Annotated in this window: 66 protein-coding genes and 3 tRNA genes (1 of these 69 running past the window's edge); 36 read left to right on the forward strand and 33 right to left on the reverse strand. The window is 33.4% G+C overall.

The window, feature by feature from the left end:
* Nucleotides 1-573, forward strand: a 573-nt coding sequence (locus tag U6A24_RS10560) for a THUMP-like domain-containing protein (protein ID WP_407654028.1), incomplete at its 5' end; no start/stop codon positions are given.
* Nucleotide 574: 1 nt separating this feature from the next.
* Here the strand turns inward: U6A24_RS10560 and U6A24_RS10565 are convergent.
* Complete coding sequence (locus U6A24_RS10565) at nucleotides 575-1,054, reverse strand: hypothetical protein (protein WP_324179939.1); 480 nt, start codon at nucleotides 1,052-1,054, stop codon at nucleotides 575-577.
* 62 nt (nucleotides 1,055-1,116) lie between these two features.
* Entirely contained in the window at nucleotides 1,117-2,712 is a 1,596-nt protein-coding gene (locus U6A24_RS10570) for a hypothetical protein (RefSeq protein ID WP_324179940.1), read from the reverse strand.
* A gap of 257 nt (nucleotides 2,713-2,969) precedes the next feature.
* On the opposite strand from U6A24_RS10570, the gene U6A24_RS10575 reads away from it, so the two are divergent.
* From U6A24_RS10575 to U6A24_RS10585, 3 genes are all read left to right on the forward strand, one after another.
* A tRNA-Ser gene (locus U6A24_RS10575) sits at nucleotides 2,970-3,053 on the forward strand.
* A gap of 13 nt (nucleotides 3,054-3,066) precedes the next feature.
* A tRNA-Pro gene (locus U6A24_RS10580) sits at nucleotides 3,067-3,141 on the forward strand.
* Between the two features lie 97 nt (nucleotides 3,142-3,238).
* Nucleotides 3,239-3,312, forward strand: a tRNA-Arg gene (locus U6A24_RS10585).
* Between the two features lie 742 nt (nucleotides 3,313-4,054).
* Here the strand turns inward: U6A24_RS10585 and U6A24_RS10590 are convergent.
* Nucleotides 4,055-4,459, reverse strand: a complete 405-nt coding sequence (locus U6A24_RS10590) for a BfmA/BtgA family mobilization protein (protein WP_324179941.1) — start codon at nucleotides 4,457-4,459, stop codon at nucleotides 4,055-4,057.
* 461 nt (nucleotides 4,460-4,920) lie between these two features.
* Here U6A24_RS10590 and U6A24_RS10595 point away from each other — a divergent pair, with 461 nt between their 5' ends.
* The gene (locus U6A24_RS10595) at nucleotides 4,921-5,916 is read left to right on the forward strand and encodes an IS110 family RNA-guided transposase (RefSeq protein WP_324179942.1); all 996 of its coding nucleotides are present in this window, start codon (nucleotides 4,921-4,923) and stop codon (nucleotides 5,914-5,916) included.
* A gap of 222 nt (nucleotides 5,917-6,138) precedes the next feature.
* Here U6A24_RS10595 and U6A24_RS10600 read toward each other — a convergent pair whose 3' ends face one another.
* From U6A24_RS10600 to pafA, 4 genes are all read right to left on the reverse strand, one after another.
* On the reverse strand, nucleotides 6,139-6,588 hold the full coding sequence (locus U6A24_RS10600; RefSeq protein ID WP_324179943.1) for a JAB domain-containing protein: 450 nt from the start codon (nucleotides 6,586-6,588) through the stop codon (nucleotides 6,139-6,141).
* 69 nt (nucleotides 6,589-6,657) lie between these two features.
* Nucleotides 6,658-6,993 (reverse strand): single-stranded DNA-binding protein, encoded by a 336-nt coding sequence (locus U6A24_RS10605; RefSeq protein ID WP_324179944.1) that lies wholly within the window; start codon nucleotides 6,991-6,993, stop codon nucleotides 6,658-6,660.
* A gap of 652 nt (nucleotides 6,994-7,645) precedes the next feature.
* On the reverse strand, nucleotides 7,646-8,536 hold the full coding sequence (locus U6A24_RS10610; protein ID WP_324179945.1) for a YihY/virulence factor BrkB family protein: 891 nt from the start codon (nucleotides 8,534-8,536) through the stop codon (nucleotides 7,646-7,648).
* A 10-nt stretch (nucleotides 8,537-8,546) separates the two neighbouring features.
* Nucleotides 8,547-10,196, reverse strand: coding sequence for an alkaline phosphatase PafA (gene pafA, locus U6A24_RS10615; RefSeq protein ID WP_324179946.1), 1,650 nt, complete (start codon nucleotides 10,194-10,196; stop codon nucleotides 8,547-8,549).
* A 110-nt stretch (nucleotides 10,197-10,306) separates the two neighbouring features.
* Here pafA and U6A24_RS10620 point away from each other — a divergent pair, with 110 nt between their 5' ends.
* The 6 genes from U6A24_RS10620 (at nucleotide 10,307) to U6A24_RS10645 (ending at nucleotide 19,958) form a co-directional block, all read left to right on the forward strand.
* Nucleotides 10,307-11,773 (forward strand): CotH kinase family protein, encoded by a 1,467-nt coding sequence (locus tag U6A24_RS10620; protein ID WP_324179947.1) that lies wholly within the window; start codon nucleotides 10,307-10,309, stop codon nucleotides 11,771-11,773.
* Between the two features lie 187 nt (nucleotides 11,774-11,960).
* Nucleotides 11,961-12,533, forward strand: a complete 573-nt coding sequence (locus U6A24_RS10625) for a hypothetical protein (protein WP_324179948.1) — start codon at nucleotides 11,961-11,963, stop codon at nucleotides 12,531-12,533.
* A gap of 48 nt (nucleotides 12,534-12,581) precedes the next feature.
* Complete coding sequence (locus U6A24_RS10630; RefSeq protein ID WP_324179949.1) at nucleotides 12,582-13,805, forward strand: Pycsar system effector family protein; 1,224 nt, start codon at nucleotides 12,582-12,584, stop codon at nucleotides 13,803-13,805.
* Between the two features lie 6 nt (nucleotides 13,806-13,811).
* Nucleotides 13,812-15,341, forward strand: coding sequence for a GH3 family domain-containing protein (locus U6A24_RS10635; protein ID WP_324179950.1), 1,530 nt, complete (start codon nucleotides 13,812-13,814; stop codon nucleotides 15,339-15,341).
* A 10-nt stretch (nucleotides 15,342-15,351) separates the two neighbouring features.
* Complete coding sequence (locus tag U6A24_RS10640) at nucleotides 15,352-19,059, forward strand: metallophosphoesterase (RefSeq protein ID WP_324179951.1); 3,708 nt, start codon at nucleotides 15,352-15,354, stop codon at nucleotides 19,057-19,059.
* A 5-nt stretch (nucleotides 19,060-19,064) separates the two neighbouring features.
* Nucleotides 19,065-19,958 carry a DUF6268 family outer membrane beta-barrel protein gene (locus U6A24_RS10645; RefSeq protein ID WP_324179952.1) on the forward strand — a complete coding sequence of 298 codons (894 nt, stop codon included), beginning with the start codon at nucleotides 19,065-19,067 and terminating at the stop codon, nucleotides 19,956-19,958.
* Nucleotides 19,959-19,964: 6 nt separating this feature from the next.
* On the opposite strand, the gene U6A24_RS10650 is transcribed toward U6A24_RS10645, so the two are convergent.
* The 3 genes from U6A24_RS10650 to cls all read right to left on the reverse strand — a co-directional run bounded on the left by U6A24_RS10650 (nucleotide 19,965) and on the right by cls (nucleotide 22,874).
* Nucleotides 19,965-20,546, reverse strand: coding sequence for a porin family protein (locus U6A24_RS10650; protein WP_324179953.1), 582 nt, complete (start codon nucleotides 20,544-20,546; stop codon nucleotides 19,965-19,967).
* A 146-nt stretch (nucleotides 20,547-20,692) separates the two neighbouring features.
* Complete coding sequence (locus U6A24_RS10655; RefSeq protein WP_425547606.1) at nucleotides 20,693-21,298, reverse strand: porin family protein; 606 nt, start codon at nucleotides 21,296-21,298, stop codon at nucleotides 20,693-20,695.
* A gap of 154 nt (nucleotides 21,299-21,452) precedes the next feature.
* Nucleotides 21,453-22,874, reverse strand: a complete 1,422-nt coding sequence (gene cls, locus U6A24_RS10660; RefSeq protein ID WP_324179954.1) for a cardiolipin synthase — start codon at nucleotides 22,872-22,874, stop codon at nucleotides 21,453-21,455.
* Nucleotides 22,875-22,974: 100 nt separating this feature from the next.
* On the opposite strand from cls, the gene U6A24_RS10665 reads away from it, so the two are divergent.
* Nucleotides 22,975-23,397, forward strand: coding sequence for an arsenate reductase family protein (locus U6A24_RS10665; protein ID WP_324179955.1), 423 nt, complete (start codon nucleotides 22,975-22,977; stop codon nucleotides 23,395-23,397).
* A 140-nt stretch (nucleotides 23,398-23,537) separates the two neighbouring features.
* Here the strand turns inward: U6A24_RS10665 and U6A24_RS10670 are convergent, their stop codons facing one another.
* The 4 genes from U6A24_RS10670 to U6A24_RS10685 form a co-directional block, all read right to left on the reverse strand.
* Nucleotides 23,538-23,666, reverse strand: a complete 129-nt coding sequence (locus tag U6A24_RS10670; protein ID WP_324179956.1) for a hypothetical protein — start codon at nucleotides 23,664-23,666, stop codon at nucleotides 23,538-23,540.
* Nucleotides 23,663-24,772 (reverse strand): AI-2E family transporter, encoded by a 1,110-nt coding sequence (locus U6A24_RS10675; RefSeq protein WP_324179957.1) that lies wholly within the window; start codon nucleotides 24,770-24,772, stop codon nucleotides 23,663-23,665. Before U6A24_RS10675 ends, U6A24_RS10670 begins: the two co-directional genes overlap by 4 nt.
* 305 nt (nucleotides 24,773-25,077) lie before the next feature.
* The gene (locus U6A24_RS10680) at nucleotides 25,078-25,260 is read right to left on the reverse strand and encodes a hypothetical protein (RefSeq protein ID WP_324179958.1); all 183 of its coding nucleotides are present in this window, start codon (nucleotides 25,258-25,260) and stop codon (nucleotides 25,078-25,080) included.
* A gap of 24 nt (nucleotides 25,261-25,284) precedes the next feature.
* On the reverse strand, nucleotides 25,285-25,449 hold the full coding sequence (locus tag U6A24_RS10685; protein ID WP_324179959.1) for a DUF1328 domain-containing protein: 165 nt from the start codon (nucleotides 25,447-25,449) through the stop codon (nucleotides 25,285-25,287).
* A 204-nt stretch (nucleotides 25,450-25,653) separates the two neighbouring features.
* Between U6A24_RS10685 and U6A24_RS10690 the strand changes: the two genes are divergently transcribed.
* The 3 genes from U6A24_RS10690 to U6A24_RS10700 all read left to right on the forward strand — a co-directional run bounded on the left by U6A24_RS10690 (nucleotide 25,654) and on the right by U6A24_RS10700 (nucleotide 28,369).
* Nucleotides 25,654-26,697, forward strand: coding sequence for a helix-turn-helix domain-containing protein (locus U6A24_RS10690; RefSeq protein WP_324179960.1), 1,044 nt, complete (start codon nucleotides 25,654-25,656; stop codon nucleotides 26,695-26,697).
* Between the two features lie 174 nt (nucleotides 26,698-26,871).
* Nucleotides 26,872-27,900, forward strand: coding sequence for an AraC family transcriptional regulator (locus tag U6A24_RS10695; protein ID WP_324179961.1), 1,029 nt, complete (start codon nucleotides 26,872-26,874; stop codon nucleotides 27,898-27,900).
* A 148-nt stretch (nucleotides 27,901-28,048) separates the two neighbouring features.
* The gene (locus tag U6A24_RS10700; RefSeq protein ID WP_324179962.1) at nucleotides 28,049-28,369 is read left to right on the forward strand and encodes a hypothetical protein; all 321 of its coding nucleotides are present in this window, start codon (nucleotides 28,049-28,051) and stop codon (nucleotides 28,367-28,369) included.
* Here the strand turns inward: U6A24_RS10700 and U6A24_RS10705 are convergent.
* The gene (locus U6A24_RS10705; protein ID WP_324179963.1) at nucleotides 28,366-29,067 is read right to left on the reverse strand and encodes an SOS response-associated peptidase; all 702 of its coding nucleotides are present in this window, start codon (nucleotides 29,065-29,067) and stop codon (nucleotides 28,366-28,368) included. The two genes, U6A24_RS10700 and U6A24_RS10705, sit on opposite strands and share 4 nt — an antisense overlap.
* A 237-nt stretch (nucleotides 29,068-29,304) precedes the next feature.
* Here U6A24_RS10705 and U6A24_RS10710 point away from each other — a divergent pair, with 237 nt between their 5' ends.
* The 3 genes from U6A24_RS10710 (at nucleotide 29,305) to U6A24_RS10720 (ending at nucleotide 32,273) form a co-directional block, all read left to right on the forward strand.
* Entirely contained in the window at nucleotides 29,305-30,339 is a 1,035-nt protein-coding gene (locus tag U6A24_RS10710) for a helix-turn-helix transcriptional regulator (protein ID WP_324179964.1), read from the forward strand.
* Between the two features lie 174 nt (nucleotides 30,340-30,513).
* On the forward strand, nucleotides 30,514-31,098 hold the full coding sequence (locus tag U6A24_RS10715) for a DUF3332 domain-containing protein (RefSeq protein ID WP_324179965.1): 585 nt from the start codon (nucleotides 30,514-30,516) through the stop codon (nucleotides 31,096-31,098).
* Between the two features lie 80 nt (nucleotides 31,099-31,178).
* On the forward strand, nucleotides 31,179-32,273 hold the full coding sequence (locus tag U6A24_RS10720; protein ID WP_324179966.1) for a DUF748 domain-containing protein: 1,095 nt from the start codon (nucleotides 31,179-31,181) through the stop codon (nucleotides 32,271-32,273).
* Nucleotides 32,274-32,393: 120 nt separating this feature from the next.
* Here the strand turns inward: U6A24_RS10720 and U6A24_RS10725 are convergent, their stop codons facing one another.
* Nucleotides 32,394-32,843, reverse strand: coding sequence for a ferritin-like domain-containing protein (locus U6A24_RS10725; RefSeq protein WP_324179967.1), 450 nt, complete (start codon nucleotides 32,841-32,843; stop codon nucleotides 32,394-32,396).
* 395 nt (nucleotides 32,844-33,238) lie between these two features.
* Here U6A24_RS10725 and U6A24_RS10730 point away from each other — a divergent pair, with 395 nt between their 5' ends.
* Genes U6A24_RS10730 through U6A24_RS10745 form a run of 4 tightly spaced genes read left to right on the forward strand, consistent with a single transcriptional unit; the run spans nucleotide 33,239 to nucleotide 34,401 of the window.
* Complete coding sequence (locus U6A24_RS10730) at nucleotides 33,239-33,451, forward strand: hypervirulence associated TUDOR domain-containing protein (protein WP_324179968.1); 213 nt, start codon at nucleotides 33,239-33,241, stop codon at nucleotides 33,449-33,451.
* A 22-nt stretch (nucleotides 33,452-33,473) separates the two neighbouring features.
* Nucleotides 33,474-33,683, forward strand: coding sequence for a hypothetical protein (locus U6A24_RS10735; RefSeq protein ID WP_324179969.1), 210 nt, complete (start codon nucleotides 33,474-33,476; stop codon nucleotides 33,681-33,683).
* Between the two features lie 60 nt (nucleotides 33,684-33,743).
* A complete protein-coding gene (locus U6A24_RS10740) occupies nucleotides 33,744-33,896 on the forward strand; it encodes a YqaE/Pmp3 family membrane protein (protein ID WP_324179970.1) in 153 nt (50 codons plus the stop codon).
* Nucleotides 33,897-33,903: 7 nt separating this feature from the next.
* Entirely contained in the window at nucleotides 33,904-34,401 is a 498-nt protein-coding gene (locus U6A24_RS10745; RefSeq protein WP_324179971.1) for a hypothetical protein, read from the forward strand.
* Between the two features lie 216 nt (nucleotides 34,402-34,617).
* Here U6A24_RS10745 and U6A24_RS10750 read toward each other — a convergent pair whose 3' ends face one another.
* From U6A24_RS10750 to U6A24_RS10765, 4 genes are all read right to left on the reverse strand, one after another.
* A complete protein-coding gene (locus U6A24_RS10750; RefSeq protein ID WP_324179972.1) occupies nucleotides 34,618-35,526 on the reverse strand; it encodes a mechanosensitive ion channel family protein in 909 nt (302 codons plus the stop codon).
* A gap of 20 nt (nucleotides 35,527-35,546) precedes the next feature.
* Entirely contained in the window at nucleotides 35,547-36,644 is a 1,098-nt protein-coding gene (locus tag U6A24_RS10755; RefSeq protein ID WP_324179973.1) for a DNA topoisomerase IB, read from the reverse strand.
* A gap of 14 nt (nucleotides 36,645-36,658) precedes the next feature.
* Nucleotides 36,659-37,093, reverse strand: a complete 435-nt coding sequence (locus U6A24_RS10760) for a hemerythrin domain-containing protein (RefSeq protein WP_324179974.1) — start codon at nucleotides 37,091-37,093, stop codon at nucleotides 36,659-36,661.
* 95 nt (nucleotides 37,094-37,188) lie between these two features.
* Nucleotides 37,189-37,764 carry a hypothetical protein gene (locus U6A24_RS10765; RefSeq protein WP_324179975.1) on the reverse strand — a complete coding sequence of 192 codons (576 nt, stop codon included), beginning with the start codon at nucleotides 37,762-37,764 and terminating at the stop codon, nucleotides 37,189-37,191.
* 307 nt (nucleotides 37,765-38,071) lie between these two features.
* On the opposite strand from U6A24_RS10765, the gene U6A24_RS10770 reads away from it, so the two are divergent.
* The 6 genes from U6A24_RS10770 to U6A24_RS10795 all read left to right on the forward strand — a co-directional run bounded on the left by U6A24_RS10770 (nucleotide 38,072) and on the right by U6A24_RS10795 (nucleotide 43,136).
* On the forward strand, nucleotides 38,072-38,791 hold the full coding sequence (locus U6A24_RS10770) for a flavodoxin family protein (protein WP_324179976.1): 720 nt from the start codon (nucleotides 38,072-38,074) through the stop codon (nucleotides 38,789-38,791).
* A gap of 9 nt (nucleotides 38,792-38,800) precedes the next feature.
* Nucleotides 38,801-40,081, forward strand: coding sequence for a DUF2254 domain-containing protein (locus U6A24_RS10775; RefSeq protein ID WP_324179977.1), 1,281 nt, complete (start codon nucleotides 38,801-38,803; stop codon nucleotides 40,079-40,081).
* 11 nt (nucleotides 40,082-40,092) lie between these two features.
* Nucleotides 40,093-40,695 carry a DUF2652 domain-containing protein gene (locus tag U6A24_RS10780; protein WP_324179978.1) on the forward strand — a complete coding sequence of 201 codons (603 nt, stop codon included), beginning with the start codon at nucleotides 40,093-40,095 and terminating at the stop codon, nucleotides 40,693-40,695.
* A gap of 155 nt (nucleotides 40,696-40,850) precedes the next feature.
* Entirely contained in the window at nucleotides 40,851-41,360 is a 510-nt protein-coding gene (locus tag U6A24_RS10785) for a Dps family protein (protein ID WP_324179979.1), read from the forward strand.
* Between the two features lie 39 nt (nucleotides 41,361-41,399).
* Complete coding sequence (locus U6A24_RS10790) at nucleotides 41,400-41,867, forward strand: hypothetical protein (RefSeq protein ID WP_324179980.1); 468 nt, start codon at nucleotides 41,400-41,402, stop codon at nucleotides 41,865-41,867.
* A gap of 204 nt (nucleotides 41,868-42,071) precedes the next feature.
* Nucleotides 42,072-43,136, forward strand: coding sequence for an AraC family transcriptional regulator (locus tag U6A24_RS10795; protein WP_324179981.1), 1,065 nt, complete (start codon nucleotides 42,072-42,074; stop codon nucleotides 43,134-43,136).
* Between the two features lie 4 nt (nucleotides 43,137-43,140).
* Here U6A24_RS10795 and U6A24_RS10800 read toward each other — a convergent pair whose 3' ends face one another.
* From U6A24_RS10800 to U6A24_RS10815, 4 genes are all read right to left on the reverse strand, one after another.
* Nucleotides 43,141-43,344 (reverse strand): DUF6327 family protein, encoded by a 204-nt coding sequence (locus U6A24_RS10800; RefSeq protein ID WP_324179982.1) that lies wholly within the window; start codon nucleotides 43,342-43,344, stop codon nucleotides 43,141-43,143.
* A 129-nt stretch (nucleotides 43,345-43,473) separates the two neighbouring features.
* A complete protein-coding gene (locus tag U6A24_RS10805; RefSeq protein ID WP_324179983.1) occupies nucleotides 43,474-44,166 on the reverse strand; it encodes a carbonic anhydrase family protein in 693 nt (230 codons plus the stop codon).
* 149 nt (nucleotides 44,167-44,315) lie between these two features.
* Nucleotides 44,316-44,663: a hypothetical protein gene (locus U6A24_RS10810; protein ID WP_324179984.1), complete on the reverse strand. Its 348-nt coding sequence runs from the start codon at nucleotides 44,661-44,663 to the stop codon at nucleotides 44,316-44,318.
* On the reverse strand, nucleotides 44,663-44,992 hold the full coding sequence (locus U6A24_RS10815) for a YtxH domain-containing protein (RefSeq protein ID WP_324179985.1): 330 nt from the start codon (nucleotides 44,990-44,992) through the stop codon (nucleotides 44,663-44,665). Before U6A24_RS10815 ends, U6A24_RS10810 begins: the two co-directional genes overlap by 1 nt.
* 186 nt (nucleotides 44,993-45,178) lie before the next feature.
* On the opposite strand from U6A24_RS10815, the gene U6A24_RS10820 reads away from it, so the two are divergent.
* The 8 genes from U6A24_RS10820 to U6A24_RS10855 are packed head-to-tail and all read left to right on the forward strand — an operon-like array spanning nucleotide 45,179 to nucleotide 51,525.
* Nucleotides 45,179-46,540, forward strand: a complete 1,362-nt coding sequence (locus U6A24_RS10820) for an NAD-dependent succinate-semialdehyde dehydrogenase (protein ID WP_324179986.1) — start codon at nucleotides 45,179-45,181, stop codon at nucleotides 46,538-46,540.
* 24 nt (nucleotides 46,541-46,564) lie between these two features.
* Nucleotides 46,565-46,717 (forward strand): hypothetical protein, encoded by a 153-nt coding sequence (locus U6A24_RS10825; protein ID WP_324179987.1) that lies wholly within the window; start codon nucleotides 46,565-46,567, stop codon nucleotides 46,715-46,717.
* 48 nt (nucleotides 46,718-46,765) lie between these two features.
* Complete coding sequence (locus tag U6A24_RS10830; protein ID WP_324179988.1) at nucleotides 46,766-47,230, forward strand: hypothetical protein; 465 nt, start codon at nucleotides 46,766-46,768, stop codon at nucleotides 47,228-47,230.
* A gap of 15 nt (nucleotides 47,231-47,245) precedes the next feature.
* Nucleotides 47,246-48,985, forward strand: coding sequence for a thiamine pyrophosphate-dependent enzyme (locus U6A24_RS10835; protein WP_324179989.1), 1,740 nt, complete (start codon nucleotides 47,246-47,248; stop codon nucleotides 48,983-48,985).
* Nucleotides 48,986-49,007: 22 nt separating this feature from the next.
* A complete protein-coding gene (locus tag U6A24_RS10840) occupies nucleotides 49,008-49,958 on the forward strand; it encodes an alpha/beta fold hydrolase (protein ID WP_324179990.1) in 951 nt (316 codons plus the stop codon).
* Between the two features lie 31 nt (nucleotides 49,959-49,989).
* A complete protein-coding gene (locus U6A24_RS10845; RefSeq protein WP_324179991.1) occupies nucleotides 49,990-50,898 on the forward strand; it encodes a mechanosensitive ion channel family protein in 909 nt (302 codons plus the stop codon).
* The gene (locus U6A24_RS10850) at nucleotides 50,888-51,130 is read left to right on the forward strand and encodes a DUF7218 family protein (protein WP_324179992.1); all 243 of its coding nucleotides are present in this window, start codon (nucleotides 50,888-50,890) and stop codon (nucleotides 51,128-51,130) included. The genes U6A24_RS10845 and U6A24_RS10850 overlap by 11 nt, the downstream gene beginning before the upstream one ends.
* Before the next feature lie 11 nt (nucleotides 51,131-51,141).
* On the forward strand, nucleotides 51,142-51,525 hold the full coding sequence (locus tag U6A24_RS10855) for a DoxX family protein (RefSeq protein ID WP_324179993.1): 384 nt from the start codon (nucleotides 51,142-51,144) through the stop codon (nucleotides 51,523-51,525).
* Here U6A24_RS10855 and U6A24_RS10860 read toward each other — a convergent pair.
* The 9 genes from U6A24_RS10860 to U6A24_RS10900 all read right to left on the reverse strand — a co-directional run.
* A complete protein-coding gene (locus tag U6A24_RS10860) occupies nucleotides 51,520-51,873 on the reverse strand; it encodes a DoxX family protein (RefSeq protein ID WP_324179994.1) in 354 nt (117 codons plus the stop codon). The genes U6A24_RS10855 and U6A24_RS10860 overlap by 6 nt on opposite strands.
* Before the next feature lie 59 nt (nucleotides 51,874-51,932).
* Nucleotides 51,933-52,100 carry a hypothetical protein gene (locus tag U6A24_RS10865; RefSeq protein ID WP_324179995.1) on the reverse strand — a complete coding sequence of 56 codons (168 nt, stop codon included), beginning with the start codon at nucleotides 52,098-52,100 and terminating at the stop codon, nucleotides 51,933-51,935.
* 112 nt (nucleotides 52,101-52,212) lie between these two features.
* The gene (hpf, locus tag U6A24_RS10870) at nucleotides 52,213-52,515 is read right to left on the reverse strand and encodes a ribosome hibernation-promoting factor, HPF/YfiA family (RefSeq protein WP_324179996.1); all 303 of its coding nucleotides are present in this window, start codon (nucleotides 52,513-52,515) and stop codon (nucleotides 52,213-52,215) included.
* A gap of 30 nt (nucleotides 52,516-52,545) precedes the next feature.
* Complete coding sequence (locus U6A24_RS10875) at nucleotides 52,546-53,364, reverse strand: formate/nitrite transporter family protein (RefSeq protein WP_324179997.1); 819 nt, start codon at nucleotides 53,362-53,364, stop codon at nucleotides 52,546-52,548.
* A 22-nt stretch (nucleotides 53,365-53,386) separates the two neighbouring features.
* Complete coding sequence (locus U6A24_RS10880; protein ID WP_324179998.1) at nucleotides 53,387-53,887, reverse strand: pyridoxamine 5'-phosphate oxidase family protein; 501 nt, start codon at nucleotides 53,885-53,887, stop codon at nucleotides 53,387-53,389.
* An 11-nt stretch (nucleotides 53,888-53,898) separates the two neighbouring features.
* Nucleotides 53,899-54,342 (reverse strand): nucleoside deaminase, encoded by a 444-nt coding sequence (locus U6A24_RS10885; protein ID WP_324179999.1) that lies wholly within the window; start codon nucleotides 54,340-54,342, stop codon nucleotides 53,899-53,901.
* Nucleotides 54,343-54,344: 2 nt separating this feature from the next.
* Nucleotides 54,345-54,731, reverse strand: a complete 387-nt coding sequence (locus U6A24_RS10890) for a hypothetical protein (protein WP_324180000.1) — start codon at nucleotides 54,729-54,731, stop codon at nucleotides 54,345-54,347.
* A 79-nt stretch (nucleotides 54,732-54,810) separates the two neighbouring features.
* On the reverse strand, nucleotides 54,811-55,479 hold the full coding sequence (locus U6A24_RS10895; RefSeq protein ID WP_324180001.1) for a nitroreductase family protein: 669 nt from the start codon (nucleotides 55,477-55,479) through the stop codon (nucleotides 54,811-54,813).
* A gap of 21 nt (nucleotides 55,480-55,500) precedes the next feature.
* Nucleotides 55,501-55,670: the end of a lipocalin family protein gene (locus U6A24_RS10900; protein WP_324180002.1), read on the reverse strand. It continues 244 nt past the right edge of the window; 170 of the gene's 414 nt are visible here — the last part of the coding sequence; its start codon lies beyond the right edge, outside the window — the gene reads right to left on this strand; the stop codon is at nucleotides 55,501-55,503.

Below are 55,670 nucleotides of genomic sequence, written 5' to 3' on the forward strand. Positions count from 1 at the left end.
CCTCTACTTGACATTAAAGTGGGATTGAATTCTTTGCAACATGTAAAAGAGATTCATGTGGTTGCGGTAAGAAATGAGGTCAAAGAACTTCTTTGGGTATTAGACAAAAGTTTTGAAGCAGATTGTATTATTAAGACTGTTAATCTAGCTAGAAATCAAAAACAGGAGTTCTCGTTTATTTTAAAAGATGAAGCAGAGCAATCTTTGACTTTGGGCACGCCAAAGAAATTCTTATACGAACCTAATGCTGCAGTTTTAAAAAGTGGTGGATTTTTAAGTATTGGTCATGCTTTTTCTTTAGAAAAACTGCATTTGCATTCTCATTTATATACTTCTGAAGAAAGGATAGATTTTCCTGGAAGAAAGTTCGAGGTGACCGCAATTTTTCCGTATCAGAAAAAAACGATTGCCAATACAGGTATTACAAAAGCTAATATTACAATACGTAATTTCCCGGGAAGTGTAGCTGCTTTAAGAAAAAAACACAAAATCAAAGATGGAGGTGAGATTTATCTGTTTTTTACCACGGATCTTAATGAAAAAAAAATAATGATCCAGTGTAAGAAAATCTAGTTTATGGTTTCGAGAATACATCAGAATACTCGATATATCCTTCTATATACTCTTTCAAGGCCGTAGTATCGACGTTTTCAAGGTTATTAAGAATAAAATCCCTGTCTTCTTCAATATTTTTATGATACCCCAATATTTTTGGAACATTGGTTTGGATACTAGACCTAATCATTCTAAGCTCAATATTATCTGGCTCAGCCTGTATAGCTGCATCGATAGTTTTTCTAGCTTTATTGAAATAAGACATCTTACTAATGGGGTTCCATGAGTAGGATGCTTTTAACGCCAAAGCAGCACCATAATATCCTAGGTAGATAGCGCCTTTATTTTCGGTAGCCTTTTCAGTAAGTTCAAAAAACTTATCGGCATGCTCTCTAGATTGATTACAGACTTTGTATGCATCACGAATATTTTCGACTGTAATATTTTCAGAAGTGGTATTGATAAAGAAAACAGCAAATAAAATTGATAAAATTTTCATTTAGTAAGAAGATTTGTTTTAAAGAACGATAAACCAAAAAATAAGTTGCATTATTTGTCTATTTATTTAGCCAAAGAAATCTTAAGCAATAAGTTATTCTTTTTACCGTCATACGCCTCAAGAATAATATCCTTATTAGGCAACCTTGCTGCTTTGGTAAGTTCTAGAACATCTAGACGAGCATTTCTTATATCACTTCCCGTTAGTATGGCCTCTTTTGAAACCTCTCCTGTAGCATCATCGATGACATAAGAGGTTAGGTAAATAAATTCTTTCTTACCATCAAAATAACGTGTTGGTGTTTCTTCAAAAGATCGTTTAAGATTGGTAAAATCATCAATGTAAAATATATAATGTTTTCCTGCATCCATAAAATTTAAATAGGACATACTTCTTTTTCCAATGGTACCCATTTGCCATTTGGGAAGTTTGTGCATCCATATCATTTTTCCTTCAGCAGATAATTTGAATGCAAAAATATCACGGTAATAATATTTATAGGTAGTTCTAGAACCCGAGGAACTAGAGGTTGTAAAAGCGTCTACGAAACGTTGTTCTCCAAACATAGTGGTACTACCATCGGCATTAAAAACAACGTCATTAACCCTAAGTTTTTCAAGATCTTTAAGGTCATCTTCTTTTTGGGTTCCTTCATTGATTCGAGCTTCTCTTTGAGAAATTAAATTTTCGATCGTTTCAGATGGAATATCACTTTTTGCTAAAGCACTTACAGCACCCTTACTCCCCAAGGTTGCAGAAAAGATACCAGAGATTTCACCTTTGTTCATATTATCTGCATAAAACCCTGAAACTTTGGCGATGTTGTTTTTATCAAATTCGATCACAGCATCAGTAATCGATTGACCAGAAATATCTAATCTATTTGCTTCAATTGGACCGCTGTTTTCATTTATTTTGTATACCTCGGTACGATATGAGGTTTCTAATTTATTCTTTTCGTTGCTAACTTCATCAAAAAAAGTAGCTGTCATATAAAAATTGCCTTCATTATCAATTGCAAAGTCTTCACCTTGCATTAGATTAGAGGGATGCGGCATTGTTACCTTTCTTCTCCACAACATATTTAACCCATCACTAAAAACCGTAATTCCTATTTTGTCTGCTTTATTGTCTGCAGTTTTAATTCTAAATAATGTCAAAAGTTTTTTACCATCTGGAGACTTTTTGAAAGCAAATTTGTTTATCCTCCCTCCAGCGTCAAAACCATAGGTACTTTTAAAACCAAAATCACGATCAATGTTTTCTTTATCGTTAATAAGGAGAATTGGTTTTTTGGCTACAATTCCTGTAGGCGAAATTCTTTGCCCATAGGCTTTATCTTTTACAGAATAAAATACTACAGCATGCCCGCCCAGATCCATTACCGTCTCAAAAGTACCTTTATCTTCTATCACTTGTCGCATTTTTATATCCTCAACCATCTTATCGAGTGAATATCTTTGAATGGTCATCGAATTGCGGCCCTTTTTTATAGAGACCAATCGGTTTCCAGACGCGACATGATACGTATTCAGGCTTTTAATACGCTTGTACTTCTCTCCTGTTTTAAATTTAAAATCTTTAAGAAGTACTGGTTTTTGCGCAAAAGCAAAACAGCCAATAAATAAAATAAGGAAAAAAATAGATTTGGTTTTCATTTCTGTATAGTTTTTATAAGTGCAATAGTACAGTATCATAGGTCAATCGAATACAAATATATAAAAAGGTTTTTTTGAGGTAATAAAACAAAGTTTGGGCCAATTATTTTAAAAAGAAAAAACTGATTTTCAATATTTTAAAAATAAGCTTAAATCAAATAAAAAATAATGCAAAAAAAATGTTGCATTGTAGATACATAAAAGCTACATTTGCATCCGCATTTGAAATACTAATGCGAAGTTCTTGAAAAAATTATGGAGAGGTGCCAGAGTGGTAATGGAGCAGATTGCTAATCTGTCAGCGCGCAAGTGCTGCCCGGGTTCGAATCCCGGTCTCTCCGCATTTTTTTGTTACGGGGTGTAGCGTAGCCCGGTCATCGCGCCTGCTTTGGGAGCAGGAGGTCGCAGGTTCGAATCCTGCCACCCCGACATAATGAAATGAACGAGGAAAGGCAATGGTTTGTCAACACACCAGTTGGCCTGTCACTGTAAAATACCCCCTGGGTATTTTACTATCGTTCGGTCCGGTCGCGTAGCTCAGCTGGATAGAGCATCTGCCTTCTAAGCAGACGGTCACAGGTTCGAATCCTGTCGCGATCACAAAACCAACCTCTTGATTTTCAAGGGGTTGTTTTGTTTTGGGGTACTTCTTCACTCTTTTGAGATTTATAAAAACGCACACTTTACGCACACTTTTCCAAAATTTAACATATTACCATAGATTTTAACAGTATTTATTGCAGTTTAAGCTCAAGGAAAATCAAAAAATGAGCATGCAAATTGCTCTATATAGCTTTGTAGCATTTCAAGCATACTATTTCCATTCAAATGTTGCAGAAATTACATCGGCATTCCCTTATAAAAAAGTCATAAGCTAGAGACGAATTTTATCCATGTAGATGGGATATTGGAAAAAGCAATAAATTTTAACCTTTATTTTCATTGCCTCATGACCTTTAATCATCTTTATTATGATTGGTGGAATTAAGTACCTTCAAAAAACACATGCAATATGGTAATCAGAAAAATCTCAAGAATAATTTAAAATGTATTGTTTTGGATGCATTTGATTTATCTCAAATTAAGTACAAGTAGTAGTACAACTTGTAGACAAGTAGTGAACAAGCATTGGTATCTTATATAAACATATACAAACATTATAAACAGAAATAAACTTAGTTACCACAAAAATCTCTTTTACTATTTAATTGTATTGATATTATCTGTAAAACGTATTCTTTCTTCTTAAGACACTTTAACTAATTGCTATGCTACTTTTACAGTCAAGAAATAGTTGTTCTCATAAGAGATAACAATCTCTCAACAGACAAGCTAAGAATCACTAAATCCCTTTATTCATAAGGTTTGATTGAATTTGACTTGCTTTATTATCCTCATCATTTTCAATCTGCTTCTTTTCCAAAAAGAGTGGTTTCTTATCCGTTTCAAATCCTTCAAACAAGGATTGCATCATCGCTACAGTGGGTTTAGTTTGGTTCTTTTCTATGTCACGGACGATAGCAATGACTGCATTAATTCGTTTTTTAAATAAACTTTCCAAGGTTTTGATGTTGGGGCCTAGACGTTCTTCTGGCGACAAGCCGCTGGCCTCAAAAAACTCCAACATTGCCAGCAAGGTCATTGACTGTGACTTAGAAATTGCCTTACAATACTTTTTAAATTTTTGTGCTACTGAAGATTTGATACTGATGCTTTCAAACCGTTCTTTTTCATATCCTTTATCCATTTTTTCGTGAATTTTTAACCGTATTTGTTAGGTTACACTATTTTTTTCGTGAAAAATCAATTGTATTTTTTAAAGAGGAATAGAAAAGAATAGACGGTATGCCCTATTCTATGACAGTTTCAAGCGAATCTCTCAAAAATGAAACACCGCGAAGCGTGTTACCCTCTTGCTTCTCCCCTTAGTTTTATATTAATAGTTTTCATAGTGGTATTTATGATATCTAGTTTTCTATTTAATGGCTAACTTCTTATCGGGAGAATACCTCCATAATTGTTAACTATGACCAAACTGATAAGGGCGAATTATACGCTTTTCAAAGCTTCGGGCTTAGACTTTATTTGATAAAGGCCCTTGTCAGTTATCTCCGGACCGGCATCAGATGGAAATTCAGGCTTTTAGGCCTATTATCAGGGGTTCGATGGTAATCTGGATACTGGTCGTCATCTCTAAAATCCTATATCATGAAAAGAAAAAACTTCTCTTGCTTTATCGGTATCGACATATCGAAAAGCTTCTTCGACGTGGCCATCATCAAGGATGACAGGACTTCCTCTTATGTGTTCGAAAACTCCAAAAAAGGGACCAATGCTTTTATCAGATTGCTCAGAAACCAAAAGATCGGCCTGGACGACACGCTTATGTGTCTCGAGCATACAGGTGTCTATGGCAGGCTCATCATCGCAAAACTGATCGAGAAACAGGCCAACCTCTGTGTCGAGATGCCCATACAGATATTCAGGAGCATCGGCGTACAACGGGGAAAGAACGATAGGGTCGATGCCAAACGTATCGCCGTATACGCCTCCAAGAACCATCGGGAAATGGAACTCTACACCCCCATGCCCGAAATACTCGAAAAGGTCAAGATCATGCTCAAGATCAGAAGGAAGCTGGTCAGCGCCCGTGCCGATGTCAATAAGTATCCCAACGAACTCGAACTCTTCTGCCCGGCCCTTGGAAAGCTCGCCAAGACCAACCTCAAGCGCATCAACAGGACCCTCGACAGCGAGATCAAGCGCGTCGAGGCCGAGATACAAAAACTCGTGCTCTCCGATGACAGGCTCAACAAGACCGTGGGACTCGCCACCTCCGTGACCGGTATCGGGAAGATCACGGCACTCCACCTGACAGTCTTCACCAACTTCTTCACGCGCTACGAGAACCCCAGACAGCTTGCCTGCTACTGCGGTGTCGTACCCTTTGAATATACTTCCGGCTCCTTCATAAACCGCAAGTCCAGGATACATCCCATGGCAAACCGGACCCTCAAGAAACACCTCCATATGAGCGCGCTGGCAGCCATAAACCACGATCCCGACATCAGGGAATACTTCCTGAGAAAGGTCGAGGAAGGAAAAAACAAGATGCTCATCGTCAACAATGTCAGGAACAAGCTCGTTCATAGAGTTTGCGCCGTCATCAAAAGACAGGAACCCTATGTGAAAAAAGTCGCTTGATCTTTTTATCATTTTTTCCTTGGTTTTAACATGGAAATCTTTTTGTGAGCCACAGCTCACAAAAAAATCGAACAACATAGCATGATTGCCAGTTACTTAAGTCTTTTTTAACAAATGATTGTTAACGGTTATCAAGTGAAAGTCAAAAAAAAGAATAACCGCAAAAAGAAAGCCATAAATCAACATAAATTTACGGCTTTATATTTTAAATCAGATGAAAATTTAAAGAAATCCTTTATCTGCAAAACTAAAATAATCTCCATCGGGTCCCAGGATGATATGATCCAAGACATTTACATCAAGAACCTTTGCTCCTTGTATAATTTTATCAGTCAACAACTTATCCGAATTACTCGGTTTTAGATTACCACTAGGATGATTATGTGCCAGTATAATACCTACAGTTAGACTTTTGAGCACCACTGCAAATAATATTCTCAAATCAACAATAGTTCCTGTTATTCCACCGGACGAGATTTCACATATTCCTTTTACACGATTACTGTTATTTAATAAGACGACTTTAAACGTTTCTTTTAGTCCAATGGTTTTTTTGTCCCAATGATCATATAAAAACTTTGCAATATCCTGTGAACAGTTTACTTTATACCTTAATTTCCTCGGTATTTTTTCACAGTAACTTATTTTTATTTCGTTAACTTTATTTCTCATTGTTATACTCTATTACGTTAATAATGAAAAAGAGGGTGCCACTTCTCACGGGAGCACCCTCTTCCTTTTTTAATTACTGTTTAACAAAAGAATTTCGCTTGCTACAACCTCGGTAGTGTATTTTTGGTCACCTTCTTTATCAGTGTAGCTTCTAGTTTTCAATTTACCCACAATGGCAATCTTTTTGCCTTTGGAAACGTACTTCTCAATGATTTCTGCTGTCTTACCCCAACCCACCACAGTGTGCCAGTTAGTTTCAGTTTGCTTTTCACCGTCTTTGTCCTTGTAATTTTCATTGGTTGCCAATAATAATCGGGCTACTTTTTTGCCGCTTTCTAAGTTGGTTACGGTGGGATCATCTCCAATGTTCCCAATTAACTGTACATGATTTTGAATAGAACTCATAACTTAAAATTTAAAAGATTAAAAATCGATTTACTTATTGTATCTAGAGCGTTTTCCTTTTTTGATTTTTTGGATAACCTGCGATATGTTTTTTGATACGATTTCATTGTTCGGATTTTAGATTTACTTCCCGTAGAGCCGTCACTGTTACCTTTTTTTGATGCTTGACGATTTAGCAATATTCGAGGGTAGTAAGGCGTATAAATAGAGAAGCATAGCGCAATGGTTTATGCCGCCTTACTACCCTCGAATGTTGTAGTTTTGCTGTCAAAAAGAGGTAACAGTAGCGGCTGTGAAGTAGGTTTAAAATGAGTAATGAGAAGTTTCCAAACAAAACCGAAGGCTATCCAAAATAAATAATGGAATTCTACTTAAGTGAACATAATCTCTTTTTTGTAGTAATGGATAAGTTCCATACCAGAGTCCCTGAGAATGGGGTAACGCAGCGTGAGCAAAAATGAGTGAATTGGGTTTAAGATACTTTTTAGTAAAATTCTTCCCCAAAATATAATAAAGGGAATGTGCCGAGTGAATTGAGAAATATAATTTTAGAGATTTGTTATTTCTAAATGGAAAGTCAACAGGAAATACTTGTAATCAAGTGGAACTCTAACAAATCGCTTGGCAAATTTACTAAAGTACATTTATAAACTTATAGGATTTCAGCATAAGATGCAGGTTCTACACCTCCTCCGTATTTTTGGGATATTACTCTTGTAAATTCTGCTCCAAAAAATAAGATAAGACTAGAATAAGAAACCCAAAGTAAGATTAAAATTATAGATCCCGCTGCACCAAATGCAGATCCTGGATCGAACATCCCAAAATAAATTCCAAGTGCTGTTTTGCCAATCATAAATAATACGGTGGTCATTAATGCCCCTAGCCAAATATCTTTCCATCTCATTTTAACATCCGGAAGTACTTTATAAATCATGGCAAATAATATGGTTGTCAATAATAAGGATATAACAAGATTGATCAATTGAATTAAATAAACAAATATTTCAGGAAAACGATTTCCTATCCAATCTGTCATAGCAGTTATTAAAGCAGTAAGTATAAGAGATATTAATAATAAAAGTCCTATCATAAGTATAAGTCCAAGAGAAAATACTCGATCCTTAAGCATCTTAAGTATTTCGTTTTTTGGTTTAGGCTTGACCTTCCAGATAACATTTAGTGATTTTTGAAGTGAAATAAACATTCCTGTTGCACCGTAAAGAAGGGTAATAACACCTATTGTTATTATCAAGGCCGATTGATCTTGATCAATGGCATTGGTAAGCATTACTTCAACGGTTTTACCAACATCCTTTCCTAGAACAATTGATATTTCATTAATAATTTTACCTTTAATTTCAGATTTTTCGTAAACCATTCCTGCTGTTTGAATAATAATTATTAATAATGCAGGAAAGGAAAATAACGCATAATAACTTACCGCAGCGCTCATTTGGAAGGGCTCATTGGCATTCCAATTTTTAAAAGTGATTTTTAATAACTTAAAAAATGATCGCATAGAAACTTTTGTCAACTTCATCTTTAATACATTATTTTAACACTTCGGTTATTACCTTACCACTTGCACTGTTAGGTAATGCAACATCAATTAAAAAACTAAGGGTAACTGAAATATCAGTTACTTCAGTTCTTCTGTAAGTTTGGCCAGTTTTAATATTCATTCCATAAAATAATAAAGGAATATGTGTATCATAATTAAATCCACTACCATGTGATGAACCTGTTTTGGAATATGCAATAGTAGATGGTGTTAATGTGTAAAAAACATCTCCACTTCTTTTTTGATGAAAACCATTCTTGATCAAAGCCGGTATACCTTTATTATAATCCGATTTCATTAACTGTTCTCTTGTGTATACAAGATTGATACTTTCAAATCTTAATAAGTATTTTGAGACCTCACGTTGAATTTGTATTTGATCCAGGCTATCTTCATTAATGAGTTTGTTGTTCAAAAACACTTGATTATTTGAAACTTGAGTAATTATTTCTTTCTTCTTATAAATAGAATACAAATATTCCTGTAATTCTAAACGCACCGAAGCTTCTTTAAAATATCCTGAAGGAACATTGACTGATTTTAAATAAGTAGGTACTTGTGTAGCACCGTGATCAGAAGTTAAGAACAGTACATAAGAATTTTGACCTACTGTAGTATCTAAAACATTCATTAAGCGTGCTATATCTTGATCTAGTCGTATGTAAGTGTCCTCAATTTCTTTTGAGTTTACCCCAAAATTGTGACCTATATAATCAGTAGTTGAAAAACTAATATTCAAGAAATCAATATGTTCATCTTTCCCTAATTGTTCACCATTAATTGATGCAATCGCAAAATCAACGGTTAAGCTATTTCCAAAGGGTGTTTGTCTTAAAATATCATATCCTCCATTTGATGATTTTAGTTTCTGTAAATCATAAGGAAAAATAGGTTTTTCTTTTCCTTTAAAACCCCTTTCAAATTTAGTATCATCATCCCCACTTTCAGTATATCTCTTAATATCTGATAAAGTGTCCCAGGTTTTTAGATAAGAATCAATTCGATTTGAAGCATTAAAATCAATTACCCAACTAGGTAGTTTATCCATATAGTAAGAAGAAGATATCCAGCTCCCATGGTTTTTTCCTCTAAACCAGTAGGCGGCATTAGCGGTATGTCCACCTGATAATACAGCTGCTCTATCTTTTATTGAAATACTTATAGTTTTACCACGCATTTGGCTATGCAGACGATTTTGATCTGCAATTGTTGTAATCAATAGTTTTGATGGTGATTTCTTACCTTCCGCACTACTGGTACCTACTGGTGAGACCTTGTCATCCAGAACACAATATATTTTTTGACCTTTGGTTCTGTCATACCAGCTATTACCTACAATTCCGTGATATTGCGGAGTGGCCCCCGTATAAATAGAAGCATGACCTGGTGCAGTTGTGGTGGGGATATAATTAATATGGTGGTTTTTGCAATTGAAACCATTTTCAACAATTCTTTTAAATCCACCGTCTCCGTACTTTTTATAAAATCTTGTTAAGTAATCATACCGCATTTGATCTACTACAATACCAACGATCAATTTTGGATTTGAAGCAGTATTAATTACAGGTTTTGATTCTTGAGCTTTAGAACTAAAGCAAAATATCATTATACCAAATACTAAATTATGAAATATACGCATACTATGAATGTAGTGAAAAACATTAGAATGGTTATTATCTTTTTCTGATCAAGTTAAAACTTATCGGAATAGTGTTATGATTTTGCACCAACTCTTTACATATTTGTAATATGGATAACTCAAAGAATGGAATTAAACATTTTATTTTATCAGGGATATGTTTTATTCTATTAACTATCTTACCTGTAACAGCACAAAAAAATCAGCTCATACTGCCTGCCAAAGAAAGTTATGGTGTGGATTACAAAAACAAAATCATTGTTTGGAATCTTGATATAAAAAAAACTTCGAATCAACCGTCAGCATTAGCTTATAAGGTATCATTTGAAAACAAACTTTCCTTATCCATCCCGATTGATAGTCTATCATATTCTAAGAAGTATCAAATACAAAATAGAGATACAATATTTTTACTCTATTTAACAGAGTTACCTTTGATCAAAATAGCCGCAGACACAATCCTTGATGATCCCAAAAAAGTATCTAATTTTTCATATTTTCATAAAGATACTATTAGAAAAGCCAATGCTGGAATTGAATTCAGAGGCAATATATCCTTGAAGTTTCCTAAAAAATCCTTTGATTTAGAATTTTGGGAAGATATTAAAGAAAAGACTTCTATCGATATGCAGTTTGCAGATTTAAGAGATGATGATGATTGGATATTAGATGGATTATATAATGAACCTTTGCGTCTTCGATCTTACATTGCCAATAAACTTTGGTTATCAATTCATCAACCTTATTATCAGGATCAAGAAAAAGATGCCAAAAGTGGTATCAATTTACTTTTTGCTGAAGTGTTTTTGAATGATCAATACGTGGGTATTCATGCTCTTATGGAACAGGTAGATCGGAAACTACTTCAACTCAAAAAATATAAAAAGCTCAACGTAAGAGGAGAATTATTTAAGGCATCGAGTTATGACGGAGCTCCCTCTTTTAAAAATGCACCGAAATACAAAAATATTTTTCCGCATTGGGCTGGATACGAAGTCGAATATCCTTATGAAAACTACAAAGCGCAATGGAAAAACATCTACAAATTCACAAAATTTGTGATTAAAGCTAAGGATTCGGTTTTCAAGAAGAAAATTTCCAAAAAGTTCTATCTAGATAACGCTATCGACTATTTTCTATTTGTAAATCTCTTACGTGCAACTGATAACTTGGGAAAAAACTTCTATATTTCCCGATATACTAAAAAAACACCTTATTTTAAAATTCCTTGGGATCTAGATGGTACATTAGGTACTATTCAAGATGGAAAACGTATTCCAACAACAGATGATATTTTGAGTAATGGATTATTTGACCGTTTATTAAAAGTTAATCCAAATAATTACCGGAAACGTTTAAAAGAAAGGTGGACCATACTTCGCAAACGTCAACTTAGTAATGATGCTTTGTTCAAAAATATACAAGATCAATACAACTATTTTTTAGACCATAAGATTTATGAAAGAGAGCAGCTTATATGGTCAACCGATATAAGTTTATTGGATCATTTGAATTATATGAAAGATTGGCTTTCAGACCGACTCCAATACCTGGACACCTATTTTAACGACTTATAAAGATATTCTCGTATTTCTGTTTTAAATCTAGACCCGGCCTACTCCACTAAAAGAGTCATCCTTTCTATCATATGCATTAAAGATACTGCTATGTTCATTATATCTTGCCTTGTATAAAATGCACCAGATTATTTTATTTCCAAAACTTATAATAATAGGCCTTTGCATTTTGGCCTCTAAACATAATATGACAGTTTCGAATACTATACATCTTAAAAACAAAATCATACCAGAGATAATTATCAATGAAGTGGGCACAGCTCTTTCTTATTATCCCGAATTGGCTAACACTAACATCGAATTTAAAATGAAACCTTCACTAAACAAGTCTTTTATGAAGGCGCAACCTAAACTCTCATCATTTTTTAAATCGAAAGGAAAAAGAGAATATATCATACTCATAAGTCAAACTTTTGATATTGATGGAATACGATTACCGCTAAGCGATATCCCTAAAGATATATTGATTGGATGGTTAGGCCATGAATTGGGCCATATAATGGATTATAAAAACCGAAGTAATTTCAATCTTATAGGGTTTGGGATACGGTATTTTTTCTCGCAAAACTATATAAGGGAAGCAGAAAGATTGGCTGATACGTATGCGATTACTCATGGAATGGAAAAATATATCTTGGTTACAAAACGGTTTATTCTTAACAATGGAAGCTTACCCCAAATTTATAAAGACCGTATTAAACGTTTGTATTTATCTCCTGATGAAATTTTATTACTAGTAAAAGAACTTGAAAGTAAATAACTTAGATTCATTCTACTCATATTTCGTAACTAATTAAAATGAATTTAAATGGAATCACTACTGGAAAAATCTGAAAAATACATATTTGAGCTTTATAAAAATGAGCTCCCAAAAATCTATTTATATCATAACTACCTACATACCCAAAGAGTAGTTGAGACCACAAAAGAAATTGTTGATAATTCTGAAATAGATAAAAATGATGAAGAAATAGTTTTACTAGCAGCTTGGTTTCATGACGCAGGACATATTAAAGGCTCAGAAGATCATGAAAAAAGAAGCGCGGAAATTGCAGAGAACTTTTTAAAAGAAAATAATATGGTTGAAGAAAAAATATCTGCCATTAAGAATTGCATTCTTGCAACTAAGCTTGATCAAAAACCTACTTCTTTTTTAGAAGAAATCATTAAAGATGCAGATACCTCTCATCTTGCTAAAGAATACTTTACAGAAGTTAGCGAACTATTGCGTCAAGAATTGGCACTAGAAGGAAATACAGAGTATACATCAAATGAGTGGCGAGAAGAAAATATAAAACTCTTTACTCAAGAACATCAATATTATACAAGGTACGCTGTTGAGCAGTGGGAGCCAGAAAAAAATAAAAACTTATTAAGCATTCTGCAGAAGAAGAAAAAAAGAAGAAAAAAAAGACAAAAAGAAGATTTAAAAGCAAAATTGAAAGCCAAATACAAGCATGAAAGTCCAGAAAGAGGGATACAAACACTTTTTCGAGTAACATTACGTAATCATATTAAGTTAAGTGATATAGCAGACACAAAAGCTAACATTCTTTTATCAGTGAATGCCATCATAATCTCCTTGGCCTTGGCTAACCTGATCCCCAAGTTAGATGCACCTTCGAACCGACATTTAATGATACCAAGTTTGATATTAGTATTGTTTAGTGTTGCTGCAATTATTCTTTCGATTATGTCTACACAACCTAAAGTTACCGGAGGAGAATTCACAAGAGAACAGGTAAAAAACCGGAAAGTCAATTTGCTGTTTTTCGGAAACTTTTTCAAAATGCCTTACGAGAGATACCAGGAAGCAATAGATGAGGTAATTAATGATAAAGAGTATGTGTATAAAATGCTCACTAAAGACCTTTATCTATTAGGTTTGGTGCTGAAGAAAAAATACAAACTTTTAAAAATCACCTATGTCGTATTTACCATTGGAATAATACTTTCAGTAATCGCGTTTATTTTCGCCTTTGCCAATGTAGAGCTTGCAGAACAGGTAGCAGAACCAATCATTTCAAAATAAAAATATATGGAAATTATAGGAAGTATTATCAAGGGAGCTATTGAATTGAAAGGAGCTTTATCCTCAGAAGCCAATCATATAGAAGCACAGGAAAAAGTACTTTCTCATTTATTGAAAAAAGCATCTAATACAGAATTTGGAAAAAAATATGGTTTTGAACTCATTCTCCAATCAGATGAGATTCGGGAAGATTTCGCCAAAGAAGTGCCTCATTTTGATTACCATCAACTGTATGACGAATGGTGGCATAGGGTAATAGCGGGAGAAGAAAATATTACTTGGCCGGGAAGCCCGGATTATTTTGCACTCAGCTCGGGAACAACGGGTAAAAAAAGTAAACGAATCCCTGTGACTAATGATATGATCGAGGCTATAAGAAAAGCTGGGATCAAACAGGTTGAAGCATTGTCTAATTTTGATCTTCCCGCTTCTTTTTTTGAGAAAGAAATTATGATGTTGGGCAGTTCTACCGACTTAGTAGAGAGAGACGGTCATCTAGAAGGAGAAATTAGTGGTATCAGTGCTAGTAATATTCCTTTTTGGTTTGAAGGGTATTATAAACCCGGAAAAAAAATTGCACAAATAGATGATTGGGATACTAGAGTACAACGTATTGCAGAGCGAGCAAAAGATTGGGATATTGGCGCACTTAGTGGGATACCGTCTTGGATGGAACTCATGTTACAAAAGGTTATTGATTATCATAATGTAGAGAATATTCACCAAATATGGCCAAATCTTCAGGTATATACATCCGGCGGAGTGGCTTTTGCTCCGTATGAAAAAAGTTTCAATAAACTCTTAGCACATCCAATCACCGTAATAGACACCTATTTAGCCTCAGAAGGGTTTATTGCATATCAAGAGCGCCCAGAAACTGATGCAATGAAATTGATTACCGATAATGGTATTTATTTCGAGTTTGTTCCCTTCCAGCCAGAATATATAAATCAAGATGGCTCTCTTAAACAAGACGCTCCTTCTATTACGCTTGAAAGAGTAGAAACAAACCAGGATTATGTGTTAATTATCAGCACAGTCTCTGGTACCTGGAGATATATTATTGGAGATACTATCGAATTTACTGATGTAGAGCGTGCCGAAATTAGAATTACGGGGCGAACTAAATTTTTTCTAAACGTAGTAGGATCACAACTTTCGGTAAACAAAATGAATGCTGCATTACGAGAAGTTGAAGAAAAGTTTAACACAGAAATCCCTGAGTTTACTTTGGCTGCTACTCGAATTGATGGTGAGTTTAACCATCATTGGTATTTAGGGACAGAAACCACTGCTGATAATCAAACCCTGGCAGAGGCTTTAGACCAGAGCTTAAAAAATGCAAATAAAAATTACAAGGTTGCCCGAAATAAAGCTCTTAAAGGGGTGAAAGTCACCAAAGTTCCCGTAGAAATTTTTGCAGAATGGAGTGGAGGACAAAAGAAAAAAGGTGGGCAGGTAAAAATGGAACGAGTAATGTCTGAAGAGAAGTTTTCAGAATGGGAAACCTTCGTCTCAGAAACAATTTCAAACTAAAAAATGTCTTATGAATTACAAATACTTCATACTATTATGGTTCACCTTATTTATTTCGAGTTGTGCACTTTATGAACCAAAGTATAGAGAAAATTTTGGTAAAACCGTTACCAAAGAAGGTGAAATTGAGAAGACATTCTACCTTATCGGGGATGCAGGTTATGCAAACGCAGGACAGAGTACTCCTGCCCTACTAGCTTTACGCAAATATCTTAATGATAATAAACAGAAAGGAAATTATACTATTTTTCTAGGTGATAATATTTACCCAGACGGGATGCCTAAAAAAGATAAGAAAGATAGAGCCATTGCAGAACATCGTTTGGATGCACAAATCGAAGCGGTGCAAGATTTTGAGGGTCAGGTGTATTTTATTCCCGGTAATCATGATTGGTATAATGAAGGATTAAAGGGCTTAGAACGCGAAGAGAAGTATTTTGAAGATAAATTGGATGACAAAAAGCTTTTAAAACCCAAAACCGGGTGTGCGTTGGAAAGTATAGAGATCAGCAAAAACATTCAGCTAATCATTTTAGATTCACAATGGTACCTAGAAGATTGGGATAAACATCCGACCATTAATGATAATTGTCCTGAAATAAAAACCAGGGAAGCCATGTTGTTGGAAGTTGAAAGTGAATTTAAAAAAAATCAGAACAAAACGATTCTTTTTGCATTACATCATCCACTGTATACTAATGGTGTTCACGGGGGTCAATATGCTCCTGTAAAACACTTATATCCTTCACAAAAAAAGATACCATTACCTGTTTTAGGTTCTCTTGCCATGCAAATACGCACAGCGGGCGCTATTTCTACTCAAGATAATCAAAACAAGCAATATAAATCACTGGTTCGAAGATTAGAGACCTTGGCAAAAGGTGCCGAAAGAATCATTTTTGCTTCTGGTCATGAGCATTCGTTGCAGTACATAGAACATGAAGGGATTAAACAAATTGTCTCAGGTGCTGGGGCTAAAAATTCATATGCTACCCTAAGCAATGATGGGCTTTTTGCTTATGGAGGACAGGGGTTTGCACGATTGGATATTTATAAAGACGGCTCTTCCTGGGTATCGTATTTTGAGAGTAAAAATAACGAACCTCAACTTCTTTATAAGAAAGAAATATACAAGCCATTTGCAGAATATGATCTGGAGAATATTCCATCAGTAAATCGTACTACGGTTAAGGCATCGGTCTACAAACCAGAATCTACAGAACGTACCGGATTTTACGAAAGTATATGGGGAGACCACTACCGAGAGCTATATGGTACTAAAATCAATGCTAAAGTAGCCCTTCTGGATACTTTATACGGAGGTCTTGAAGTAGTGCTTAGAGGTGGTGGGCATCAAACAAGATCCCTGCGCCTAAAAACCAAAGATGGACGAGAATATAATATGAGAGCCTTAAAAAAGAGTGGTGTAAAATTCCTTCAGTCTACAGTGTTTAAAGATAATTACATCGAAGAATCACTCGAAAATACAGTATCAGAAGATATCTTAAAGGATTTTTATACAGCATCTCATCCTTATATATTTACAGTTATTCCCGAATTATCAGATGCCATAGGGGTATTTCATACCAATCCAAAAATCTATTACGTTCCAAAACAAAAAGCCCTAGGGAAATATAATATAGATCATGGAGATGAATTATACATGATCGTAGAAAGACCAGAAGAAAATCATAAGAATCTAGCTTCTTTTGGAAAACCAAATGACATCGAAAGTACTGTAGATGTATATGAAAGATTAAGAAGGGATGAAAAATATAAAATTGATGAACCTTCCTATATCAGAGCAAGGTTATTTGATATGCTCATTGGTGATTGGGACCGTCATCAAGACCAATGGCGATGGGCAGAATATGAACTAGACAATGGTGACCATCTATTTAAACCAATACCACGTGATCGTGATCAGGCATTTTCAAATTTTGACGGTGGATTTATGGGAGCATTGCGCGGATTACTCGGTTTTGCTAATCAGTTTCAGATGTATGATGCAGAATTAAAAGATGTAAAATGGTTAAACGTATCTGCTACTCGTCTTGATCGCACTCTGATTAAAAATAGTGGACGAGACGAATGGATAATGCAAGCCGAATACATTAAAGAAAATCTTTCGGATAAAGTCATCGAAAATGCTTTCAAAAATATCCCTCCAGAAGCTGAAGGTAAAGATCTAGAAAACATCAAAAACAATTTAAAACAAAGGAGAAATAGTATTGCCGATATTGCAAATCGATACTATGATTATCTATCAGATCTCGTTATAGTAACAGGTACCGACAAGGATGATTTTATTGATATAGAGCGTCAAAAAAATGGAAAAACCAAAATCACAATCTATAGGATTAAAGGTGGAGAAAAAGCTGATATTGTAAGTAACCGGGTTTATGATCGAAAAGATACTAAAGAGATATGGGTTTATGGGTTAGATGATGATGATGTTTTTGAAGTCTACGGAAAACCAGATAATCCTATAAGACTAAGAATTATCGGAGGACAGAATAATGATGTTTACAACATTAAAAAAGGACGTCGCACCAAAATATATGATCATAAAAGCAAACCCAATACTATTGAAAGAAAAGGAAGCGCTAAAGTCATGTTTACCGATAATTATAGAATAAATCATTTTAACAAAGACGAGGATGTTTTAAAAACTACTTCTGTAATTCCGGCCATTGGGTTTAATCCTGATGACGGTTTTCGAATAGGCCCTACAGCTCTAATTTCTATAAAAGGATTTCAACAAAATCCATTTACAGCTAGCCATAAAATTTCTGGAGCATATTATTTCGCTACGCAAGGATTCGATCTTGAGTACAGAGGCGAATTTTCGGGAGTGTTTGGAGATTATAATCTTTTGTTGGGTGCGAGATATACAAGTCCGAATTTTGCTGTTAACTTTTTTGGATTCGGAAACGATACCGATAACAATCAGGATGAATTAGATTTTGATTATAACCGTGTAAAATTAAGTACGTATCGCGCCTTAATAGGTGCTGTAAAAAATGGAAGATTGGGAAGTTATTTCGAATATAATGCCTCTTTTGAAGGTATACGAGTTGATGACACTGCAGGTCGTTTTATTACGACGGAAATCAATTTTGATGACCCAGAAATTTTTGATAGAAAATGGTTTGCAGGACTGGATGGTACGTACCGATACGAAAGTTATGATGTAACTATGAATCCCACTAGAGGAATGAAATTTGAATTTAATGTCGGAGGAAGAATGAATATTGATAATACTGAAAGAACATTTGGATACATTAAACCGCATTTGAGCTTCTATAATGGGTTGTCGCGTAATCGGAAATGGGTTTTAAAAACCGCAGTACAAGGCCAATTTAATATTGGACGATTATTCGAATTTTATCAATCCGCCCAAATCGGAGGAGAAAATTTACTACGAGGTTATCGTAATCAACGTTTCTCAGGACAGTCGGCTTTGGCAGGAAGTGCAGATATTCGATACAGCTTTAATCAATTTAAAACCAGAATACTTCCACTTCAGATTGGTCTTTTTGCCGGAGCAGATACTGGTAGGGTGTGGCTCCAAGGAACTGGCGATACCAACCAATGGCATAGCGATGTAGGTGGCGGTTTTTGGGTGAATAGTGCAGATGCAATTAATGGTACATTCAATTTGTTTACGGGAGAAGACGGAGCTCGATTCTCTTTTGCATTTACTTTTAAATTTTAAGCTAAATGCGAGATATATTCGTTTTGATAATAATTCTGTTGTCCTTTTGGTCGATAAAATCTCAGGTTTCTGATTTAGCCAGAACAGAATACACGTATTTCCCACAAAGAGATAGTGACAATTCATTTAGGAGATTTAGAGCTCTTGCTAATTTTCCTGTAAAATTAAACAATAAAGGAAGCTATTTTGTTACCGGAATTGAGTATCGCAACGTAAATTTCCTCTACAGAGATGAGACATCTTTTAATACAGATAACCTGGAAAGATTTAGTTCTTTCGAAGTAAATGTTGGTATCACCTTTAAATTAAAAAATAACTGGCGATTTGCTGTGCGTAGTGGATTAATTGCCGCTTCAAATTTTGAACAAAACAAACTCATCTCAGACGATCTTTTGTTTACAGGATCCTTTTATTTTGTAAAAAACAAGATGAGAGAAAATATATTTAAACCATGGCGTTTGGTGCTAGGGTTACGATATTCGACGACCGCAGGTAGACCCTTCCCCCTTCCTTTTATAAATTATTACAGACGATTTGACCCATCCTGGTCTTTTGTATTAGGAGTTCCCAAGACCAATATCAAATATTATTTTAATGAAAGAAATATAATTCAAGGTTTAGTAACTCTAGATGGTTTTTTTGCAAATATTCAAAATAATCAGGTGTTTTTTAATCAACAAGAACAAGATATTAGAAGTGCTGCTAATATCTCGATGACTACCGCCTTAGCTGGGATTGGATATGAACATTATTTTACCAAACATCTACTGTTTTATACATATACCGGATTTACAATAATAAATGATATACGTTTACGCAATAAAGATCGAGAAGATGTATTAACTATTAATGATCAAAATAGCTTTTATCTTAGGGCTGGGATAAAATTAAAAATTTAACGGTATCTAATAGAGCATAAAACCAACTCCTGTAGATAGCACTGAGCTACTAATTTCTGATCCATCTATAATTTCTGATAAACCATAACTATATCGTACTTGAATAAAAAAACCATTTTTAAATATATATTCTAATCCAAAGATCAGTTGAAAATCGAAGTTGTACATTTCTTCGGTAGCAAAATCTGCAAAATTAGCATCAATATTTTCGTGAACTTTAAAACCCATTTGTATTCCTGCTTGCATATTAAAGCCTTTGAAAAAATAAGCTTTGGCCAATATTGGTAATTGAATATAGTCAATTTTTACTGATAATCTATTCCCTACTGATTGGTCTAATTCAAAGCCTTGTTGCGAATAAAAGCCCTCGATTTGAAATCCAAATTTCTCAGTAATCATTCCTTCTACAGTTAATCCAATATTAAAACCAGTTCTAAAATCTGTATTTTCAAAATTTTCTGATAGTACACCTGCGAAATTTACTCCAGCTTTAATTCCAAACCGGCTTGAAGACAATGGGTAATCATAATCTTGAGAAAATAAGTTTACAGTGTTGATTATAAATAAAATAATGATTGTGATTTTCATGATTCCAAGAGTTGACTATTCATCTTGGAAAATACTTTTAACTCTAGGCTTTTATTAGCTCAAATCCATCAGTTATTAACTCAAAAAGCTTATCCCAAGAATAGGACAAGCTTTTTGTTTATTATTACTTATTCTGAAAAATTATATTAGAACATAAATCCTATACCCGCAGAGAAGGTAGCATTATGTGCGTCACTATCTTCGACAACTTCTGAAAATCCGTAGTTATATCTGGCTTGTATAAAAAAGCCAGATGTCAATTTAAATTCGGCTCCGGCAGCCAACTGAAAATCAAAATCCTTAATTCTATCCGTGTCAAAATCCCCACCATCACCTGTAGGATCTGTATCTACTTCTTCATTAATCTTGAAGCCAAACTGAGGTCCTGCATGAATATTTAGTCCTTCAATAAGATAAATTTTAGCCAACAAAGGTACTTGAATATAGTCAACCTGAAATTCGACAGCAGGAGAAACAGTAACACCGGCAAAGGTTGTTTCTTCAATATCAAATCCTTGACCAGAATAAAAAATTTCGCCTTGTAATGCAAATTTTTCTGAGATAAAGCTTTCGGCTACCAGTCCTGCATAAAAGCTTGTTCTGGAATTTGGGTCTTCAAAATCATCTCCGGTAATCGTTGAAAAATTAACCCCGGCACGGGCACCAAATTGAACTTTGTTATCGGTATCCTGTTGAGCTTGCGCTAACGTTACGCAGAAAGTAAAGACTAATGCTACTGTAATCTTTTTAATTTTTTTGAGTTTTTGGTTATTAAATATTACAGTTCAAAACTACCGCCAATATTTGCTCTGGATGAACTCAAAAAGTCGAGTCTTTAACTCAAAAAAATGTTTAACAAAAATTAAGAATTTGATTCGCTACCGGAATTAAGAATTCAATATTGGTTTATAAAAGCGGACTAAAAAATCGAGCAACACCTTCTGATAACTTTCTTCGTAAGGAACGTTTTTTATACGTTTCATAATCCAAAGCAGTTCCTTTTTCACAGTCTTCAATAAAGTTTTTACAAATACCTTCAGCAATTTTGTTATTATAGATAAGTGCGTTGGTTTCAAAATTGTGCTCAAAACTGCGATGATCAAAATTACCCGATCCTACAGAAGCCATTTTACCATCCATTACAATAACCTTGCTATGTAAGAAATCATCTTTTTGTTGATATATCTCTATACCCAGAAAAAGTAATTCTTCAAAAAAAGAAAGCATACTGTGTTTAGCGAGCCAGGAATCAGATTTTTTGGGCACCAATAACTTTATATTTACGCCACTTAGGGCTGATATCCTTAATGCTTCTAACATTGCACTATTCGGAATAAAATAGGGATTAGAAATATAAATATAGTCTTCTGCCAGGTTGATCATGGCAATATATTGTTGCATGATAGATGGGTGATCTGCATCGGGGCCACCTGCCACTATTTGAACCGGAATATCGCCTTGTTTTTCAATATCAGGCAAGTATTCATCTTTTAACAGTAGTTCTTTGTTACTAGCAAAATAATAATCTTTAATAAAAACTCTATGTAAATTATCTACTACTGGCCCCCTGAGCAATACATGCGTATCATCCCAGATACCTAACTCAGATTCTGGTTTAATATATTTATCAGAAATATTAACTCCACCCGTAAAACCAACTTTCCCATCAATAACAATAATTTTCCTGTGATTTCTGTAATTAAGGGTGTATAAAAAGCTTCCGAAATTTAATGGCAGAATCGGATATACTTTTGCTCCAATTTTTTTAAACTTTTTGGCCGATTTTTCCCGGAAAGAATAACTTCCTATAGCATCATACAATATTCGTACTTCTATACCCTGTTCTATTTTGCTTTTAAATAAGTCGTATAATTTATCCAACAGCTCTCCTTCTTCAAAAATGTAGTACTGTACGTGTATAAATCTTTCGGCTTTTTGTAATTCTTCAAAAATAATGTCAAATGTTTTTTTTCCATTATAAAGGACCGCTACTTCATTATCCTGTTGTGTGGCAAAATTAGAACTTGTTCTTAGTAGTCTGGATAGCTTTTTACGTTGCTTATCTTCAAACTCAAGCTTAGGTTCTTTAATTTTATGATCTCTAAAGTTATAGTCATAAAGGCGTCTTCTTATAGTTTGCTTTAATGTGTAAATTTTTATTCTTCTGCGGTTGATACCGAAGACGATATACAAGAGGATTCCGATAAACGGAAATATCAGAACAATTAGTAGCCAACTTAATGATTTCACAGGCCTGGATCCATATAAAATGATATGGAAAATGGACAGCAATGTCAAAATTCCGTAGACAATTATCAGAACGATCATTTGGTCTAAGTTTTTTTATCGAATGCATTAATATTTATCGGAATCGCATTCTTAATTCTTTATTAGTAGCTGTATTTTGTATTAAAAATACAAAATCGTCATGGGAATATTTTCAACAAATAAAAAACAAATTACATTAATTTATAATTCTAATACTTCTATCGGAAAACAAACGTATGCATATGTGAGTGACTCAAAAAAGGAAATCAGGACCATCGATACTGTAAATACTTCGGTAACACCTACTCAATGGGCAGAGATAGCTAACAAATTAGATATAGAAGTCAAAAACATAATCAATCCGGATCACCCGGACTTTAAAAAACTATATAGCGATAAGGTAGATCTTAAAGATCAAGATTGGCTTACCCTAATAGCGCAACATCCTCAACTTGTAAAATTCTCTGTTTTAATTAAAGGAGAGAATTTTTATATGCTCAATGACCCAACAGACTTTTTGAAATTTATCGAACCTGATAGTGCCGGAGTATCGAGGGATCCTGCGAATGAAAAAGAGAAGTGATATCACTTCTTCTTTTTTCTATAATTGTTTCTGTCTCTAAGCTCGGCTTATTAAGGTTTTTTTGTGGATTTTCCTAAATCACTAAGTGGCTTTTTGTGGGTTCTTTACGTTCATTTTTTTTCAATCCTTTTCTATTCAAATTATTCATCTTTTTTCTTCTCCTTATCCATTGCTTCTTTAATTTCTTCGAACGGAGCTTTTTTCTCAGGCATTTCTAGTTGACTCGATAACTTCTCTTTTTCATCTTTTTTTAGTTTCTTTTTACTCATTGTTCTAATTTTTGATATTCAACTTCTTTATCGACAAATTTATCTTCTCCCTTTACTTCAATTGCATAATCTCCCAGAATATCCTCAATATACACCATTTTTACTAAGACTATTATAATCGCAACCACTGGAACAGCTAAAATAAGTCCAAGGACTCCGGTGAAAATTCCTAAAATAACTTGTGCTATCAATATCATTGCCAGCGGAAATGATATCATTTTATGCTGAATTAGTGGAGTAATAACATTACTTTCTAACGCTTGTATAGCAGCATAAAGAATACAGACATAAACTGCATAGTCGGTTCCCTTAGTAAAGGCAAGTAAGAATGCTGGGACTAGAGAAATAATAGGACCAAAATTAGGAATAAAAGTTATTAATGCAGCAAAAATGCCTAATGTTAATGCTAGAGGAATTCCCAGAATTGTTAATCCAATACCTGTCAAAATTCCAACAACTAACATAGAGAATAATTTACCCAATAACCATTGTTTTAATGTATATCCGATAGTTAGTAAAACCTGATCAGCACGTTCTCGTTTGGCTTTTGGAAATAATAAAACAATGCCATTCTTGTAAATTCTTGGTTGAATCATAAAAAAGATACCGAGGAAAAAGATGATATACACATCTGCTAATCCGCCAAAAAACGAACTAAAAAATAAGGTTAACCGTTCACTATCTCTCTCATATTTTTTTTTATAAATACTGGCTTGCTGAATCACCCAATATCCAACCTGTGTGGATTCTAGTTTTGTACGAGTTTCCTTGGCAGCAACAGGTAATTCTTTTTCTAAAGTTTGTAATTGTGAAGACACTCGGGGTAATAAAACATATAAAATAATTGAAAACATCAACAATACCGAAGTCGTAGCGATAAAGAGTGAAAAACCATCTCCAACGGGTAATTTTGATTTGATTGCAGATGCAATTCCTCTAAAAAATGTTGCAAACAAAATACCGGCTAGAATGAGTAGAATTACCTTAAAACCCTTCAATACTAAAATTGTGCACAGTACCATTATGATAACAATGCTGGTTGCTTTGATGATTTTTTTACTGAAATCGCTAATAGCAAAAGCTGAAGAATCTTTTACGGAGGACATCTCTTAATTTTTAATTATTTCGAAATATGTTGTATCGATCGTTAATTTTATCCTTAGCTTACAGAATTAGTACCCTACCGAATCAAAAACCATTAAAAAATAAGCGCACATAAATACAAACAATATGAAGAACATCTTGATAACAAACTTAACTGTTTTTACAGGGTCTAGATTCCGCATATCTTAATGGACATTTTTCTCATTGAATATAAAGTTAGATCATATTTTATAGTAAATAAACGGGTAAAAATCTACGCTCAGACAATGCCCGTTTATCAATTCCAAATAACTTTTCCTATTTTCTTTTAATTCTCATCTGTAGCATCGTCAATCTCATCCTTTATCTCTTCTGCCCCTTCTTCTACACTTTCTCCTACCTCTTCTACAGCGTCTTCGACTTTTTCTCCAGTACTTTTTTTCTCTCTACAACTTGTTAATATTGTAGCAACGAATACTAAAGAACATATTGATATTAGTATTTTTTTCATGATATTAATACATTTTAAGGTTGGTTATGCTTTAAATCTTTTCCCAAAGATTAGTGATACTATAAATAGTACAATAAAAATGAAAAATAGAATTTTCGCGATGCTTGCGGCACCAGCGGCGATACCACCAAATCCAAATATTCCTGCAACTACTGCTAAAATGATAAAAATGACTGTCCAACGTAACATATTGATAGGTTTTTAAATTAATACTCTGTTTTTAAATGAGTTTTTGATTCTCATGTTTAACATTGTAAAGATCATCATATATAAACTGGAAACTTAACTGCATCACTAGGATTCTTAACTCCATCACATTTAAGGGTATTTTCATTCAGTTTTGTTAAAAAATAAAGGTATCTTTAGACATATACTGCGCTAAACAACCAACCCATGAAGAAAAAAATAGAGGTACAAGATCAAAACATACATAATGTTGTTATTGATTTAGCAAATAGTTTAGAGGTAGATTATGAGCAATCTCATCATGAATACTGTGTACATTTGCCCGAAGAAATAGGATCAGGTTATGTTCGTTCTTTTCAATTTGATTTTGGGGTTGGTGTCGTAGAAACAGATTACTTGCTAAAAAAGGAACTTGTTTTCAAACTTGAAAAAGGCGTTATACATCCATTGAAAATAATTTTCAATCGAGAATCCAGTTTTTTTCACGGTTTTGAAGAAGGTAAGCAAATGCGCGAAATTCGTAGACTTGAAAACACAATAGTCGCCAGTACTCCAACCAATAATCATATATTTAAAATACCTGCTAATGTTCCCATTTGCATCTTTAGTTTGGAAATCAATAGAAAGTTATTCGAAGAAAAAATAGAATCGTTTTTGCCTGATATGAATAAAGACTTAATAGATCTGTTTCGCGATGTTAATGGTGTTAAACAGTTTTATTATAAGAACAATTACAGTTTGGAAATTTCAAAATTCATATCCGAATTTACAGAATGTGATCTCACAGGTTTTATGCGACAGGTATATCTTGAAGGAAAGGCTTACGAAATATTAACTTATCAATTAAAACAATATTTAGATGATCTGAACGAGCCTGACAAAAGGCTTATCATACGACAAGCTACGATTGAAGCGATAGAAAAAGCAGTGTCTATTATAGAAGATGAAATTGAAAGTATGGAAAATATCGTAAATCTGGCAAAACGTGTAGGTTTAAATCAAAATACCCTACAAAATGGTTTCCAGCAATTATACAAAACTTCGGTAAACGAATTTATCCGAAATTACAGAATTGAAAAAGCCAAAGAATTACTCGAATCATCTAATTTAAACATCACCGAAATCACATATAAAGTAGGAATTAATTCACGAAGTTATTTTTCGAAATTATTCAAAAAAAAATACGGTATAAGTCCCAAACAATATTTAGATCAAGTTAGAAATCAAACAGATAATTCTCAGTCTGCATAACTATTAGTTCTAATTCTCCTTCTCCTCCATTCCTTCAAAAAAAATTTGACAATAAATTTTACCGAACAATAGGTCAATAGTGTTATTATAAGTTTCAAAATTGTTAATGTGTTTAATGCAAATCCAATTTCTTTGTACAAAACCAAAAATTAAGTCTGGAATTTTTTTTGTAGCATGCGAGAAATTGAAATTAATAGCATAGAAGGTGCAGAAATCCTAAAGCAGTTAAAAAATCATTTAAGCGGAAGTCTGAAAGAACAATGGGGAGAGTATGTATTAGAATTTGATAGCGAATTGGGCAAAGGTATGATACGCAGCATCGCCTTTGATTGGGGCGTATCTTTGGTAGATTATGATGTTAATTTTACTGAAGACATAAAGATTACCTTTAACATTACTAAAGCCAATCCGATCCAATTTATTTTTGTTTCCGAAGGTCATATAGAGTACCTAAACAATACAGATAATAAGATTTCTACATTTGAGCGATATCAAAACATCATAATATCTACGAAGAAGAATTCAAAAGAGACCTATATTTTTCCTAAAACTGTAGCAATCAAAGTAAACTTCATCTACATTCTGAGAAAAGAATTTTCCAAAAGAAAAAATAACAACCTTTCCTTTTTAAGTAAAAGTTTATTAGATGTTTTTCAAGATGGGGACTCAGAAACGAGCTATAACCATTATGGTAATTTTAATTTAAAAATTGCTGATCAAATCAGACAGCTGCAGGAGAGTTATGAAAGTGGTATTGTACGCACTTTGTCGATAGAGGGGCAGCTTAACCTGATTCTTGCAATGCAAATGTTAGAACAAAATAATTACGAAAGTGGAATGACCTTACCAGAATCATTGTCAAAATCCGATATAAAGAAGATTCATAGGCTTTCAGAATATATAGTTGATAATATTTCAGAACCCCTCTCTGTTAATACTCTGGCCACAAGAGCAGGTTTAAGTACAAAAAAATTACAACTTGGATTTAGAGTACTGTATTCAAAATCGGTAAATGAATATGTGAGGCAGTTAAAACTCGAAATATCCCGAGATTATATAAAAAACAGCAATGATTCAATATCCGAGATTGTTTACAATATAGGGTTTAAAAGCCGAAGTTATTTCTCTAAAATCTTTTTTGAAAGATATGGGATTTTACCCACAGAATACCGTAAGAAAAACAAAGTGAAAGGTCAAAATTAAGTAAAGATATTATCATTTTACTTTCAGCGAATAAAATAGTAACACTTTTTAAATTACCCCTAAACGAAAACCTGATTAATATAAATTCGTGGTCAGGTTTTTACAATATTTAAACTTAGTACCCAACCTTAAAAAACCTACTTATTAAATGCGGGATGAAAAAACAATTATCCATCTTAAATTTCAGTCAACATTACACGAATCAGAACTTTATAAAATTGCAGAAAAACGTAAAGAAGAATTTAAAAAAGTGAGAGGGCTGCTCTCTTTTATCTACCATTACAATGAAGAGACTAAAACCATAGGAGGCACGTATATTTTTGAGAATATTATTTTTGCCAGAGCATTTATTGGTCGATTTATGATTGAAGGAGTGGGTCCTAGGTATGGTATAATACCGATGAGCTTAAAAATTGACATTGCTCAGATTAAAGAGGAGCTTGAGTTCAATTTTATACATAGTAATTAGGGTAAAGGAATATTCTTATAATAAACAGGGGCAAGCATAGAATCATAAGAGATATTATTTTTGAAAAACTCTTTGGCTATGGGATGGGCATAAAATTTGGGTATTTCAGAATCATTAATAATATTATTTATTTTATCAGTTTTAGACTCAGGATCTAACCAGGTTTGATACGATTTTTTTGGTATTAGAATGGGCATATTAGTATTCAAATTCTGAATTTTATTTATGATCCCCGAAGCCTTTGTTAATAGCATAGAACATGTTATAAAACCATCATCTAATATATTATATATACCTCCCAGACAAAAAGGTTTTTTATTGGATTGATACACATAATATGGATGCAATGATCCATTATATAAATGATAAATAAAGAATCCTGTCACAATGATGAGACATCTTCTCTTACGAAAAGGCTCTTGAAAAAAACCATCAGAATTTAAGTTTTCTTTAGAAACACTAAGTGTGCTGAATACTTTCTGAAAATCTTCCCATTCATCTACATAATTGTTGGGTAATATTCCCCAAATAGCATATGAAATACGTTTGGGGTTATCCATTGTCACTATAGATAGTGTTGATTCCTCTGTTCCATCAATCACAGGGTTGGGCACATAAAGCTTGGGAAATCTGAAAGTAGCCCCAATTTCTCGCTCTATCAATTCCTTTTTGGCGATATTAGAAACTTTTTTAAACATATAATCCAATTATGAGTGCAAGTAACCAAAAAAATAATATAAAAATTACCTTGTTTCATTTAAATAGTAACGCATTCAATAGATAATAACGTTAAAAAACCATCTTTGTTTGATCCTGTAACCAATAGAGTTATAGAAAAACCCGAAAAAGTTAAACATTTGCAAACCGACCTCCTAATTTTGTAAATAATTACGATCCAACTCACTATTAATCAAATACATAAAATTCGGGGCCTCATGACTACTATAGTAAAATCACCTCACAATGCTGTTCCATCCGAGTTTTATGAACTCCAGAAAATATTGGATGGTAAAATCGTTAAAAACCAAGATGTTTACACAATTAGCACTAATTCAGCATTAGGAAAAGGTGCCGTCAGATATATCCATTTACAACCTGGTTTGCAGGCCTATGATTTTGATATTACACTACACGAAAATCTTGAAATACCTATTAGCCGTGTATCATTTACTTCATTACAGTTTTTATATTGTCTGGAGGGAGATTGCTCGCATCAATTTGAGGATCTTGATAAAATTCATTTAATAGATCAATTTCAAACGGCGGTTATCCACAGTAACAAAGGCCTGGAGAGCCGAATATTTGTCAAAGCTGGAAAACGATTGGTGCTCAATATAATTGCAGTTAACAAAAAAGAATATTTCGATAAATTTAGTAATGAGTCGAATAAATTTGGCAAAAGAATTCAGGAGCTTCTTTATCAAATCGGGAATAAACAAAAGCATTTTCATTTAGGAAGTCATAGTTTAAAAATAGCAGAACAGTTAAAATTGCTGATCGGCCTAGAATATGATAACGAAATTTCAGAGATGTTATCTCAAAAAGGAAGATATTATTTGATATTGGCCAAACATATCGAACAGTTTTGTCTAGAAGTAGATAATAATACCAATACAAGTGGGCTATTAAAGAATGAACTAAAGATGATAACCCAAATGAGCGACTTTATTAAACAATATCCCGAAATACAACATAGCATTAAAACGTTATGTTTAGAGTCCGGTTTATCACCAGCCAAGCTTCAAGAAGGGTTTAAATTTATGTATAACAGAACTGTTTCTGATTTTGTGAGAAATACAAGACTCGATAAGGCAGAAAAATTAATTCGAACAACCGATTTAACCATATCCGAAATTGTTTACACGGTAGGTTTGACGAGCAGAAGCTATTTTTGTAAAATTTTTAAAAAGAAATACCGATATAGCCCGAAAGAATATAAAATAAAAAGTGCTTCATCTATTAGCAGTTAGTATATTCTATATTTTTTTTCTTCAAATATTAAACGATAACAAGATCTTTCTTTGTTATTCAAAATGTAAATCAAACATTATCTTATCTAGCTATTGAGTTACTCAAAATCTTTAATGAGTTAATCTAAAATAGAGCATACAGTAACTTTGATACAAACCTTTAATATTTTAATTATGAAAAAAATAGCAATATGTATTTCGTTATCGGCATCACTTCTTTTTTCAAGCTGCTTAGGGTCATTTAGCGCATTCAACGGACTTAAAGATTGGAACCAGGATCTTTCCGATAGTAGATTTGTAAATAACTTAGTGTTTTGGGGGTTAAATATTGTACCGGTATATGGTCTATTCTTTATAGGAGATGCTTTAATCTTTAATGTTATAGAATTCTGGAGTGGATCTAATCCGCTGGCTATGAACGATGGCGAAAGCGAAACTCGAATCGTTGAGCGTGAGGGTAGTACTTTTAAGATGATCGCTACCAAAAACAGATTACAAATTAATGTTATTGAAGGAAAACGCAAAGGAGAAAAATTAGATCTGGTCTATAGCCCATCTCAAAAATCTTGGAGCGCAATCAAATCTAATGGTGAAGTAATTAAACTTTCCTCATTTGAAGATGGTTTTTATGTTGTTCATCTTCCCGATGGTACAAATATAAAAATAGACCCGATGGCCACACGTGATGAAGGCCTGGCTTTACTAGATAGAAAAGTAGCTTCTTACCAAGATTGCCTACTAGCCGACCAAGGCCAATAGAACCATTTTAATAATATAACAGAAAAGAGATTGTTGTTAGGACAATCTCTTTTTGATTAAAGAAATTAAATACCCTGTTCATGTCTATAAATAATAAGAAGTCATTCTACAAAAAGAAAAGATTCTTTTTGTCTATAACCGTTATCTTATTTCTCATTGTCGGGAGACTCCTACTGCCCTATTATCTAAAAAAATATGTGAATGAAGTGCTTGCCAACATTCCTGGTTACTATGGCCAGGTAGAAGATATTGACGTTTGTTTGATTCGCGGAGCTTATGCTATAGACAATTTGTATTTAAATAAAGTGGATGCAGGTTCGCAGATTCCTTTTCTCAACTTTGAAAAAACCGACATTTCTATTGAGTGGTGTTCACTTTTTAAAGGAAAAATTGTGAGCGAAATTGTAATGAAAAATCCCCATGTAAATTATGTTTTCGAAGATCAGGAAAAAGAGCAAGCCGATGATCCTGAGCTTGAGGATTGGACAAAAGCATTAACAGATCTCGTTCCTATTGATATCAACCGACTTCAAATCCAAAATGGTAAGGCCACTTTTATTCAATTATCTGCTAATCCCAACATCGATCTTTATTTTGATCAAATTAATCTTGAGGCCAAAAATCTTAAAAATGTTGTACGCAGTGATCAAAAACTTCCATCTTCGTTAGAAGCTTCAGCCGTATCTATTGGGCAAGGTAGTGTTACACTAAACGGCAAGATGGATCTGGTAAGAACTATTCCTGATCTCGATATTTCATTTTCTCTTGAAAAGGCAAACGTTAAAGCGTTAAATGATTTCACAAAACATTATTCTGGAATTGATTTTCAAAGTGGAAAATTCAGTATATACAGCGAAGTTGCCATAGCCGATGGATACTTAAAAGGATACATCAAACCAATACTAAAAAATACTACATTGATAGGAAAACAAGATAATTTTTTGAATACTTTATGGGAAGGATTTGTTGGTTTTTTCAAATTTGTACTCAAAAATCATAAAAAAGATACCTTAGCAACCAAAGTTCCATTAGAAGGAGACTTAAACAATGTGGAAAGTGATATTTGGGATACAATTATAAATATTTTTAAAAATGCCTGGTTTGATGCTTTTGAAAATATGACGGATAACTCTATAGATTTTGAAGATGCTCAAACAGGACCCGAAACAGAATAAACAAGGCCATTCGATATAAAGTCCTATTATATATGCCCCTTCAAGACTTTTTGCGTTGTTTAGCGCTAATCGAATGACCCTGCCAGGAAAATAAATCACACGAATTATTATAGAGTTCTATTAATTTAAATCCTCTAGTCTTCTAATAGATGACAATCCATCCATTATTTTATTTTTTTGCTGTGAAAGAATAGTTTGTGTACTAGCAGGCAAGGTGATTTCGGATAGTACCTCATCATACTCTTCTACACTAGCCTCTTCTCCTCGGATTGCCTCCTCTAACATAGATTCTTCGCTATCTTTGGATAATACAGATTTTACATCCATCCAAGCCCTGTGCATGGTACCAGTGATGCTTCCTCCTTTATCTACTTCTTGTCCAAAGGATTTAATTTCTTCTTTTAGTTCATGACCAAAATCATATCGTTCCTGCGCCTTCTGCTTAAAATAAGTTTTGAGTCCGGTATGTTGTACGTTTTCAGCCGCTTTTTTAAAACCTTTTTCTGCATCATACGTTTTTTCGAGGAGATCATTTAATTTGTTTCCTACCTTTTCAGAATATGTTTTCATATTTACTTTTTTTTAATTAACGATAATTTCTTTTGAGATGCGTATCGATTAACATCTGAAGGTTTAATAAGAGTCTCAACAATTTGATTCTATTTAATTAATGTTGTTTTTCTTTTTTGAATTTCTGCTGGCGATCGTAATGATAATTCCCGATGCTACACCGCTTATAAATATGAGTAAAAGTTGAAGTCCCATACATTTATAGATTTTAAGATATATCACAAAAATAACATACACACAAGGGTACATGTTGCTCTAAAAGCGTAATTATTGACTCAATTAGAATTTAACGTTTTCTTAAGTATATCAAGGGTTAAGAAGCGATTCGGGTTAAGAATTAAACGGATTAAGTTAATGATGAATAAAAATCCTTAAGATATTGCTAATAAAAAATTATGATACGAAAAGGTTCAGAAGTTAAATGGAATTGGGGAGAAGGATATGCAACTGGGAAGGTACAGGAGACATATACCCAAAAAGTCACTAAGACTATTAAAGGAACAGAGGTTACCAGAGAAGGAGAAGAAGGGAACAAGGCACTTTATATCAAACAAGATGATGGAGATTATGTGTTGAAGAGCGAAAGTGAAGTGCAACGTGTAGCGTAATTAATCTTTAATATACTAAACGATGATTAAGAAGGGTAATAAAGTAAAATGGATCGAAAATAACACCATTCTTGTTGGGACAGTAGAAGAAACCTATTTATATAAAATTTCAAAGAAAATAAAAAACAATCCATCGGCATCCTATAGCAATGCCGGAATGGCACTTTATATTCGAATGCAAAACGGGAAACACATATTAAAAAATGACACCGAAGTTATTCCGGAACCATAGATTTATGATGACCAGAATAAAGAAAATTTGAATTTATTTTTTTAACTAAACACAGATAACATGTCTTTACTCACTATTATTTTAAATATTCTATTACCCCCATTAGCTGTATTCCTGAAACATGGATTGGGAACTACATTTTTAATCAGTATACTTTTAACACTTATTGGGTGGCTTCCAGGTGTCATACATGCGTTTGTAGTTAATCAATAATTGTATTATGAAAAAGTTTGAAAAGATTCAGAAGCTCTTGAAAATGACTTTTGAAGCTGAAAAAAGGTACTATCATGCCGCCCAGGAAGTTCAAATTGTCCCGTTGACCAGGTTCTTGAACTACCAAAGCTCAAAGAGAAATAAGTTTGCGAACGAAATAGCTGAAGCCCTTACTTTTAATGACATTAAACCTGTTATGTCTTACATCGATAAAGCAAAATCAAAACTATTGGGCTTGGATATTAAGCGGTCTTTAGAAAACACGAAATATATTCCTATTATGACAAAGTGTTTGGATTTTGATCAAGACATTATCGATACTTCAGCGTTGCTTCTCAAAGATCGATCGTTACCCGTTGATATTGCCGAAGTTCTAACGCGACAAATGACATTTTTAATTTTTCAATGGATAGAAGGAACGGACATTATAGAAGAGTTGAACTCCGACCGCCAAGTAAACCACAAAAAAACAAAAATTATAACACTCAAAAACTATATTATGTAAAATTCTACGTTATTATTAAAATGCCTATAATTTTATGATTATCGGCATTTTTGTTTATTGTACTGTGGCTAAATGATTTAAACTAATCGAAATTTACCTCAAAACTATTTAGAAATAAATTAAACAGATAGTTGTCACTAAGAAAATATAAGTGTTTTAAATATTTACTTCTTATTTATTTGTTTTGAACAATTTTTTCAGTTTACATATCATCACCTAACTCTTTGAATCACTAGAGTCACTAGACTTACTTGTTATTGATGAAATAAATTCACTAGGAAGATCTAATGTCCTAATTGGGAATGGTATATTAATATTATTCTTGTCATATGCTTCTTTGATAAGCATGATAGTTTCACTTTGCGCCTTGGCAACTTCGAGTGCAGAAGTTGAATTTATCCAGAACCTCACTTCATAGTTGATCGAGCTGCTTCCAAACTCCTTCCATAAAAATAAAACATCGTCCTTTTTTTCAACTGCTTTAAAATTGTTAACAATAGTCTCTACGGTAAGCTTTTTCACTGCTCGCAGGTCTGACTCATACCCTACTCCACATTCCAAAATAACTCTTGATTGTGCCGTTGTTGAATAATTTTTAATAGGATTTTCTACAACCAGCTTATTAGGAATGTAGACAAGGTTATTATCCACTTGCTTTAGGGTTAGAGCTCTAAGACTAATGTCAATTACTTCTCCTTCATAGTCATTGGTTTTAATCCAATCTCCAAACTTCAAATTTTTGATATACGAAAGTATTATACCCGAATAGGTATTTGCCAGAGCTCCCTGAAGCGCAAGTCCCACGGCCAATCCCGCTACCCCCGCTCCAGCCAATATGGTGTTTAAAGCTTTGCTTAGATTCAAGATTCCCAGTATTAGAAAAAGTCCTATGATTATGACTACTATAGATACCAATTTTGAAATTAATTTTTTCATAGAAGGTTGTAGTCGACTTCTGTTTAAGAGCTTTAAGATGAGCTTACTTATATATTTTGAGGCAATCAAGGCTATAATAAAAACGAGAATTGCAATAATTAGATTTGGCAAGTTTACTACTATACTATCTATCCAGGATTCTAGTTTTTCGATCATCTTATTCCAGGCATTGATTAGTTTGTCTTTCATATTCTTATGTTTTTATGGGTTCAAACAACACTTTCAAAAAATGCTGGTTTATAATTTTCTAACAGTCGCAATACCTCATGTTCGGTATCAGAAAGATATACTTTAGTTTTATTGGAGCTCTCAACATTATCAAAAGCTTTTTTGATAGTACTGTCTTGATATGCAGATACCACAAAAGGATGAACATAATATTTTCTACAAACGTTTCTGGTATTACCTAAATGTTTTGCAACAGTATCGTAAGCGATAAGTGTATTTCTCTGAATTTGTTTTTCATTGGTTTTGGTTCCTAATTCCATCAAAGTTTCAAAAAATATAATAGTTGCCGACCAGGTTCTAAAATCTTTAGCGGTAAATAAATCTCCACAAATATTATGAAGATAATCGTTGATCATACCACTTTCAATACCTTGTTTTTTACCTTCTTCATCATAATATTGAAATAATTCCCATCCCGGTATTTCTTCACATTGTTGAACCAGTCTAGTCAATTTCTTGTTACGTAAAGTTACAGAATGTTTTTTACCTCTTTTTCCAACAAATTCAAACTTTATTTTTTCTTTTTCGAGAGTGACATGCCTGGTTCGCATTGTAGAAAGCCCGTAGGTTTTATTACGTTTTGCATATTGTTCATTTCCGATACGAATGTGAGTTTCTTCCATCAACCTAATAATCAATGCTATTGCCTTAATTTTAGGCCAACCTTGTTGTTCTAGATCTTTATCTACTTTTGCTCTAATTTTCGGCAATTGTTTCCCAAAAACGGTCATTTTATAAAATTTGGTTTGATTCCTTATTTTATTCCATAACGGATGATATCTATATTGTTTTCGGTTTTTAAGATCTCTGCCAACAGCCTGTAAATGGCCATTTTCTAAAGTGGTTATTCGTACTTCATCCCAAGCCGGAGGTATCACCAAACGATTAATTCTGTCAATATCAGTTTTTGTAGACACAGGCCTTCCGTTCAAAAGATATAAAAAGCCTTTTTTCTTTTTTTGTCGTATTATCTTTAATTTTTTATCATTTACATAAACCAAGTTTAATTGATCAATTACTGTCTCGGGTGTAGTAATGATCTGTTCCAGCCATTTTGGATTTGTAAAATCTGTATTCATATCTTGAACACTTTTTATCTGTGACTTTTAATATGTTCCGAATAGTCTTTGGCTAAGTTACTTTTTTGATTTTCTGATAATACTTTTCCGGCCATTTGAAATATTTCATGTTCTTCGTCTTTGAGATGATGTTCTACCTTCTCTTTAAGTTGTTTTGCTATTTTGAGCCATGCCGATGACGAATATTCTGTGTTCTCCAGCTCTTCTATAAGTTCGTCAATTTCGTGATGTTCTGCAATACCGTGCCTTGCCTGTTCTTGCGTTTTATCGCTATCGATAAGAGATACGTAGAAATACCTTTCTTCTGCATCGGCGTGAATTTCTAATTCTTTTTTTAAATTTTTAAAAATTTGGTCTCTACGCTCTGTGTCTCCCGAAGTCTCTATCAATTTCTTTAATAGCTCTCGCTGTATATCGTGATCTTTTCTTAAGCTTTCAAAAATATTCATAATTATTGATTTTAAATAGATTAAAAATAGCCTCTCAAAGTAATTTAAGAGGCTATCTTCGCAACTAACCATATCTAATCTGGAATTTAGATATACTATTTACTAAATATTACTTTTGAGTTTTTCAGATTAGCCTTAAAACTTTCTATATCTGTTACATATTTGTATTCGTCATTAAAAACGCGGTTAGGTTTTTCTCCCATAATTATATGCTTAACATTAAGATCAGGTGCATTCAGAATGATTTGATCAGAGATTCGTAACTTTTTGTCACCAAGACTTTGCTCTTTTTCCTCCAGTTTTGAAATAACATATAAATTTTTACCGGTAGCTACAATTTCCTTAATATCTATAGTATGTTCTTTACCCTCAACTTCCGCCTCTACCCGTAATGTCAACTCTTCTTTTTCGCCAGAATTTGGCATATCAACATCGATATAAGGCACTTCAATTTCTTCTTCTTCCATCACTACCACCACCTTTGGAATTTTTACTGTACGAGTTTTGGTTCCTACATTAACCTCTGCCCAATCCACATCGAATGTGGGTAATTGACCAGGTTCGGTATCTACTTCAACGTCCACATCGGGTAATTTAGCCTCTTTTTTTTGTTGTACATCACAACTGCTTAATAATAATATGATCATTAACGATCCTATAAATTTTTTCATGATTAAGGTTTTTTTAAAGTTAGAATGATAAGGGCTACTTAATGGTTTACATATCACATTTGCCCTAATGATATATTTCTTATTTAGACTAGCAGTAGCCCTTAATTTATATTTTCACTTCAAAAGTAATTTCCTTATTTCTATTTTTTGTGCGCATATACACTTTTAGTTAACTGTTTTACTAAAACCATTATCCCTTAGATTAAAGTAAGATCAGTCATTTGGATAGCGTTAAAAATCATAGCAATTCAGCACAGGTGCTAATCATAAAATGACCAATTTTAGAGAATTGTTAAAATATCTCAACATGAAAAATATAAATAAACCCGATTACTCAAACATAAAAGCATTGTATATTAACTGTACACTTAAAGATTCTTCAAAGCAAAGTCATACTGAAGGACTCATGCAAGTATCAATGAATATAATGAATAAGGAAAACGTAGAATTAGAATATTTACGTTTGGTCGACTATGATATTGCTTACGGCTTAATGCCAGATATGAAAAAAGAAGGTAAAGAAAAAGATGATTGGCCAGACATTTATGACAAGGTAATGAATGCCGATATCCTTATTATTGGTACTCCTATTTGGTTAGGAGAAAAATCATCTATTGCTACAAAATTAATAGAACGTTTGTATGGTATGAGTGGTGAGACCAACAAGATGGGACAGTATGTATATTACGGCAAAGTTGGTGGGTGTGTAATTACTGGAAATGAAGATGGAATCAAACATTGCGCGATGGGAATCTTATATGCCCTACAACATTTAGGCTATAGTATCCCGCCACAAGCAGACTGTGGGTGGATTGGAGAGGCAGGCCCCGGACCAAGTTATCTCGATGAAGAGTCCGGCGCCAAAAACAATCAATTCACAAATAGGAATACCACTTTTATGACTTATAATTTACTTCATCTAGCCTCAATGTTAAAGGCCAATAATGGATATAATTCTTATGGTAATTCAAGAGAAGATTGGGATGATGGTACGCGATGGAACTTCGAAAATCCAGAGTATAGATAAGTTTATAGTATGAAAGCTGCGCTAAAGTTTTTGAAGAAATTAAAAAGTACTGTTTTTAATAGTATTGCTTTTTATCCCGTGTTGATTAGCGTAGCTTTTTTCATTTTGGCAACAACGCTATTATTTATTGAACATCTAGAAATAATAAACACTTTTAAAGAGAAAGTTCCTTTCTTGATCGTTCAGGATCATGAAACTGCCAGAACCATTTTGTCTACATTATTTGGCGGTATCCTATCGTTAACTGTATTTAGTTTTACTATGGTAATGGTAGTACTTAATCAAGCGTCTACAAACTTTTCTCCAAGATTGTTACCCGGACTTATTTCCAATAAAAAACATCAAATTATTCTAGGGTTTTATATTGGTACTTTGCTATATACCATAATTATTTTAATGTCTTTAGGAGCCTATGGGTCTTCTGAAAATGCAATCGGATTTTCGGTGATGATTTCTGCGGTGTTAGGAGCTATTTGTATAGGATTATTTGTTTATTTTATTCATAGTATTTCTCAAGCCATTCAAATCCACAATATAATTAACAATATTTTCTCTACGAGCAGAAAATTGTTAGAAAAAGAGAAAAAGAAGCAAAGTAATACATGGAATATTGATACAAAAACTAGTAATACAAATTGGAAAACAATCTCCTGTAATAAAACCGGATACTACCGATCTTTTGATATCTCTTTACTCGAAAACAAATTAAAGGAAGAAAAGTACACTATAGAGATTATCCCGTATTCAGATCAACATGTTTGGAAAGGCGAGTCCATATTCAGAATCAAAGAGCCAATATCCGAAAGTGATATAAAATCTCTTCAACTTTGTCTATATATTTTATCTAATCGACACGATGATAATAGTAGTGTTGGCGGAATGATTAAATTAACCGAAGTAGCTGTAAAAGCACTTTCACCTGGAGTAAATGATCCAGGGACAGCAATAAACGCTATTTCAAAACTAGGTCAACTTCTTGCAGAAGCATTTCAGATTCAACCAAAGACTTTTGAAAAGATACCCAATTGTAATATTCAACTTATTCATAATACAATTTCAGCAAACGAACTCATTAGGATAGTTATTCAGCCTATACGAGAGTATGCAAAAACCGATAGCGCGGTAGCATACGAATTAATGTCTGCCCTATTACATATCTGGAATACAAAACAAATTTGTACAGAGTATATTACAGTTGTGTCGAATGAAATTAAAGCATTAGAATCAGATTTAAAGATGAATATCAAAAATAATCAAGATCTAAAACGTATCTTAGAGCTGATAGAATAAAATAATAATGTATGGAGGCAGAACCTACCCTGATTTGTATACCTGATATTAGCGGATTTACCCAGTTTATGAGTTCTACAGATATAGAACTGGCTGCCAAAGTAATTCCATCTCTACTAAATCGAGTCATATATGCTAATAAATTAAACCTTAAGGTTTCTGAAATAGAAGGTGATGCAGTTTTGTTTTATAAAACAGGTCCTCTACCCACCTTTACTGAAATAGTATATCAATGCAGGTTATTTTACACTGAATTTTATGATCAATTAAAAAAACTTCGTAAAAAATATAAGGATCAACCAGGCGGAGCAAACATTCCAGATATATTAGGATTAAAAATTGTGGTCCATTTTGGCAAACAAGTAAGTGCCGTTCCTATTGGCAAAAATATTAAGCTTATGGGTGAAGATGTAATTATTGCACATCGATTACTTAAAAATAAGGTGCCTATTGAAGAATATATTCTCCTTTCCGAGGACTTACTCTCAAAATTTAAAGACGATACAATAGAACGTAATTTTGGCTGGGGTGACCTACACGATAGAGAGACCGAGTACAAACACATCGGCGAAATTAATTATAGCTACATCAATCTAAAACCTCTTCTAAAGTAGACTTTTTTACCTTCCTCAGGTTTCATCACAATAGAGTTAAGATAAATGGTAAATGAGCAAAAGATCCCTTTTTACTCATACTATCTTTGTATTGAACAAAAAGTAATAAACTTATTTTGTTCAATTAAATAAAAATTAATCTTTAAAAAATTGCTATGAATTATTTGAATATGAATGAGAAAAAGCTTTTACCAGTCGTTTTAGAACTAAACATTCTATTAGCAGACTATAATCTATATTATCAAAAATTAAGAGGTTTCCACTGGAATATTCTTGGAAAGAATTTTTTTGATCTCCACGAGAAATTCGAAGAACTCTATAATGATGCGAAAGTAAAAATTGATGAGATCGCAGAGCGTATTTTAACGTTACAGCATCATCCAGTGAGTCAATTTCAGGAGTATATTAATATGGCTACGATTAAGGAGAAATCTCCATTATTAACAGATTCTGCAATGGTAGAAGAGCTGATGAAAGATCATAAAACTATATTAACACAAATGCGGTTAGTTCTTAAACACGCAGGCGAAGCTGAAGATGAAGGAACCATAGATATGATCGGAGCTTATATAAGAGAATTAGAAAAGCTAACCTGGATGCTGAATGCGTGGAGAAAGAATACCTCAGACTCTTTTGACACTAGCATGCTTAAAAGTTCTAAGTAAACAAAATAGTAATACCATTTATTAATTTAAAAATTCAATATGAAAACCTTAAAATTTATAACATCATTGTTCTTAATATTTTCTCTAACGACTGTTGTCGCACAAGAATCTAAACAAGTCAAAAGAACCACAATAACAAAGAAATTTAATTATATGAAAGATGGTACTAAGGTACCTTATAAAATAACGATTTATAAAACTACGCGATCACCTATCAAATTAAAAGAGGCCGATGAAGGAAAATTAAATCAGGATATGGCCAATACTCCAAAACAGGTCAGTAAGCTAATACTAGTAGATAATGATCAATTCCCAGATTATGATCGATACATAGTAGTACGATATGAAGAGATCAACGACAATAGTTTTGAATTAAAACCAACTGATAGAGGATTTAAAGTAATTGTTGCCGATAAGAATATGGAATATGTATTTGGCGATGGGATTTATTATGTAAATGAAAAAGATGAAGATTTTTTCGTTGTAGACGAATTTGACACCATGTAAAAATTAAAAAACATATTTTGCCTTTTTTAAAAACTCCCTTCTAGGGAGTTTTCTTATGATAAATAACTAATGATCATATATAATATCTAGTCAATTTAGTGTATCTTAACATATTATTACCAGCCACATACTTTATTTTTTAACTTTTGTTTATTATTTTTGAATTTTTTATAAACAAAACATAATTCACACACACTAGTCACTATGTATGCAGAAACACCAACCGCCATATCTATAAATATTACAGCTAAAAGTACAGAAGGTACAGTACGGCAGATTCAAGAAGTAATAGGAGGCACCATACAAGAACGATGGGGGGAATACATCTTAACGGTAAATAATCTTAATGCACATGGTTCTATAAGATTTATAACTTTTGATTGGGGTGTAAATTTATTAGAATATGACATAATCTTTCACAAAGATTATGTTTTAGTGATGGATACATCTGAGTATAATCCTATACATTTTGCGTATTGCTTGGTTGGACATTGTGGACATCGTTTTGGGTATCAAACTGACATTCGATCACTAGAACAGTTTCAATCTGTGATCATAACTAGTCGTGACGGAGGGTACAATTATGGATATTTCCCAAAAGATGAAAAGCTTGAGATAAACGTAATACAAATAGCAAGAAAAAAATATCTGAATAAACGACTCAACAACGTATCACAACTTAATGAAAAATTGTATGAAGTCTTTATGGATACAGATCACGAAAATACGTTTGCCTATTTTGGTACGTTTAATCTAAAATTAGCAGATCAAATTGCCGCTCTTCGTAAAGTAAAACAAGAAGGAATGATAAGGATATTACAAATAGAAGGAATGATTTATCAGATACTTTCTATGCATATTCAGCAGCATGATCGAGCTATGAAAGAAAAAGTATTACCTACTACATTGTTGAAACGTGAACTGAAAATTATTAGAAACTTAGCAAAAAAAATTATTAAAGATGTTTCCAAAGATTATTCACTTGAGCAATTAGAATTAGAAACCGGTCTGGCACAAGCTAAACTTCAGGAAGGGTTCAAACTATTATATGCTAAAACAGTTACAGAATATATTCGACATGTAAGACTAGAGGTCGCAAGAGATCTTATTGCCACTACCGATATGAATATTTCCGAAATTGTATACTCAATAGGCTTCAGTAGTAGAAGTTATTTCTCTAAGATATTTAAAGAAAAATATGATATAAGCCCTAACGAATTCAAAAACAGGGCTACTTTACCAGTTGAAGAAGTGTCTGAAGTAGCATGATAATTTACCTGAATATTCTTCTAATCATATAAAATATACCATATTTTTTTATCGCACTTAGTAAGGTTGAAACCCATTGATATGGCTGAAGATCTTCTTTAAGTTCAAATTTTAGTAATTTCATTTCTTCTAATGCAATTTTTCTCTGAAGATTAAGCTTACGAAGATCTTGTTCTATTTCTTTAAAAGAAGTATATGTTTTTTCCATTGTTAGTGTGATTTAAATAAGTAATAAATTCAATGAAGATTAAAGATTAATTATTATACGAATGACTTCGGCCATGACCATATGGATAGCTACAAGCTTAACCTTTTAGTCATTGAACCTGGTGTTTTTCTATTTTAAAAAGGTAGTTTTTCCACTATCCATATCATATACGGCACCAATGATTTTTATTTCTCCATTATCTTCCATTTCTTTCAAAATTGAACTCCCTTCTCTAATTTGAGTTATTGTGTTTTGTACATTACTTTCACAAACCATATGCACGAATTCAGTATTTTCTGAAGTCCTTTCTCCAGAGTATTCCACAGATTCTACAGCAGGTTTAATTTTAGAAAGCATAGGCGTTATATTACCCAGCTTAACATCGTCTACCGCCGCCTTGATAGCTCCACAATGCTCATGCCCCAAAACTAAGATCAGTTTTGAGCCTGATACTTTACAAGCAAATTCCATACTTCCGAGGATATCTTCATTAACAAAATTACCGGCAACTCTTGCTACGAATATATCACCAATACCCCTATCAAAAACATCTTCGACAGGTACACGACTATCAACGCAGGAAAGTACGATTGCTTTAGGATATTGGGCATTCGTACTTTTTCTTACTTGTTCAGAATGGCTTCTGGCGGTTAGATCATTACGAATAAATCTATCATTACCCTCTTTCAATGATTGAATAACCATATCTGGGGTTAGGGCATCTTGTTCTTCTTTTGTTAGGACATCTTCAACGAGTCCAACTATTTTTTCTTGTTCTATTTTAACTGCCTGCTCTGGCTGTGGATCATTTTTACATGACATAAAAAAAACAGCTATCAATAAAAAACAAACCTTAAAAACTCTTAATAAATCCCTCATATTTATGTATTAAGTTTAAAATATATTTAATTTTTTTGCTTTAATTTCTTCCTTAATTAAACTTGCCCGTCTTAATTTATGGAGATAGACTTTTAATCCAAAAACTCCTTAGACATTTTTTTGATTATATTTTTGTCTATATGTCTTCGCAAGAAATATCCCAACAAAGTACATAAAAAGAACAGTCCTGCCATTAGTAAACAGGCTAAGGCAATGCTACCTATAACCTGCCCTAACCATATTGCACCAGAAACTGTTAGAAATATCAACCCCAAGAAAAGCAAACCACCTAAAATTGCAAGCTTACTTAAGAACGAAAATGCTCGTGTTAATAACTGAAACACTTTAAGTTTATAATATTTTTGAGAAACTTTTGCATAAGTCTCTCCACAATCCAGTGCTTTATTAGAAGTTTTGTTTATGGACTCAATAACACCCATTATGACTTTTGTAATTTTTTGGTTCTCGCTTTAAGTTTTTCAAGCTTATCCTCCAAAGAAGAGATTAAATCTTCTGCTTTATGACTAGCATCGGAAACGATAGAATCAAGTTGTTCGTCCAAAGTTTCTTTCTTCGCAGCCAGTTTTGTGGTAACTTGATCCTTTAAATGTACTGCTTCGCTTGTAATTCTATCTTTTGTAGCAGTTGCTTCTTCGGCAATTCTTCTTCTTGTATTGGATCCTTTATCCGGTGCAAATAAGATGCCTAAAGTAGCACCAATTGCTGTTCCCGCTAGAATTCCTAGAAATGTATTACTATTATTACTCATTTGTTTAATTTTTTGAAGTTTTACATTGATTCAATACAAATTTCTTTAAAAACAATTGGGATGTTTAACTCAAATCATATCTATGTTAACGGAAATGATTTTTGTAAAAGAATTAATATTTATATGGAAAGCGTTAATGATATTTATATCTGATAAATACCTTTGAAATGAATAAATGCAACTAAAATGTCAAATCATATAATCACTAAATATCCTTTTACCGGAGAGGTTCTTGCAGAATACAAATATCAATCTAATGAGGAAATATCGCAATGTTTACTTAAATCTCAGGGAACTTTTGAAAAATGGAAGAAAGGATCCATCCTGTCTCGTACTAAACTTTTGGATAAGCTCAGCTTAATACTTATCGAGCGAAAAGAAGAATATGCAAACTTAATTACTCAAGAAATGGGTAAGCCATACAAAGAAAGTATCGCCGAAATTGAAAAATGCGTGTGGCTTATAGATTTTTATTCTAAAAATGCTGAAGAATTTCTGGCAGACGAGCTTATCGAAACTGAAGCTCAAGAAAGCTTTATAAGTTATGATCCTTTGGGTTGTATTTTGGGGATAATGCCTTGGAATTACCCTTTTTGGCAAGTATTTCGCTTTGCGATTCCAACTCTTACTGCTGGTAATACGGCAATATTGAAACATGCAAATAATGTAACAGGTTGTGCATTAGCAATACAAGATCTTTTTAGAACTGCGGGATATCCAGCAAGCTGTTTTCAAACCATAATTGCAACTCATAAACAGGTAGAAAAAATAATTAAAAATGATATCGTAAAGGCAGTAAGTCTCACTGGTAGTGAAAAAGCAGGACGTACCGTGGCTAGGATCGCAGGGCAATATCTCAAGAAAACAGTATTAGAACTAGGTGGTAATAATGCCTGTATCATATTAAAAGATGCAGATTTAAATACTCACATAGAAACTATAGTCAAAGCCAGGATGCAAAATGCAGGACAGAGCTGTATTGCAGCAAAACGTTTTATTGTCGTTGAAGAAATTTATGAAGAATTTTTAAAAGAATTTAAGGAAGAATTAAAAAAAATAAAATTTGGAGCTCCTCTTGACCCAAAAACAGAACTAAGTACCATGGCCAGAGAAGATCTTGCCGAGGAAGTCCAACGTCAGGTAGACGAATCTATTAATCAAGGAGCTAAGGTATATCTAGGCAATAAAAGAGAAAAGGCTTTTTATGAGCCTACAATATTAATTGATGTAAAGCCGGGAATGCCTGCTTTTGATGAAGAGGTATTCGGACCCGTCGCAGCTGTAACAAAAGCCAAAAATCAAGAGCACGCTTTCGAATTAGCCGAAAACTCAAATTTCGGACTCGGAACTATGGTATTTACAGAAAATATTGAGGCTACGAGAAAACAAATAGGAAATATTCAAGATGGTGCCTTTTTTATCAACGAATTAGTAAAATCAGATCCCAGGCTTCCTTTTGGAGGAACCAAAGCTTCTGGCTATGGAAGGGAATTGTCTCGAGAAGGGATATTAGAATTCGTAAATAAAAAAACAGTCTACATCAAGTAAAAGTTTAATCAAAAAGTATACAAAATGAAATTTGTAAAAGAAAAAGAAGAAGAAAGACAAGATTATATATTTCAAAAAAATAAAAAGACAAAAATAGGAGCGAAATTCATCATATTAGTTCTCATTCTTTTGATTATTGGTGTGATTGTATCAGGGATACTCTTGGAATTTTTTTAAGGTTGTTATCAGTAATTAAGAATATCTAATAATTTAATAATAAATATTATGGCAAAGATTAAACAAGTCACCCTAGATAGAATTCCAGAATATATAGAGGTCGATGATCAAAAAACAAATAATATTATAGTCAATACAGTTATTGAATTTCATCCTTTAGACTTGAATAGCAACATGGAGTATATGTTACATCTTTTTGTTTACGATATACATGGTGTTAATGATGTTCCCGTATTGATTTCTAATTGGGATGATACAAAAGTATTAAGAGTAGTTAGGAACGAAAGGAAAGATGATTTTTTATGCAAAGCAAATGTTATTCTTCGATCCAATGAAGTTCAAAAAAAGAACGTAACTATAAAAACACCAATGACTATAAAACTGGGTAAGTTACAAGATAATACTTCGGTATATTCAAGAAAATTTGAAGTCTTTGCTACGCTTATCCCTGCTGTGGATAGAGTTTCGAAATGGTCAGAACCTTTTGAGTCTCAATTGGTATTTACAGATTAATAAAAAACTAAGAAAATGAACGTTTCAGAACAATTGTTAGAAATATTAAAAAATGAAGGAGTCAAGCACATATTTGGTGTTGCAGGAGATGCTCTCAATCCATTGGTTGATGCTATTGCAAAACAGGATGTTATTGAGTGGATTGGAGTAAATCATGAAGGAAATGGTTCTTATGCAGCTTTCGCTCAAGGAGAACTTGGTGATAATTTTGGTGTTTGTGCAAGCACCGTTGGACCCGGAGCATTGCATTTAATAAATGGACTATATAATGCAAAAAAAGAAAGATCTCCTGTAATCGCTGTCACAGGACAAATACCCGTAGAACACTTAGGTACTAATTATCATCAAGAAGCCGATTTGAAAAAAATATTTGATGATGTCTGTGAATATCAAGGTATAATAAGATCTCCGGAGGAAGCGCCCAGAGTAATTTTAAGAGCGATAAAAATAGCGCTCAATCATCAATGTGTTTGCAGGATAGAGCTTCCGGCAGATATCGCTAAAATGAGAGCAAAAAACCAAGACTTTGTACATAAGATATTTAGGTCTAATAGTGTAATACTTCCTCAAAAAGAAGAGTTAGACGAAGCGATGGGGTTAATCAATAATGCTTCAAAAATTGGGATCTTGGCAGGAGCAGGATGTAGAGACGCGAAGGCACAGGTACAATATTTATCCATGAAATTAAAAGCTCCAATAACACACACATTGAGAGCTGCAGACATATTTGATCATAGTACCAAAAATGTAGTCGGACTAACTGGTCTAATAGGTAATCCTTCAGGGTATAAAGCTGTGATGAATTGTGATTTATTAGTAATGTTAGGTACAGATTTTCCATATACCAATTTCCTTCCGGAAAAAACAAAAACGATTCAAGTAGATATACGGCCAGAAAATATTGGGAATCGTTGCCCAGTAACTCTGGGATTACACGGAGATATTAAATCGACAATCACTTCGTTGGGATCAATTTGTGATGAAAAAAAAGATGATTCATTTTTAAAAGAACTAATTCAAGAATTTGATGATTGGAAAAAGTCTAATGACCAAAAAGCAGATCCTTCTCGCGATATGGAACCATTACACCCCCATATTTTTGCAAAAACTGCTAGCGATATAGCATCAGATAATGCAATTTTTACAATTGATACAGGTACTGCTGCTATATGGGCTTCAAACTTCATGAATTTTCATTCAGACCGAAGGACTATCGGTTCTTTTAATCATGGTTCTATGGCTGTAGGATTACCCGCTGCCATTGGCGCCCAACTACAATATCCGGATCGCGAAGTTTGGGGATTGATTGGGGATGGTGCATTTAATATGTCGCTACAGGATTTTTCTACCGCAGTAAAAAATAATCTTCCCATAAAAATTATTGTTTTCAACAATTCTCAATTAGGATTCGTAAAGATTGAAATGGAAGAAGCTGGACTAGCCCCTAACCTAGATGCCCTGAAAGTGAATAATTTTAATTTTGCTGAATACGCAAAACTATGCGGTGGAGATGGTATTAAAGTCGAACACGCCAAAGATATCATTCCTGCAATAGAAATGGCTAAAAAAGCGACACAACCTTTTGTGATAGATGCTGTGGTAACTAATGCAGAATTGTCATTACCTCCGAAGATTGGATTTGAAGAAGCCAAAGGTTTTGGTTTATCAAAAATTAAAGAGGTCATTAGGGGCTTTAATGGAGAAAAAGAACAATGGGAAAACATTAAACAAGAAATTGAAGCATACTTCGATTAATACAAATTAAAAATACATTATTATGAATACCTTAAAGATAAGCACGGATCCCAATGATATTTATTATAAAGACAGAGTATTAACAGCCGAAAAGTTTGATAAAGTTGAATTTGCCAAACACTTTGAACATCGGAGAACAAAAGTAGATAACGTAGATTTTCATTATGTTATAGGAGGGACTGGTCCTATCATCCTATTTGGTCATGGTTGGCCAGCTTCATGGTTTGAGTGGCGAAAAGTGCTACCTCTTCTTAAAGAGGAATTTACTTGTATAGCCTTTGATATGCCAGGCCTAGGAGATAGCTCTCCTCCACCAGCATTTGATAATAAAACGATCGCAGATCTTATAAAAAAATTAGTTACAAAAAACCTTGGTTTAAAAGAGATATTCGTTGTTGGTCATGATGTTAGTGGCCCTGGACTTATCACAATGGCCGCATATTACCCGGATTTGGTTAAGAAAATGTTTTTAACAGAAACTTCAATTTTCGGACCTGAAATGGGACAAGTATTGGCAGAAAACATCAATGATATTTGGCACTTCCCGGTCAATGCTTCTCGATTGGCAGCAACATTGGCAATAGGGAAAGAAGAAAATTTTATTGAACAGTTTTTTAGTAAATGGGTATATAATGTTGGAGCAATCCATAAGGAAGATTTGGAAGAATACGTACGTACCGCCAGAATTCCGGGAGTAATTGAGTGTGGGGCGTCTTATTATCATAAACAGCAACATCATGCAGAAGGAGGAGGAATTTTGCCGAAAAAATCTCTTACAATGCCTATTCATTTTTTAGGAGCTGAGTTGGGGTTTGGAGGAGAATTAGGAGGCGAAAATAAAGCTGCGTTTAAAACCATAGACCGTTATGCTACTAATACATCCTATGAAGTTGTTGAAAAATGCAGTCATTGGGTGTCAGAAGATAGGCCTGTATTTTTGGCCAAAAAGATTAGTGGTTTCTTTAAAAACTAAATAATTTGTAATCAAGAAAATATCAAATCAAATGGAAAAATTAGGACTAACTAAAGAAAACTGGGAACAATTTTTAGAATGGGCTTGGGATTTTGCTCCCGGAGTATTATCTGCCATAATTATCTTTTTGGTAGGCTTATGGATAATTAGAATTTTTAGTAAGGGACTTCGTAAATTTTTCCAAAAAAAGGATTATGATGAAACTTTAGAACGTTTCCTGTATGATCTATTTAATATAGGCCTTAAACTTTTATTGGTTGTTTTAGTTATTACCCAATTAGGTGTTCAAACCTCATCATTGGTTGCTATTTTGGGTGCTGCGGGGCTGGCTGTAGGTCTGGCTTTGCAAGGATCACTGGCAAACTTTGCCGGAGGGGTACTCATTTTATTCTTTAAGCCTTTTAAAATAGGAGACTTCATTGAAGCTCAGGGTGTTTCGGGTACGGTGAAAGAAATCTCCATATTTACTACAAAACTGAATACCTTTGGAAATCAACTAGCTATTATTCCCAATGGAAAATTATCTAATGACAATATCATTAACTATACCGCAGAAGGTATAAGAAGAGACAAAATCGATATCGGAATTTCTTATTCGAGTAACATCAAAAAAGCTAAAGACTTATTGTTAGCGTTAATTAATGAGCAAGAAGGAGTAATTCAGGAGCCAACCCCAGAGATTGTGGTAACTACTTTAGGTGATAGTGCAGTAACACTTTCATTACGATATTGGGCTTCGAACGAAGATTTTTGGCCTATTCATTTTTATACGATCGAAGAAGCTAAAAAGCGATTGGAGGATAATGGAATCTCGATACCATTCCCACAAAGAGAGATAAAGGTTTTCAATATGAGTAAAGAAGATACTAAAAACAATGACATTTCTAAGGATAAAACCAAAGTTGATATGTCATCAAACGAAAAAAACGATGGAGAGTAGACCAAGGATAAAAAACGAAGAACAATATGAGGCTTTACGAGATAAAGGTTACAGCAAGGAAAAAGCCGCTCGGATAGCAAATACACCAGATAGTGGAGAAAAAGGCGGTAAGGCGTCAAACTATGAAGACAGAACAAAAAAAGAGCTTTATGAACAGGCAAAAAAGATAGGTGTCGAAGGAAGATCAAAAATGAATAAAGAAGAGCTTATTAAGGCACTTCGTAACAATTAAATTATAAAATTATGGAATATATTATAATCGCGTTACAAGTAATCGTAGGTATTAGTATTCTGAACGTTTGGTTAGTACAACCTAAAAAAGCTACTAAGTGGAGAGGTGGCAATGCTACTACGATCATTGAGGAATTTAAGACATACGGACTACCTGTTTGGTCCTGCTATCTAGTTGGTGTTTTAAAAATTAGTTTAGCAATCACATTATTAATTGGGATATGGTACAATCAATTAACTGGACCGGCATCTTTAGGACTGGCTTTTTTACTTCTCGGATCTATCATTATGCACTACAAAATTAAAGATCCACTTTACAAATCATTTCCTGCATTTTTATTTATGGTCATGTGTTTGGTAATCGCTTCAGGTACGTACTTAAAATTTACATTATAACTTTACTAACTTAAAATAATAGATACTTAAAAATATATTAATTAAACCAAAAATAAAAGCAGGTATAGAGACCAAAAAACTGTCTTTTATCTTGATACGTACACCAAATCCCATAAACATCATAATGCTCAGACCCAGTGAAGAAATAGCAGCAAGAAAAACAGACTGATATAATCCTATTACTAATGCGAAACCTCCTATAAGCTGGAGGACTCCTGTTGTTTTCCTCCACTTTTCTAATCCAAAACGAATGAACTCTTTTTTCATTCGTTCCCTGATCAGGCAAGAACTACCATAAAATAAAAATGAGATGCCAGAGAAAAAAGTAAGGATATAGATATAATTCATTTTTTTTGATAGGATAATGATCTTTGATTGTGAAGTAATAACAATGATTTATCTTTCTGTTAAGACATTAAAAGTTTGATTAATTCATCTCTTTGACCTTCAGACGAATGTTTATAAGGAGAGCGTGAAATTAGCGTATCCCACTTTGCTTTAACAAGATTGTCTAGCCCGATCCTAAGATAACAATGATTATCAAAGGAAAGTTGTGGATATTGATCTAATAGCATCTCTAGCAGTTTTTTATAAAAGTCATGATATGCTTTGGAATATTTTACTAACGAATTATTTAAAATTTTAACTTGAGTATACTAGCCATGATTATTTCTATACATACAAAACTTAATAAGTTTTCATTTTTTCTTTACGTTTTCTTAATTGATCTTCCAAATCTCGTATGCTTTCCGCTATAGCTTCTACAAAACTAGCTTCATCAGATTCTGCATAGATTCTAGGACCTGGAGCACTTAAACGAATTCCACAATGATGACCTTTTTCATTAGATGTAGTATTCTCTTTCTTAAAAAAGACATCTCCTCTATGTACAAAAGAGTATTTTCTTTCAAGAGATTCTAATTTTTCTCGTGCTAAAGCCTCTAATCGATCACTGGCACTAACATTTGTGTATTCAAAGATTATTTTCATTTTTATTTCAGTTTAATTTTTAATTATTTATCAATCATTACCGTTGTAGGCAAAAGCTTTATATTTCAGCAGTGCCACAAATACGACACCTCCGATCGCATTTCCTATAATTGCAGTTGCTAAAAAGGACACGTATTCTGTGAACTTAATATTGTCTGATACTAACAATCCCGAAAATACTTCTATATTTCCTACGATACTGTGATGAAACCCCATTACACCTATTACTGCGGTGATTATGTAGATGACCAAGATTCTACTAATAGTGCTGTCAGAAGATGTAAGTAACCAAGATAGTAATCCCATCAACCAACCCGCTAGTATTGCACTAACGAATATCACTGTAAGATCACCATGTAAAATATGCGTAGCAACTTTTTGTACTGTACTAGTGTCAAAGATTCCAAGTTGGGGGCCTATCCATATAGAAACCAAACTAATCAACATTCCTCCTGTAATGTTACCTGCTAGCACAAAAAACCAAAGTTTAAAAAGATCAGATACTTTAGATTTCCTATTAAGCACAGGTAAAGTTAGTAACGAGGTTTGTTCTGTAAACAATATTGATTTACCCAACACAACAAGAATAAAGCCAACGGGATAAACAAAAGCATTTAGTTTCCAAATTAAGTGAGCATCGTTTTCATTGTTAAAAAAAGCTGTGACTACACAAATCAAAAGAAAGCTAAATCCTATTTCTAGCCCTGCGGTTAGGGAACTAAGAAAAATACTGGCATTGGTTTTATCATAAATGTCCAGTGCTTCAGAAATTTGTTCTCGCAATATTTCTGAATGCGACATAGGTGAATTCTCTGGTGTTTCGGTTTTGTTAGTATCATCGGTTTCCAAATGGCGTCTCTATTTAATTTTTTTAAATCTCTAGTTTCCCTTTTTCTCCAACATCCATATTGGTTCCTAAATAGGTATTTATTTCCATTTTCATAAAGTCTATAAACTTATTCGTTTTAGTATCCCAATAATAAGCTTTGACTGGTTCTATACAAATAGCTGTGATCAATGGATCTTCTGGTCCTTCAAACCAGTTATTGTCTAAATTAGAATATAAATCGTTTATAATTTCTGAATCTTCAGTTGTACTAGCTCTTCCAGACAAACTAAGGTATTTAGCACTTTTAGGTTCGCTATATATTAATTGTACATCGTTGTCTATTTTTATATTTTGAAAATGATCACTATCCTTCTTGCTTAAAAACCAAATGTTACCATCAGGGTCGACTTTTTTAGTATACATAGGTATTATGTGTAGTGGCTTGTTCCCTAGGCGAGTAGCCATCATAGCAAATCCTATGTTTTCTATTATTTCTTTTAATTTGACCTTGGCATTTTCTTTATAATAATTCTTTGTACTCATTTTATATTTTTTTAGTCCCATACAGCTATTGCTTGATCTCTCAATAGCTGTTTCATGTTAAATTCTTTATATCTTTTTTCATCATCAGATTTATAAAACATATCGGTATATATAAACCCATGTTCCTTCGCATCGTTGGCCGAGGCTCCAAAATAAATTGCTTTGAAACCTGCCCAATAACAAGCTCCAAGACACATCATACATGGCTCGCAACTGGTATACAAAACACTATCATTTAAATCTTTGCATTCCATTACTTTACAAGCTTTTTGAATTGCAGAGAGTTCGGCATGTTGGGTACAATCTTTTTGAGATGACACTGTATTATGCGCTTCGGCAATAATTTGATTATTTCTAACGATAACGGCGCCGAAGCTACCACCTCCCTGCGTATTTTTTCCTTTTTGAGCTAAGGCTATTGCCCTTTGCATAAAGAATTTATGTTTTTCTTCCATTTTTATTGTGTTTCAACTTGACCTACAACCACAGGATCTATGGGCTGAAACTTTGGCTTTAATTTTCTATAAAGTTTATACTGTGGACGTGTTAATATATCATTCATATCAGCAGTTTCCTTTGCATAATTACCACGTAAAGCGTTAATTTTTTCTTTTGTAGAAAGATCGCTCTCTCTTATCTTTTTTTCATTGATCATAAATTCTTCAACTTTGATTTCAAATTTGAGTAATTGATCCTCGATCATTCCTAACCGCTTGTCATATTTTCTAGAAAGCTTTTCAGCCTCTTTTTTAATTTTAATGTCATGTGAGTTTTGAGTAAATGGGTTTTGAGCCATTACTGCAGCGAAGCAAAAAATCATTAGTAATATGATGTATCGTTTCATAAATTTATTTTTTCAGATTATTTGGTTTTAATGTTCAAGCTAAATATCAAGAGGTAGGCAGAGTTTTAATAATTTAATCTTACCTATTAATTTTCTTCATGATTTGTTCTTTTGAAGTGTCTAATCCATTCTTGGAAGATTCCAATGCGGGTTCATTCATGTAATCCCCATTGAACGTAAACTCTCTTTGCATCATTCTAGTCCTATTAAGAGGATCTTCTTGATCTCTTAAATCCTCGGGAAGATCTTTTTTATTGCCACCATAATACCCTACAGCTACGGCCGTTGCAATGTGAAATTCTTCAGGGAATTTAAACTCTACTTTAGCCTTTTCGTAATTTACTCCGGCCATTTGATGTAGTGCTATTCCTAAATGTTGAGCCTGAGCTGTGACATTTCCCATAAATAATCCTAGATCATGAAGAGCATGAAAATTTTCTTCTCCTTCATCAGTAGTTTTTTTGAAAGCATTTAATAGTAGTGCCGGTGCGTTCGTGGCCCAAGATTTATTGAAATCACTCAAACATTCTAAGATTCTATTGTATGTCTCACTTCCTTTTATTCCCCATACAATCCTCCAAGGTTGTCTATTATAGGAGCTGGGGGCCCATCTTCCGGCTTCAAAAAGAGTTCTTAACTCTAGCTCAGACATTGGTGTATCTGCAAAAATTCTTGGTGAATAACGCTCTTTTAATATTGGTAAAATGTCGAATTTTGTATCTTTTTCTTTAATAATCATCTTTTTCATAGGTAAGCTTTTTTATTTTAACTACTTTCTAAGTGCCAAACTGAGTGTATTATTTTTTACTTCTATAACTTTAAAAGACTTTACAATCTCATTATCTGAATTTTTGATCGTAAGAATGCAGTTTTTAGAATCATATGACCAAGTTCCTGGTCGCATGTTATGAGCATCGTTAGCAGCTAACGAAAGATAAT

The sequence above is a fragment of the Aquimarina gracilis genome (assembly GCF_035285365.1).
Lineage (GTDB): Bacteria > Bacteroidota > Bacteroidia > Flavobacteriales > Flavobacteriaceae > Aquimarina > Aquimarina gracilis.

Coding starts and splice junctions, on each gene's coding strand:
- U6A24_RS10690 (WP_324179960.1), top strand. CDS start 25,654: ATGAAGAAAAAAATAGAGGTACAAGATCAAAACATACATAATGTTGTT.
- U6A24_RS10725 (WP_324179967.1), bottom strand. CDS start 32,843: ATGAAAACATATTCTGAAAAGGTAGGAAACAAATTAAATGATCTCCTC.
- U6A24_RS10620 (WP_324179947.1), top strand. CDS start 10,307: ATGGATAACTCAAAGAATGGAATTAAACATTTTATTTTATCAGGGATA.
- U6A24_RS10750 (WP_324179972.1), bottom strand. CDS start 35,526: ATGAAAGACAAACTAATCAATGCCTGGAATAAGATGATCGAAAAACTA.
- U6A24_RS10630 (WP_324179949.1), top strand. CDS start 12,582: ATGGAATCACTACTGGAAAAATCTGAAAAATACATATTTGAGCTTTAT.
- U6A24_RS10785 (WP_324179979.1), top strand. CDS start 40,851: ATGAATTATTTGAATATGAATGAGAAAAAGCTTTTACCAGTCGTTTTA.
- U6A24_RS10735 (WP_324179969.1), top strand. CDS start 33,474: ATGATTAAGAAGGGTAATAAAGTAAAATGGATCGAAAATAACACCATT.
- U6A24_RS10700 (WP_324179962.1), top strand. CDS start 28,049: ATGCGGGATGAAAAAACAATTATCCATCTTAAATTTCAGTCAACATTA.
- U6A24_RS10755 (WP_324179973.1), bottom strand. CDS start 36,644: ATGAATACAGATTTTACAAATCCAAAATGGCTGGAACAGATCATTACT.
- U6A24_RS10810 (WP_324179984.1), bottom strand. CDS start 44,663: ATGGGTGTTATTGAGTCCATAAACAAAACTTCTAATAAAGCACTGGAT.
- U6A24_RS10675 (WP_324179957.1), bottom strand. CDS start 24,772: ATGTCCTCCGTAAAAGATTCTTCAGCTTTTGCTATTAGCGATTTCAGT.
- U6A24_RS10600 (WP_324179943.1), bottom strand. CDS start 6,588: ATGAGAAATAAAGTTAACGAAATAAAAATAAGTTACTGTGAAAAAATA.
- U6A24_RS10595 (WP_324179942.1), top strand. CDS start 4,921: ATGAAAAGAAAAAACTTCTCTTGCTTTATCGGTATCGACATATCGAAA.
- U6A24_RS10565 (WP_324179939.1), bottom strand. CDS start 1,054: ATGAAAATTTTATCAATTTTATTTGCTGTTTTCTTTATCAATACCACT.
- U6A24_RS10830 (WP_324179988.1), top strand. CDS start 46,766: ATGGCAAAGATTAAACAAGTCACCCTAGATAGAATTCCAGAATATATA.
- U6A24_RS10765 (WP_324179975.1), bottom strand. CDS start 37,764: ATGAAAAAATTTATAGGATCGTTAATGATCATATTATTATTAAGCAGT.
- U6A24_RS10795 (WP_324179981.1), top strand. CDS start 42,072: ATGTATGCAGAAACACCAACCGCCATATCTATAAATATTACAGCTAAA.
- U6A24_RS10590 (WP_324179941.1), bottom strand. CDS start 4,459: ATGGATAAAGGATATGAAAAAGAACGGTTTGAAAGCATCAGTATCAAA.
- U6A24_RS10650 (WP_324179953.1), bottom strand. CDS start 20,546: ATGAAAATCACAATCATTATTTTATTTATAATCAACACTGTAAACTTA.
- U6A24_RS10705 (WP_324179963.1), bottom strand. CDS start 29,067: ATGTTTAAAAAAGTTTCTAATATCGCCAAAAAGGAATTGATAGAGCGA.
- U6A24_RS10845 (WP_324179991.1), top strand. CDS start 49,990: ATGGAAAAATTAGGACTAACTAAAGAAAACTGGGAACAATTTTTAGAA.
- U6A24_RS10605 (WP_324179944.1), bottom strand. CDS start 6,993: ATGAGTTCTATTCAAAATCATGTACAGTTAATTGGGAACATTGGAGAT.
- U6A24_RS10820 (WP_324179986.1), top strand. CDS start 45,179: ATGTCAAATCATATAATCACTAAATATCCTTTTACCGGAGAGGTTCTT.
- U6A24_RS10710 (WP_324179964.1), top strand. CDS start 29,305: ATGACTACTATAGTAAAATCACCTCACAATGCTGTTCCATCCGAGTTT.
- U6A24_RS10895 (WP_324180001.1), bottom strand. CDS start 55,479: ATGAAAAAGATGATTATTAAAGAAAAAGATACAAAATTCGACATTTTA.
- hpf (WP_324179996.1), bottom strand. CDS start 52,515: ATGAAAATAATCTTTGAATACACAAATGTTAGTGCCAGTGATCGATTA.
- U6A24_RS10610 (WP_324179945.1), bottom strand. CDS start 8,536: ATGAAGTTGACAAAAGTTTCTATGCGATCATTTTTTAAGTTATTAAAA.
- U6A24_RS10835 (WP_324179989.1), top strand. CDS start 47,246: ATGAACGTTTCAGAACAATTGTTAGAAATATTAAAAAATGAAGGAGTC.
- U6A24_RS10860 (WP_324179994.1), bottom strand. CDS start 51,873: ATGAATTATATCTATATCCTTACTTTTTTCTCTGGCATCTCATTTTTA.
- U6A24_RS10665 (WP_324179955.1), top strand. CDS start 22,975: ATGGGAATATTTTCAACAAATAAAAAACAAATTACATTAATTTATAAT.
- cls (WP_324179954.1), bottom strand. CDS start 22,874: ATGATCGTTCTGATAATTGTCTACGGAATTTTGACATTGCTGTCCATT.
- U6A24_RS10890 (WP_324180000.1), bottom strand. CDS start 54,731: ATGAAACGATACATCATATTACTAATGATTTTTTGCTTCGCTGCAGTA.
- U6A24_RS10645 (WP_324179952.1), top strand. CDS start 19,065: ATGCGAGATATATTCGTTTTGATAATAATTCTGTTGTCCTTTTGGTCG.
- U6A24_RS10680 (WP_324179958.1), bottom strand. CDS start 25,260: ATGAAAAAAATACTAATATCAATATGTTCTTTAGTATTCGTTGCTACA.
- U6A24_RS10635 (WP_324179950.1), top strand. CDS start 13,812: ATGGAAATTATAGGAAGTATTATCAAGGGAGCTATTGAATTGAAAGGA.
- U6A24_RS10640 (WP_324179951.1), top strand. CDS start 15,352: ATGAATTACAAATACTTCATACTATTATGGTTCACCTTATTTATTTCG.
- U6A24_RS10850 (WP_324179992.1), top strand. CDS start 50,888: ATGGAGAGTAGACCAAGGATAAAAAACGAAGAACAATATGAGGCTTTA.
- U6A24_RS10720 (WP_324179966.1), top strand. CDS start 31,179: ATGTCTATAAATAATAAGAAGTCATTCTACAAAAAGAAAAGATTCTTT.
- U6A24_RS10730 (WP_324179968.1), top strand. CDS start 33,239: ATGATACGAAAAGGTTCAGAAGTTAAATGGAATTGGGGAGAAGGATAT.
- U6A24_RS10670 (WP_324179956.1), bottom strand. CDS start 23,666: ATGAGTAAAAAGAAACTAAAAAAAGATGAAAAAGAGAAGTTATCGAGT.
- U6A24_RS10880 (WP_324179998.1), bottom strand. CDS start 53,887: ATGAGTACAAAGAATTATTATAAAGAAAATGCCAAGGTCAAATTAAAA.
- U6A24_RS10855 (WP_324179993.1), top strand. CDS start 51,142: ATGGAATATATTATAATCGCGTTACAAGTAATCGTAGGTATTAGTATT.
- U6A24_RS10760 (WP_324179974.1), bottom strand. CDS start 37,093: ATGAATATTTTTGAAAGCTTAAGAAAAGATCACGATATACAGCGAGAG.
- U6A24_RS10570 (WP_324179940.1), bottom strand. CDS start 2,712: ATGAAAACCAAATCTATTTTTTTCCTTATTTTATTTATTGGCTGTTTT.
- U6A24_RS10740 (WP_324179970.1), top strand. CDS start 33,744: ATGTCTTTACTCACTATTATTTTAAATATTCTATTACCCCCATTAGCT.
- U6A24_RS10840 (WP_324179990.1), top strand. CDS start 49,008: ATGAATACCTTAAAGATAAGCACGGATCCCAATGATATTTATTATAAA.
- U6A24_RS10625 (WP_324179948.1), top strand. CDS start 11,961: ATGACAGTTTCGAATACTATACATCTTAAAAACAAAATCATACCAGAG.
- U6A24_RS10865 (WP_324179995.1), bottom strand. CDS start 52,100: ATGCTATTAGATCAATATCCACAACTTTCCTTTGATAATCATTGTTAT.
- U6A24_RS10825 (WP_324179987.1), top strand. CDS start 46,565: ATGAAATTTGTAAAAGAAAAAGAAGAAGAAAGACAAGATTATATATTT.
- U6A24_RS10805 (WP_324179983.1), bottom strand. CDS start 44,166: ATGTCATGTAAAAATGATCCACAGCCAGAGCAGGCAGTTAAAATAGAA.
- U6A24_RS10745 (WP_324179971.1), top strand. CDS start 33,904: ATGAAAAAGTTTGAAAAGATTCAGAAGCTCTTGAAAATGACTTTTGAA.
- U6A24_RS10885 (WP_324179999.1), bottom strand. CDS start 54,342: ATGGAAGAAAAACATAAATTCTTTATGCAAAGGGCAATAGCCTTAGCT.
- U6A24_RS10770 (WP_324179976.1), top strand. CDS start 38,072: ATGAAAAATATAAATAAACCCGATTACTCAAACATAAAAGCATTGTAT.
- U6A24_RS10815 (WP_324179985.1), bottom strand. CDS start 44,992: ATGAGTAATAATAGTAATACATTTCTAGGAATTCTAGCGGGAACAGCA.
- U6A24_RS10715 (WP_324179965.1), top strand. CDS start 30,514: ATGAAAAAAATAGCAATATGTATTTCGTTATCGGCATCACTTCTTTTT.
- U6A24_RS10780 (WP_324179978.1), top strand. CDS start 40,093: ATGGAGGCAGAACCTACCCTGATTTGTATACCTGATATTAGCGGATTT.
- pafA (WP_324179946.1), bottom strand. CDS start 10,196: ATGCGTATATTTCATAATTTAGTATTTGGTATAATGATATTTTGCTTT.
- U6A24_RS10800 (WP_324179982.1), bottom strand. CDS start 43,344: ATGGAAAAAACATATACTTCTTTTAAAGAAATAGAACAAGATCTTCGT.
- U6A24_RS10685 (WP_324179959.1), bottom strand. CDS start 25,449: ATGTTACGTTGGACAGTCATTTTTATCATTTTAGCAGTAGTTGCAGGA.
- U6A24_RS10695 (WP_324179961.1), top strand. CDS start 26,872: ATGCGAGAAATTGAAATTAATAGCATAGAAGGTGCAGAAATCCTAAAG.
- U6A24_RS10775 (WP_324179977.1), top strand. CDS start 38,801: ATGAAAGCTGCGCTAAAGTTTTTGAAGAAATTAAAAAGTACTGTTTTT.
- U6A24_RS10790 (WP_324179980.1), top strand. CDS start 41,400: ATGAAAACCTTAAAATTTATAACATCATTGTTCTTAATATTTTCTCTA.